This window comes from Pseudoalteromonas sp. NGC95 (genome assembly GCF_015864705.1).
GTDB lineage: Bacteria > Pseudomonadota > Gammaproteobacteria > Enterobacterales > Alteromonadaceae > Pseudoalteromonas > Pseudoalteromonas arctica.
In genome coordinates, this window is the sequence record NZ_JADYWR010000027.1 from 1 (window position 1) to 51822 (window position 51822).

39 protein-coding genes and 8 tRNA genes are annotated in these 51822 nt (G+C 38.9%); 28 read left to right on the forward strand and 19 right to left on the reverse strand.

Features of this window, described 5'->3' with window-relative positions; all coding sequences use genetic code 11:
- Positions 1-29 precede the first annotated feature (29 nt).
- The 6 genes from I6E70_RS18055 (at position 30) to I6E70_RS18080 (ending at position 2002) form a co-directional block, all read left to right on the forward strand.
- Positions 30-105: transfer RNA gene (locus tag I6E70_RS18055), tRNA-Glu, on the forward strand.
- 182 nt (positions 106-287) lie between these two features.
- Positions 288-363 (forward strand) — tRNA-Glu (locus tag I6E70_RS18060).
- A 93-nt stretch (positions 364-456) separates the two neighbouring features.
- Positions 457-532 (forward strand) — tRNA-Glu (locus I6E70_RS18065).
- A 182-nt stretch (positions 533-714) separates the two neighbouring features.
- Positions 715-790: transfer RNA gene (locus I6E70_RS18070), tRNA-Glu, on the forward strand.
- Positions 779-1699: a hypothetical protein gene (locus I6E70_RS18075; protein ID WP_197189330.1), complete on the forward strand. Its 921-nt coding sequence runs from the start codon at positions 779-781 to the stop codon at positions 1697-1699. The genes I6E70_RS18070 and I6E70_RS18075 overlap by 12 nt, the downstream gene beginning before the upstream one ends.
- Before the next feature lie 36 nt (positions 1700-1735).
- A complete protein-coding gene (locus I6E70_RS18080; protein WP_166379485.1) occupies positions 1736-2002 on the forward strand; it encodes a DksA/TraR family C4-type zinc finger protein in 267 nt (88 codons plus the stop codon).
- Positions 2003-2286: 284 nt separating this feature from the next.
- Here the strand turns inward: I6E70_RS18080 and gloA are convergent, their stop codons facing one another.
- On the reverse strand, positions 2287-2688 hold the full coding sequence (gene gloA, locus I6E70_RS18085) for a lactoylglutathione lyase (RefSeq protein ID WP_197189331.1): 402 nt from the start codon (positions 2686-2688) through the stop codon (positions 2287-2289).
- A gap of 647 nt (positions 2689-3335) precedes the next feature.
- Between gloA and I6E70_RS18090 the strand changes: the two genes are divergently transcribed.
- From I6E70_RS18090 to I6E70_RS18145, 12 genes are all read left to right on the forward strand, one after another.
- A complete protein-coding gene (locus I6E70_RS18090) occupies positions 3336-4214 on the forward strand; it encodes an NAD(P)-dependent oxidoreductase (protein ID WP_007585320.1) in 879 nt (292 codons plus the stop codon).
- 148 nt (positions 4215-4362) lie between these two features.
- Positions 4363-6621, forward strand: coding sequence for a polysaccharide lyase 6 family protein (locus I6E70_RS18095; RefSeq protein WP_197189332.1), 2259 nt, complete (start codon positions 4363-4365; stop codon positions 6619-6621).
- A 5-nt stretch (positions 6622-6626) separates the two neighbouring features.
- On the forward strand, positions 6627-8837 hold the full coding sequence (locus I6E70_RS18100; protein WP_197189333.1) for a heparinase II/III domain-containing protein: 2211 nt from the start codon (positions 6627-6629) through the stop codon (positions 8835-8837).
- Positions 8838-8842: 5 nt separating this feature from the next.
- Positions 8843-9187 (forward strand): cupin domain-containing protein, encoded by a 345-nt coding sequence (locus tag I6E70_RS18105; protein WP_002962963.1) that lies wholly within the window; start codon positions 8843-8845, stop codon positions 9185-9187.
- Positions 9188-9189: 2 nt separating this feature from the next.
- Positions 9190-10497 (forward strand): MFS transporter, encoded by a 1308-nt coding sequence (locus tag I6E70_RS18110; protein ID WP_007585328.1) that lies wholly within the window; start codon positions 9190-9192, stop codon positions 10495-10497.
- 74 nt (positions 10498-10571) lie between these two features.
- Positions 10572-11504 (forward strand): sugar kinase, encoded by a 933-nt coding sequence (locus I6E70_RS18115; protein ID WP_170072885.1) that lies wholly within the window; start codon positions 10572-10574, stop codon positions 11502-11504.
- A gap of 429 nt (positions 11505-11933) precedes the next feature.
- Positions 11934-12551 carry a bifunctional 4-hydroxy-2-oxoglutarate aldolase/2-dehydro-3-deoxy-phosphogluconate aldolase gene (gene eda, locus I6E70_RS18120; RefSeq protein WP_076924850.1) on the forward strand — a complete coding sequence of 206 codons (618 nt, stop codon included), beginning with the start codon at positions 11934-11936 and terminating at the stop codon, positions 12549-12551.
- Positions 12552-12565: 14 nt separating this feature from the next.
- Complete coding sequence (fbaA, locus tag I6E70_RS18125) at positions 12566-13648, forward strand: class II fructose-bisphosphate aldolase (RefSeq protein ID WP_024591529.1); 1083 nt, start codon at positions 12566-12568, stop codon at positions 13646-13648.
- Positions 13645-14607, forward strand: coding sequence for a class 1 fructose-bisphosphatase (locus I6E70_RS18130; protein WP_010555334.1), 963 nt, complete (start codon positions 13645-13647; stop codon positions 14605-14607). Before fbaA ends, I6E70_RS18130 begins: the two co-directional genes overlap by 4 nt.
- 462 nt (positions 14608-15069) lie before the next feature.
- Complete coding sequence (locus tag I6E70_RS18135) at positions 15070-17802, forward strand: poly(beta-D-mannuronate) lyase (RefSeq protein WP_197189334.1); 2733 nt, start codon at positions 15070-15072, stop codon at positions 17800-17802.
- Between the two features lie 325 nt (positions 17803-18127).
- A complete protein-coding gene (locus I6E70_RS18140) occupies positions 18128-21160 on the forward strand; it encodes a TonB-dependent receptor (protein WP_007585340.1) in 3033 nt (1010 codons plus the stop codon).
- Between the two features lie 526 nt (positions 21161-21686).
- Positions 21687-24650, forward strand: a complete 2964-nt coding sequence (locus I6E70_RS18145) for a TonB-dependent receptor (RefSeq protein WP_024591526.1) — start codon at positions 21687-21689, stop codon at positions 24648-24650.
- 372 nt (positions 24651-25022) lie between these two features.
- Here the strand turns inward: I6E70_RS18145 and I6E70_RS18150 are convergent, their stop codons facing one another.
- From I6E70_RS18150 to I6E70_RS18225, 16 genes are all read right to left on the reverse strand, one after another.
- On the reverse strand, positions 25023-26933 hold the full coding sequence (locus I6E70_RS18150) for an aminotransferase class I/II-fold pyridoxal phosphate-dependent enzyme (RefSeq protein ID WP_033027026.1): 1911 nt from the start codon (positions 26931-26933) through the stop codon (positions 25023-25025).
- A 294-nt stretch (positions 26934-27227) separates the two neighbouring features.
- The gene (locus I6E70_RS18155) at positions 27228-27917 is read right to left on the reverse strand and encodes a GGDEF domain-containing protein (RefSeq protein WP_269435130.1); all 690 of its coding nucleotides are present in this window, start codon (positions 27915-27917) and stop codon (positions 27228-27230) included.
- Positions 27889-28452: a hypothetical protein gene (locus I6E70_RS18160; protein WP_154903405.1), complete on the reverse strand. Its 564-nt coding sequence runs from the start codon at positions 28450-28452 to the stop codon at positions 27889-27891. Before I6E70_RS18160 ends, I6E70_RS18155 begins: the two co-directional genes overlap by 29 nt.
- Entirely contained in the window at positions 28427-29059 is a 633-nt protein-coding gene (nth, locus tag I6E70_RS18165) for an endonuclease III (protein ID WP_024591503.1), read from the reverse strand. The genes I6E70_RS18160 and nth overlap by 26 nt, the downstream gene beginning before the upstream one ends.
- A gap of 49 nt (positions 29060-29108) precedes the next feature.
- Positions 29109-29807, reverse strand: a complete 699-nt coding sequence (locus tag I6E70_RS18170) for an electron transport complex subunit E (RefSeq protein ID WP_010553676.1) — start codon at positions 29805-29807, stop codon at positions 29109-29111.
- Positions 29804-30445 (reverse strand): electron transport complex subunit RsxG, encoded by a 642-nt coding sequence (rsxG, locus tag I6E70_RS18175; protein WP_002962266.1) that lies wholly within the window; start codon positions 30443-30445, stop codon positions 29804-29806. Before rsxG ends, I6E70_RS18170 begins: the two co-directional genes overlap by 4 nt.
- On the reverse strand, positions 30442-31500 hold the full coding sequence (gene rsxD / locus I6E70_RS18180) for an electron transport complex subunit RsxD (protein ID WP_002962268.1): 1059 nt from the start codon (positions 31498-31500) through the stop codon (positions 30442-30444). The genes rsxG and rsxD overlap by 4 nt, the downstream gene beginning before the upstream one ends.
- The gene (gene rsxC / locus I6E70_RS18185; protein WP_197189336.1) at positions 31497-34079 is read right to left on the reverse strand and encodes an electron transport complex subunit RsxC; all 2583 of its coding nucleotides are present in this window, start codon (positions 34077-34079) and stop codon (positions 31497-31499) included. Before rsxC ends, rsxD begins: the two co-directional genes overlap by 4 nt.
- Before the next feature lie 8 nt (positions 34080-34087).
- Positions 34088-34642, reverse strand: coding sequence for an electron transport complex subunit RsxB (rsxB, locus tag I6E70_RS18190; protein ID WP_007585357.1), 555 nt, complete (start codon positions 34640-34642; stop codon positions 34088-34090).
- A 1-nt stretch (position 34643) separates the two neighbouring features.
- Positions 34644-35225 carry an electron transport complex subunit RsxA gene (gene rsxA / locus I6E70_RS18195; RefSeq protein ID WP_008172491.1) on the reverse strand — a complete coding sequence of 194 codons (582 nt, stop codon included), beginning with the start codon at positions 35223-35225 and terminating at the stop codon, positions 34644-34646.
- Positions 35226-35306: 81 nt separating this feature from the next.
- Positions 35307-36125, reverse strand: a complete 819-nt coding sequence (locus I6E70_RS18200; protein WP_197189337.1) for a substrate-binding periplasmic protein — start codon at positions 36123-36125, stop codon at positions 35307-35309.
- A gap of 15 nt (positions 36126-36140) precedes the next feature.
- On the reverse strand, positions 36141-38084 hold the full coding sequence (locus I6E70_RS18205) for an EAL domain-containing protein (protein ID WP_165721427.1): 1944 nt from the start codon (positions 38082-38084) through the stop codon (positions 36141-36143).
- A 148-nt stretch (positions 38085-38232) separates the two neighbouring features.
- A tRNA-Asn gene (locus I6E70_RS18210) sits at positions 38233-38309 on the reverse strand.
- A gap of 29 nt (positions 38310-38338) precedes the next feature.
- Positions 38339-38415 (reverse strand) — tRNA-Asn (locus I6E70_RS18215).
- 21 nt (positions 38416-38436) lie between these two features.
- Positions 38437-38513, reverse strand: a tRNA-Asn gene (locus I6E70_RS18220).
- A gap of 21 nt (positions 38514-38534) precedes the next feature.
- Positions 38535-38611, reverse strand: a tRNA-Asn gene (locus tag I6E70_RS18225).
- Between the two features lie 1052 nt (positions 38612-39663).
- Between I6E70_RS18225 and I6E70_RS18230 the strand changes: the two genes are divergently transcribed.
- The 5 genes from I6E70_RS18230 (at position 39664) to I6E70_RS18250 (ending at position 45780) form a co-directional block, all read left to right on the forward strand.
- Entirely contained in the window at positions 39664-41043 is a 1380-nt protein-coding gene (locus I6E70_RS18230; RefSeq protein WP_197189338.1) for an MATE family efflux transporter, read from the forward strand.
- Positions 41040-43034, forward strand: a complete 1995-nt coding sequence (gene uvrB / locus I6E70_RS18235) for an excinuclease ABC subunit UvrB (protein ID WP_007583893.1) — start codon at positions 41040-41042, stop codon at positions 43032-43034. Before I6E70_RS18230 ends, uvrB begins: the two co-directional genes overlap by 4 nt.
- A gap of 2 nt (positions 43035-43036) precedes the next feature.
- Positions 43037-43975, forward strand: a complete 939-nt coding sequence (locus I6E70_RS18240; protein ID WP_197189339.1) for a class I SAM-dependent methyltransferase — start codon at positions 43037-43039, stop codon at positions 43973-43975.
- Positions 43976-44656 carry a tRNA (adenine(22)-N(1))-methyltransferase TrmK gene (locus I6E70_RS18245; protein WP_197189340.1) on the forward strand — a complete coding sequence of 227 codons (681 nt, stop codon included), beginning with the start codon at positions 43976-43978 and terminating at the stop codon, positions 44654-44656.
- Positions 44657-44757: 101 nt separating this feature from the next.
- Positions 44758-45780, forward strand: a complete 1023-nt coding sequence (locus tag I6E70_RS18250) for a hypothetical protein (RefSeq protein WP_197189341.1) — start codon at positions 44758-44760, stop codon at positions 45778-45780.
- Positions 45781-45784: 4 nt separating this feature from the next.
- On the opposite strand, the gene I6E70_RS18255 is transcribed toward I6E70_RS18250, so the two are convergent.
- Positions 45785-46027 carry a hypothetical protein gene (locus I6E70_RS18255; RefSeq protein ID WP_007583900.1) on the reverse strand — a complete coding sequence of 81 codons (243 nt, stop codon included), beginning with the start codon at positions 46025-46027 and terminating at the stop codon, positions 45785-45787.
- Between the two features lie 208 nt (positions 46028-46235).
- Here I6E70_RS18255 and I6E70_RS18260 point away from each other — a divergent pair, with 208 nt between their 5' ends.
- Positions 46236-46685, forward strand: coding sequence for a methyltransferase family protein (locus tag I6E70_RS18260; protein ID WP_007583901.1), 450 nt, complete (start codon positions 46236-46238; stop codon positions 46683-46685).
- Positions 46686-46774: 89 nt separating this feature from the next.
- Here the strand turns inward: I6E70_RS18260 and queC are convergent, their stop codons facing one another.
- Entirely contained in the window at positions 46775-47431 is a 657-nt protein-coding gene (gene queC, locus I6E70_RS18265; protein ID WP_007583902.1) for a 7-cyano-7-deazaguanine synthase QueC, read from the reverse strand.
- Positions 47432-47576: 145 nt separating this feature from the next.
- On the opposite strand from queC, the gene queE reads away from it, so the two are divergent.
- The 4 genes from queE (at position 47577) to I6E70_RS18285 (ending at position 51604) form a co-directional block, all read left to right on the forward strand.
- A complete protein-coding gene (gene queE, locus I6E70_RS18270; protein WP_002960417.1) occupies positions 47577-48242 on the forward strand; it encodes a 7-carboxy-7-deazaguanine synthase QueE in 666 nt (221 codons plus the stop codon).
- 298 nt (positions 48243-48540) lie between these two features.
- Complete coding sequence (locus tag I6E70_RS18275; RefSeq protein ID WP_197189342.1) at positions 48541-49284, forward strand: class I SAM-dependent DNA methyltransferase; 744 nt, start codon at positions 48541-48543, stop codon at positions 49282-49284.
- Between the two features lie 327 nt (positions 49285-49611).
- Positions 49612-50829, forward strand: coding sequence for a hypothetical protein (locus I6E70_RS18280; protein WP_197189343.1), 1218 nt, complete (start codon positions 49612-49614; stop codon positions 50827-50829).
- Positions 50830-50914: 85 nt separating this feature from the next.
- Positions 50915-51604 carry a hypothetical protein gene (locus tag I6E70_RS18285; protein ID WP_197189344.1) on the forward strand — a complete coding sequence of 230 codons (690 nt, stop codon included), beginning with the start codon at positions 50915-50917 and terminating at the stop codon, positions 51602-51604.
- The last annotated feature ends 218 nt before the right edge of the window (positions 51605-51822 follow it).

Sequence of the window (51822 nt, forward strand, 5' to 3'; positions counted from 1 at the left end):
ATTCAGTTGTCCTAGTGACACATTTATGTGTCCCCATCGTCTAGAGGCCTAGGACACCGCCCTTTCACGGCGGTAACAGGGGTTCGAATCCCCTTGGGGACGCCACTTACTATTTTAAGTATTGTGTAAAGCAGTGTGACACCGCACTCTCTACGCACGACGTTATCAAGAGTACTAATCTCTTGGGGACGCCACTTACTTATTTTTAATAGGGAAGTGAAGTGTTATTAAGAAAGCTCGCCTGAAACGAGTCTAAAAATTCAGTTGTCCTAGTGACACATTTATGTGTCCCCATCGTCTAGAGGCCTAGGACACCGCCCTTTCACGGCGGTAACAGGGGTTCGAATCCCCTTGGGGACGCCACTTACTTATTTTTAATAGGAAAGTGAAGTGTTATTAAGAAAGCTCGCCTGAAACGAGTCTAAAAATTCAGTTGTCCTAGTGACACATTTATGTGTCCCCATCGTCTAGAGGCCTAGGACACCGCCCTTTCACGGCGGTAACAGGGGTTCGAATCCCCTTGGGGACGCCACTTACTATTTTAAGTACTGTGTAAAGCAGTGTGACACCGCACTCTCTATGCACGACGTTATCAAGAGTACTAATCTCTTGGGGACGCCACTTACTTATTTTTAATAGGAAAGTGAAGTGTTATTAAGAAAGCTCGCCTGAAACGAGTCTAAAAATTCAGTTGTCCTAGTGACACATTTATGTGTCCCCATCGTCTAGAGGCCTAGGACACCGCCCTTTCACGGCGGTAACAGGGGTTCGAATCCCCTTGGGGACGCCACTTACTTGTTTTTTAATAGGGAAGTGTAGTGTTATTAAGATAAAATCCAAAAATCCAAAAATCCAAAAATCCAAAAATCCAAAAATCCAAAAATCCAAAAATCCAAAAATCCAAAAATCCAAAAATCCAAAAATCCAAAAATCCAAAAATCCAAAAATCCAAAAATCCAAAAATCCAAAAATCCAAAAATCCAAAAATCCAAAAATCCAAAAATCCAAAAATCCAAAAATCCAAAAATCCAAAAATCCAAAAATCCAAAAATCCAAAAATCCAAAAATCCAAAAATCCAAAAATCCAAAAATCCAAAAATCCAAAAATCCAAAAATCCAAAAATCCAAAAATCCAAAAATCCAAAAATCCAAAAATCCAAAAATCCAAAAATCCAAAAATCCAAAAATCCAAAAATCCAAAAATCCAAAAATCCAAAAATCCAAAAATCCAAAAATCCAAAAATCCAAAAATCCAAAAATCCAAAAATCCAAAAATCCAAAAATCCAAAAATCCAAAAATCCAAAAATCCAAAAATCCAAAAATCCAAAAATCCAAAAATCCAAAAATCCAAAAATCCAAAAATCCAAAAATCCAAAAATCCAAAAATCCAAAAATCCAAAAATCCAAAAATCCAAAAATCCAAAAATCCAAAAATCCAAAAATCCAAAAATCCAAAAATCCAAAAATCCAAAAATCCAAAAATCCAAAAATCCAAAAATCCAAAAATCCAAAAATCCAAAAATCCAAAAATCCAAAAATCCAAAAATCCAAAAATCCAAAAATCCAAAAATCCAAAAATCCAAAAATCCAAAAATCCAAAAATCCAAAAATCCAAAAATCCAAAAATCCAAAAATCCAAAAATCCAAAAATCCAAAAATCCAAAAATATTCAGTACTTATAAAGATTCGATTTGGTAGCATAAATTTAAACATCCAACTTTATTAGGAGGATTTATGGCAAGTGGATGGGCACGAGACGGTGCAATTCAAGATCAAATTGATGCGAGTGTTAATGACGCCGTACAGTATGCAAGAAGCAATTTAATATCTGGCGCAAGTGCAGAGTTATGTGATGAGTGCGATGAGAAAATCCCACAAGCACGAAGGATCGCGTTACCAGGAGTGCGCTACTGTGTTGCATGCCAAGCTGCGATAGAAGGTAATGATGCTAGCGCTAAATCGTTTAATAGACGTGGCAGTAAAGATAGTCAGTTGCGTTAAAAAGGTGCTGAAAAGCACCTTTTTATTTAATACCAACCTGCATAAATATTTGAACAATATATAAAATTAAACCCCTCCATAGTTATACCAACCAGCATAAATCTTTGATCAATTTAACGAATTAAATTGCACTATAACGTCGTTAAAAATTTTTTATTTAGAACAACTAGATACAAAAATTTTTGCCTAGTTCTAGCGTAATTTTCTTAACGTTAAATAGACCCCATATATAAGCAGATTGGCATTAAGCAAATTGTTATTACTTGAATTAGTTGGTAGGTAATTTAAAATTTACTCATGTCATCTTTTTTCTGAATAAGTTCTATTGAATAACCATCAGGGTCTTTTACAAAAGCAATTTCAGTAGTGCCGCCTTTTACTGGTCCAGGTTCACGACTAACATTACCACCGGCTGCTTTAATATCAGCACAGGCCTTGTAAATATCATCAAATTCAATGGCTATATGGCCATAAGCATTACCCAGGTCGTAGCTATCTTCGTCCCAGTTATAAGTTAACTCTAATACTGTATTATCTGCTTCCTCGCCATATCCAATAAAGGCAAGAGTGTATCTGTATTCACTGTTATCAGCTCTGCGTAATTCTTTCATACCTAATACTTCAGTATAAAAAGCAATTGATTTGTCTAAATCCGCAACACGCAGCATAGTATGTAATAAACGCATTATTCAGTTCCTTTAGTGATTTTTCAAAGTTCAGTATATTTTTAACTAAGCGCTATTATTAAGCGCATTTTGTGGTTTTTATATGTATTAGCCATATATGTAGGCGTTACGTACAAATCACAACCTCAATACCATTTAGAGTTGGAAGCTGTTGACGTATGATCCTTATAATTTTACCAATAACATCAATTGTAAATTACCAATTAATGAACCATTTTATTGAATTTTGCATATTTAAATAAAGAACACTCAATTATTGGTCAACCTATTAGTATAAAAAAAGTTACTGATTTTTCAACAAAAGTTAACCTATGTCTGATTGGGTTTGTGATATCTAACTGTTTGTTTTTAATTGATATTAAATTTATTTGTATGTAATTTGTAAAAATATGGGATTTACTTGGTTAACTTATTGGTTGACAAAAAAGGCGTATGGTAATACAGTTTTTGCATACCAATTGGTAAGTTGCTTGGTTTGAGTGAATACAATGTATTGGTAATTAATCAGAGTTACGTTTTGCACAGGTTAATTTATAAATAACTCAAGCTTAAAGTTACTCTACAAATTGAAACAAAGACACAGCGTATTTTAAAGTAGATTTTACTTGTTCTTATAAAAGTATGCGCCACATATTTAGGAGTTATTCATGTCAAAACCAGTCATCGGTTTCATCGGCTTAGGCTTAATGGGCGGCAACATGGCCGAAAATTTACAAAACAAAGGCTATGAGCTAATTGTTATGGACCTTAGCAAAGATGCGGTTGCAGCATGTGTCGCTAGAGGCGCAAAAACAGCAAGCACTGCTAAAGAGCTAGCTGAAGGTTCAGATATTGTTATGTTTTGTCTTACAACTTCTGCCGTTGTAGAAAAAATCATTTATGCAGAAGACGGTATCCTAGCGGGTATTAAAGAAGGTGCAGTACTAGTTGATTTTGGTACTTCTATTCCATCATCTACTAAAAAAATTGGTGCTGATTTAGCAGCTAAAGGCGCAGGCATGATTGATGCTCCTCTTGGTCGTACACCAGCACATGCTAAAGACGGCCTTTTAAACATCATGGCTGCAGGCGATATTGATACATTTAATAAAGTTAAACCAGTACTAGAAGATCAAGGTGAAAACGTTTTCCATCTTGGCGAGCTAGGTGCAGGTCATACAACTAAGCTTATCAACAACTTCATGGGCATGACTACAGTATGTGCTATGTCACAAGCATTTGCAGTTGCAGAGCTTGCTGGTGTTGACCGTCAACAACTTTTTGACATCATGTCGACTGGTCCATCTAACTCACCGTTTATGCAATTTTGTAAAAACTATGCAGTTGATAATGTTAGCGACCTTGGTTTCTCGATTGCTAATGCAAACAAAGATTTAGGCTACTTCCTACAAATGGTAGAAGACCTAGGTACTGAATCAAAAATTGCTGAAGGTTCATCAGCTAACCTACAAGCAGCGTTTGACGCTGGTATGGGTCAAGGTAACGTTCCTGAAATTTTTGATTACTTCAAAAAGCTAGAAAAGTAATACTTCTCGACCTTATTGAGCGCTTTAAGCTTTTGGCTTAAGGCGCTTTAACACACATGACACCAATTGACTAAAGTCTTTGTGCAATGTCAGCTTTTTTAAATTCTGATGAAGCACTACTTTCAGTCACAACGAAAAAGAGTTAACTATGCGTTTGATTAACACAATAAAGCTTAGTCTAGTTCTCATCGGTTGCATATCCACACAAATAGCGGCCAAAGATTATTTTGTAGAAAGTAAACAAGCTTTTAATGATATCGCAGCTAATCTAGTTGCTGGCGACAAAGTAGTACTTAAAAATGGTACTTGGTCTGACTTCGAAATCCTACTTGAAGGCCAAGGTACAAAAAACTCTCCTATTTTATTGACCGCTGAAACTAACGGTAAAGTAATTTTATCGGGTCAATCGAACCTAAGACTTGCAGGTAAATACCTTGAAGCCTCAGGTTTAGTATTTAAAGACGGCTACACACCGAGCTCAGCTGTAATAGAGTTTCGTAAAAATAAAAATGAATTAGCCTACAATTCACGAGTTACTCAAACAGTAATCGATAATTACAGTAATCCAGACAAACGAGAGTCTGATTATTGGGTTGCATTATATGGACAACATAACCGCTTTGATCATAGTCATTTAGTTGGCAAACGAAATAAAGGTGTGACAGTTGCTGTTCGTTTAAACACTCAAGCAAGTCAGGAAAACTATCACCGCATAGACAACAACTATTTTGGCTACCGTCCAACTTTTGGTTCAAACGGTGGTGAAACCCTACGTATTGGCACCAGCCATTACTCATTAACTGATTCACATACATTGGTAGAAAATAACTATTTTGAACGCACCAATGGTGAAGTCGAAATTGTTTCGGTTAAGTCAGGCAAAAACATTCTTCGTAATAACGTATTTTATGAAGCGCGCGGTACATTAACGCTGCGCCACGGTAACGGTAACCTTATAGAAGAAAATATTTTTATTGGTAATGGTGTTGATCACACAGGTGGTATTCGCGTTATCAATAAAGACCAAATTGTTAGAAATAACTACCTACAAGGTCTAACAGGCTATCGTTTTGGCAGTGGTTTTACTGTTATGAACGGCGTACCAAATTCATCTATAAATCGTTATCACCAAGTTGAAAATGCGACAATTGAAAACAACACATTTATAAATGTGCGTCATATTCAACTTGCCGCAGGTAGCGATGCTGAGCGTAGCGCTGCACCTAAAGATAGCGTAATGAAAAACAACTTAATCATAAATCAAGATGGTGAACAGCCATTTACAACATTTGATGATGTAAGCGGGCTGGTACTAAGTAACAACATTGCTGATACAAAAGTACTTTCTGAGCTAACGTACGGTGTAAAAAAAGAAAAAATCACGCTTAAAAAAGCAAGTAATGGTCTACTTTACCCAACATCTAAAAGTTTAAATGTAGGTGCAAAGCGCGATTTAAAAGTACTTAAAAAAGAAGATACCGGTGTTAGCTGGTATGCAAAAGTACCAGCACTTGTTGAGTTTGATTCTGGTAAGACACATTCTGTTAAAGCTGATGTAAGTGCATTACTAGACGCTATTGATAATGCAGAGTCGGGCGATGTTCTAGAACTAGCGCCTGGCCAGTATGATGTTTCTAAACTGGTTAAAATTGATAAAACGTTGACAATTAAAGCAAAGCAGAACACAAAGTCTAAACTTACTTTTCAACGCTCTACCTTGTTTGAAATACATGATGGCGGCAGCTTAAAACTAGATGGTTTATCTATTTCAGGTGAAAACGCGCCAGATGCAATAGGTAACAGCATTGTTCGTACGCAAAAATGGGGTATGGTTGATAATTACCGCTTTGTAATGACCAACTCAGAGTTAAATGCTTTAGATATTAATCATTCATTCCATTTCTTTATCACTGGTAAAGGTGCAATGGCTGACGAAATTATTATTACAGGTAATACCTTTAATACAGTAACAGGTGACATTTTACGTCTAAATACTGAAATTGAAGACTTAGGTGTTTATAACGCGGAATACGTTATTGTAAATAATAATACATTTAATGATGTGCTAGGTGGTGTACTTAAGCTTTACCGTGGTGGTACTGATGAAAGTACATTTGGCCCTCATTTTGAAATGACAAATAACACGCTTAATAACGTTGGCCTTGGTAAGCGTAACAAAGAGCAAGCGAGCATTTATGTTCACGGTGTTCAGGTTACTAATATCAAAGATAATAAATTTGTTAAATCTGCTCCTATTGTTGTAGAGCACACAGTAGGCGAGCCTAAAACTGAAATCTCAGACAATACATTTGATGCAACTAAAGCACCAAGTGTTAAAGAGTTAAGAGTTAAAGGCCCACATACAGCAGTATTAAAAAATAACAACATTTTAAATAAGGCAGGGTAAATACTATGTACTTATTAAAATGCCAAACAGGTTTTAAAATAGCGGCTGTAGCAGCACTTACATTACTTACATCATTGGGTGCGCATGCAGCGCACCCAAACTTAGTAATTACTACTGATGACGTAAGTCATATGCGTCAAGGAATAGGCAGCGAAGGTAAATTTTCTACTGCGTTTGAGCTATTAAAAGCGCAAGTAGACGAACAAATAGCTCAACCAATTGCGGTACCTGTACCAAAAGATGGTGGTGGTGGTTATACACATGAACGCCACAAAAAAAATTATCAGCTTATGTATAACGCAGGCATCATTTATCAACTAAGCCAAGATGATAAATATGCAAATTACGTGCGTGATATGTTGCTTGAGTATGCAAAATTATACCCAACGCTTGGTCTGCATCCAAAACGTAAAATGGACTCGCAAAATCCAGGTAAGTTTTTTTGGCAAAGCCTAAATGAAGCAATGTGGCTTGTGTACACAATACAAGCTTATGATCTAATTCATGACTCGTTAAATGCCGATAACATTAAAAAAATTGAAAATGACTTACTACGTCCTGTTTCGTTGTTCACATCAGTAGGCCAACCCTCTACATTTAATAAAGTACATAACCATGGAACATGGGCAACAGCGGGTGTTGGCATGGCAGGGTATGTATTAGGTGAACCTGAGTGGGTAGAAAAATCATTATACGATTTAGAAAAGTCGGGTAAAGGTGGCTTTATTAAGCAGCTAGAAATGCTGTTTTCACCACAAGGTTACTATAACGAAGGTCCTTACTATCAACGCTTTGCACTATTACCCTTTGTAACGTTTGCTAAAGCGATTGAAAACAACGAACCACAACGAAAAATCTTTGAATATCGTGATGGCATATTATTAAAAGCGATTGATACGACGATTCAACTTAGCTACAACGGTTTGTTTTTTCCAATTAACGATGCAATAAAAAGTAAAGGTATCGATACTATTGAGTTAGTTAATGGTGTAACTGCAGCGTATGGATTAACTAACGACGCAGGCTACCTTGATATTGCTAAGCAACAAGACCAAATAATTCTCTCTGGTGATGGACTAAAAGTAGCTCAAGCACTTGATAACAACATGGCAAAACCTTATTCGTTTAAATCTGTTGCCTTCGGCGATGGTAATGACGGTAAACAAGGTGCTCTAGTTGTAATGAGAACGCAGGTAGGTGGCGATCAAGCTCTACTATTTAAACCTGCTGCACAAGGCTTAGGTCACGGTCATTTTGATAAACTAACATGGCAGTTTTACGACCACGGTAATGAAATTGTATCTGATTATGGCGCAGCACGTTTTTTAAATGTAGAAGCTAAATACGGCGGTCGTTATTTACCTGAAAACGAAACTTACGCTAAACACACTGTTGCGCACAATACGGTAGTGGTTGACGAAACAACGCATTTTAATGCAAATGTTGAAGTAGGAAATAGTAATTACCCTACACTTAACTTTTTCGAAACGAATGAATACGGCACGGTTTCAAGCGGCGAAATAAGCACAGCTTATAAAGGCGTTGATCTTGAGCGTACGCTTGCACTTATTAACTTACCTGAACTACAAAGTACAGTTGCACTTGATATATTTGATGTTGCAGCAAATAAAGCGCATCAGCTTGATTTGCCTTTGCATTATAAAGGTCAGCTTATAGATACCAGCTTTGAGCTAAAAGCGAATGCAACACAACTGTCTGCATTAGGTACTAAAAATGGCTACCAGCATCTATGGCTTAAAGCTCAAGCGCAACCTCAAAGTGGTTTAGCTAAAGTAACGTGGTTAAACGAAAATGGTCGCTTTTATACGCAAACGAGTTTGGTTAAAGGTGATGAGTCTTTCTTGTTTACTCAAATAGGCGCAAACGACCCTGATTTTAACTTACGCAACGAAAACGGTTTTATTCGTCGTGTTGAGGGTCAAAAGCAACATAAATTTATATCTGTATTAGAGCCTCACGGTGAATACAATCCAAGTAAAGAATATACGTTAGAAGCTGTTAGTAGAGTTACAAAGCTTGAATATAGTCAGCAGGGCGATTTAACACTTGTTGAACTTGATATTAAAGGCAAGTCATATTTAGTGGCTATTAATAAAGCACCAACCTCAGCTAAAAATACATTCAATTATCAAAATAAAGAGTTCACTTTAAATGGCCGATTAGGCGTTTATATGATGAACAATAATCAGGAGTAAATAGGATGCAAAAGCAAAGCGCAAACTTTTCATTTGGCAACGAGACCGAAATTGAAGATTTAGGAAATGGTCTAAAACGTCAAATGCTAGGTTATAACGAAGAGCTAATGGCTGTTAAAATTTGGTTTGAGAAAGGGGCTATTGGTTATAACCATGCTCACAGACATTCTCAAGTAACGTATGTTGTTGAAGGTGAGTTTCACTTTAACATTGATGGCGTCACTAAAATCTTAAAACCGGGTGATAGCTGCTTAATCCCACCATTTGCTGATCATGGAGCTACCTGCCCAACAGGCGGAATCCTGATTGATACTTTTAGCCCAGCGCGTGAAGACTTTCTTGAGGATTAATTATGCAACTTAAAGGCTTACGTTGGTGGGTTATAGCGCTAATTGCGCTAGCTACCATTATTAACTATATCGACCGTCAAGCACTTAGTGTGCTTTGGCCGGACATTGTTGAAGATTTATTTCCTGATGAATCAGCGCTAGAACGCAAACAAATATACGCTAATATTTCAATTGTGTTTGTATTTGCTTATGCATTTGGTCAAGCCATATTTGGTAAAATATTTGACTGGGTAGGCACACGCTTCGGTTTTGTTTTATCGATAGGTGTTTGGTCTATTGCAACCGTTGCACATGCATTTGCACAAGGTGTACTTAGCCTTAGTATTTTTCGCGCAATCTTAGGTGTAGCAGAAGCCGGTAACTGGCCGGGCGCAGCTAAAGGTAATGCTGAATGGTTTCCTACTAAAGAGCGCGCCTTAGCACAGGGTATTTTTAACTCTGGCGCTGCTATTGGCGGTATTATTGCTATTCCTTTAATTGCTTATTTAACTATCTACTTTAGCTGGCAAATGGTGTTTGTTTTTGTTGGTGTATTAGGTTTTCTTTGGTTAGTGCCTTGGTTAATTTTAGTTAAAGCGCCGCCTAGCTCTCATCCTTGGCTTACTGCCGAAGAGCGTGAATATATCTTAACAGGTCAAAGACGTGTTGATGATAATGGCGATGTAACAGGTGAAGACGAAGAAGAATATAACCCTTCAACTGCTGAGTTACTTTCTCGTAAGCAAAGCTGGGGTGTAATTATTGCCTCTGCTGCGATTGACCCTATTTGGTGGTTATTTGTTTTTTGGATACCTATTTACCTAAACGAAGTATACGGCATGGATGTTAAGTCTATTGGTATATATGGTTGGGTACCTTATGTTGGCGCTATGTTTGGTGCATGGTTTGGTGGCTTATTAGCTCAAAACCGACTCAAAGCCGGTTGGAATACAGATAAAACACGTAAGCTAACTATAACGCTGGGCTGTTTAATTATGTTACCTGCGTTACTTGCAATGGCAAATCCAGGCGGACCAACGACAGCGGTACTAATTATGGCTGTTATATTATTTGGTTTTCAAACTGCAATTGGTAACGTGCAAACACTACCAAGTGATTTGTTAGGCAAAAAAGCTGTAGGTACATTATCAGGTTTCTCTGGTATGGCGGCAAAACTTGGTGCTGTAGGCCTTACATCGCTTGTGCCTATTCTTACTGCTGATGGTAATTATACGCCAGCATTTGTTATTGGTGCTTCTTTAGCCATTATAGCAATGGCAGCTGTTTGGATTTTAATTCCAAAAATAGAACCTCTTAAAAAGCCTCAATAATCTAGATAATAACTGCTATGCCAACATGTTTTGTATAAGCGCATAGCAGTTAACTACATAGGGTAACTTCCAAGATGAAAAATATTTACTTTATCGGTGAATGCATGGTCGAGCTTAGAGCTATGAGCGCAGCCACACTACACCAATCATTTGCAGGCGATGTTTATAATTCTGCAGTGTATTTAAAACGTTGCTTCCCGCAGGTTACTACTTCGGTTGTTACGGCTTTAGGTCAAGATAATTTAAGTAAAAAAATGCTAGAACGCTTTGAAAGTGAACAAATAAATACACAACTCGTATTTGCTCACGATACCAAAGTACCTGGCATGTATTACATAGAAACCGATGAGCATGGTGAGCGTAGCTTTATTTATTGGCGTAATGATTCTGCAGCTAAAAAGGTTGTTGATTTTTTAGATGCTGATGCACTCGAGCAGCTTAGCCAAGGTGATATGTTTTTCTTTTCAGGAATTTCATTAGCAATAATTGAAGAAAGTGCACGTGAGCAGTTTTGGAAAGTTGTAAAGCAGCTCAAAGATGCTGGAGTTAAAATAGTTTTTGATCCTAACTACAGAGCGCGTTTGTGGAATAGTGTAGAGGAAACTAAAGAGCAATATCATTTAGCCTTTACGCTTGCAGATATTACCCTACCTGGCGTTGAAGATTTAACAACACTTTATGACGTACATAGCGTAGAAGCGGTTGTTGAATATTTAAAACCTTACCAAATAGAAGAAATTGTTGTTAAAAATGGCCCTGAATCGGTAGTGACAAAAGAGGGCGAGACCCTTCAAAGCCACACTATAATACCGGTAACAAATGTTGTAGATACGACATCCGCAGGCGATGCTTTTAACGGTGTTTACTTAGGTGCTCGTTTATCTGATAAATCAATTTCAAGTGCTGTACAACTTGCTGCAAAAGCAGCAGGTGCTGTTATACAACAGCCAGGCGCTATTGCTCCAAAAGATATATTTCAGCTAGCAATGGTTAAAGCTGGGATCTGATACCAATTTTATTAAAAACATGATCACCTTAGCGTATTAAATAACTCACTAACTACGTTAAAAATTATTTATATAGAACAACTATGTATCATAATTTTAGCCTTGTTATTGAGCTGTTTTCTTGTCGCTATAATAGCTCATTAATTTAATGCAATTGGTATAACAAAATAATTAACCTGAACTCTGGTTAAGAGATTTACTAACATATTGAATCATGGTGATATTTAAAATTATTTTCTCTAGCTAGAGATTTTCAGTGAAAACAAGGCGAATTTACGCGTCAATAGCGGGCCTATTGCAAGTAAATTCAACGCAGTTAGCGCTGAAAATAGCTGCTTGAGATAGATTTATTATCTAGAGTTCAGGTTAATCAAACATTAAAGGCCGCCATACCTCGGCCGCATTACTTTTTTATAAAGGAACAACGTTATGACTCGCTTTTCTGAACTTATGTCAGGACAAACACTGCTACCTATAATTCAAGCTGATACGCCAGAGCAAGGTGTTCAAATAGCGAAAGCTATGGCTAACGCCGGCCTTACTTTAGTTGAAGTAGTACTAAGAACAGAAGCTTCTTTAGAAGCATTAAAAGCTATTAAGGCACAAGTGCCTGAGCTAAAAGTAGGTGCGGGTACGGTAATAAATACTGAAATTTTAGAGCAAGCACTAGAAGCGGGTTCTGACTTTATTGTAACGCCAGCTGTGTCTCCTGTATTACTTGCCGCACTTGCTAAATGTAATGTACCGGTACTTCCTGGTGTATCAAACACAGGTGATATTTTAATGGCGCTTGAATATGGCTTTGAAGAGCAAAAATTATTCCCGGCATCGCTAGCCGGTGGAGCACCTTTTGTATCAGCTGTATCGTCAGTATTTAGAGCAGTCAGCTTTTGCCCTACAGGCGGTGTTAGCGAAAGTAACAAAATGGACTATCTTTCTTTAAATAATGTATTCGCCGTTGGCGGTACTTGGATAGCGAAGAAAGAATGGGTTGAGCAAGAAAACTGGCAAGCAATTACCGATTCTTGTATCCAGGCTTTAAAATAGAAAGGATTGCATAAATGAATTATTTAGCCCCAACAATACTGCCAGGCGTAATCGTTGGCGATGAAGTAAGTGCTGTGTATGAGCATGCGCGTACTAATCAATATGCTTTGCCAGCGGTAAATGTTGTTAGTACAACATCTATAAATGCGACGCTAGAAGCTGCTAAAAAGAAAAACTCGCCCGTTATTATTCAGCTTTCTAATGGTGGAGCTCAATTTTTTTGTGGTAAAAGCTTATCTTTACCGGAGCAACAATCAGCAGTGCTTGGGGCGGTAAGTGCTGCAAGATATGTACATTCAGTGGCAGCACATTATGAAGTAGCAGTGATGCTTCATACTGATCACGCAGCTAAAAAGCTACTACCTTGGATTGATGGTTTGCTTGATGAAGGTGAAAGACACTTTGAACTGACTGGCAAACCACTGTTTAGCTCGCATATGATTGATTTGTCAGAAGAGCCTTTAGAAGAAAATATCGAAATTTGTGAACGTTACTTAACGCGTATGGCAAAAATAGGTATGACGCTTGAAATTGAGCTTGGCTGCACGGGCGGCGAAGAAGACGGTGTTGATAACTCACACCTAGACAGCTCTTCTTTATACACTCAGCCTGAAGATGTTGCATTTGCTTACGAACGTTTAAGTCGTATTAGCCCTAACTTTATAATTGCAGCGTCTTTTGGCAATGTTCACGGTGTATATAAGCCGGGTAACGTTGTTCTTACACCAACTATTTTAAAAGATTCACAAGCTTACGTATCAGAAAAATTTAATCTACCAAGCAACTCAATTAACTTTGTGTTTCATGGTGGTAGTGGTTCTGAGTACGATAAAATTGCAGAGTCTTTAACCTATGGTGTAGTTAAAATGAATATTGATACCGATACGCAGTGGGCGTGTTGGACAGGTATTTTAGACTACTACAAAGGTAACCAAGCATACCTACAAGAGCAAATTGGTAACCCTGATGGGGATGATAAGCCAAACAAAAAATATTATGATCCTCGCGTATGGTTGCGTCATTCAGAGCAAAGTATGGTTGCAAGACTAGAGCAATGCTTTGACGATCTAAATTGTGTAAATAGGTATAGCGCATGAAAAGACTAAATACAGTATTAAAAGAAGACGGTGTAGATACCGATCTTATTTTACTTATTCGCACAATTTTAGCGACCAGTAAAGAAATTGCTTTTCGAGTAAGCCAAGGTGAATTAGCCGGTGTTTTAGGTTCAACATTGAATGAAAACATCCAAGGTGAAGTTCAAAAAAAGCTAGATGTAATCGCAAACCAACTACTTAAAGACATCCTACTTGACGACAGCAGCGTACGATCAGTTGCATCAGAGGAAGAAGATCATGCGGTAGGTGGCCACCCTGAAGGTAAGTTTATTGTTGCTTTTGACCCACTAGATGGCTCTTCTAATATTGATGTTAATGGGCAAATAGGCACTATATTTACTATTTACTTAGCCCGTGATGATGTTGCCTTCGACAGCGACGAGCAATTTAGTCAGCCTGGTGTAAATCAAGTATGTGCAGGCTATGTGTTATACGGCCCTTCATCATTACTTGTAATGAGTACTGGCGGTCCAACGCGTTGTTATACATTAGACTCAACGCATGGCGGTTATCTACTGACAAATAAGCAGTTAAGTGTGCCAGAGCAGAGTCGTGAATTTGCCGTTAATATGGCTAACTACCGTTATTGGGACGAACCGACACAAGTGTATTTTGATAAATTGCTTTACACCTGTGAAAGCTTTGAAAAAAGCTCAATGCGTTGGAATGCAGCGATGGTAGGCGACGTTCATCGTATATTATGCCGAGGCGGGTTATTTTTGTATCCGCAAGATAAACGCAGTGGTAACGATAACGGAAAAATAAGACTGCTTTATGAAGCAAACCCGTTGGCACTTTTAGTTGAAAACGCAGGTGGTAAAGCAACCTCTAGAGGAACGCGTATTTTAGATATTGCGCCAACTAGCTTGCATCAACGTGTGCCTGTTGCTTTGGGCTCAAATGAGCCTGTAGAGTTTTATAATAACGCTATTTTATAAACCAGTACTTAATAAAAAAGGGGCAAAAAATAGCCCCTTTCTTTACCCTTATTTTTCATTCTCTCTGTAAATAATCCTTTTTATACAAACTCACTTCATTTCTTAATTTTTTTATAGTCTTCAAATAAGAATACTTCATATATATTAAATAAATCTGATTTACTTAACCCCATGTAAAACCAATTTTTTACTCTAAGGTTATGTATTTTCGCAGTAATTGTGCACGATTGAATTCAATTTTTGACCTGGGATAACAGTGCAGGGTTAACTTTATGTTTATTTATTGTTATTTAATTAGGTTGGTATAGTGGAAAAAGTTATTTTATTATGGTTATATTACCAAGTTGGTTAACAATTTATTTGCAATTTAAATGAATTTGGTAATAAACGCATGATTTATTTGGTAACACACACAATAGATAACCAAATATTAAAACCATAAATTTGGAGAATAGAGCCACCATGAAATTAAAACATTTTGCGCTATGCGCTATTGCAGCTGCAATAGTTGGTTGTGACACAAACTCAAACAACAATGACAACAACTTGGGCTCTATTGCTCTTAGTGGAACTGTTACAAGCGGACAAACATTAACAGCTGAAGTTAGTGACCCTGATGGTATCTCAGGTGACGTGACTTACTATTGGTATGCAGATGGTGAGGCAATTACAGGTGCAAATAGCGCTTCGTTTACACTGACTGACGATCAGATAGGGTTACCAATTACAGTTCAAGGGCTTTATACCGATGATGGCGGTATCAATGAATCGCATATTACAGATCCAACCGCAGATGTTGCCGCAATCGCATTCCCTGCAAGTTTAACTATTACGGGCGACGCTCTAGTTGGTTCGCAACTAACAGCCAATGTAGCTGACGAAAATGGCTTTGATGGCGATACAGTAACTTATAAATGGTTTGCTGATGACATAGAGATTGCAGATGAAGCACTTTTAACGCTCACGTTAACAGACGCACAGTTTGGTACAGTTATAACAGTTAGTGCATCTTTTGAAGATAGCCGTGGGTTTAACGAGTCTGTGACTTCAACGGGTACAGAGGTTGTAGCACGAACAAACTCAGAAGGCGAAGTTACAATTAGTGGCACGCCAACCGTTGGTAATATATTAACAGCAGAAATTAATGATACCGACGGGGCAACAGGAGATATTACTTACCAATGGCTTGCTGACGCACAAGAGATAGATGGCGCAACACAAAGCACCTTTACAGTTGATGCATCACTTTTAGGTCAAAAGATAAGTGTTCAAGTTGCTTACACAGATGATAATGGATTTATCGAGGATAATACATCAGAGGAAACAATTGCTGTTTCTGCTGTTGCGGTTGACGAAGCCGGTAGCGTCGCCATTATGGGCGTAGCGCCTTATTTGACAAGTGGCGAGTTAACCGCTGAGATAACTGATAACAACGGTGTTGAAGAGGCAAACGTTACTTATACTTGGTCTGCTGATGGCGTTGAAGTAGCCGACAGTAATAGTAAAACATTTACACCTTCTGCTTACGCTGGCTCAATAATGTCGGTAAAAGCTACGTATACAGATAACGATGGTTTTGCGAGTGAGGTTACAAACTCACTTGATACATTAGTTTACACACAATTAGTTAGTAACCCTGAAGTACTCCTTGGTGCTTTAAGCGGCGGTTTAGCTGATGGTGATGTTATTGGCTTAAACACCGGTGTTTATGCTGATATGGACGCAGTTTTATTAACCAGTGCAGTAACGCTTCGCGCTGTAGAAGGTCAAACTCCTGTACTTAGCGGTGAAGTATGTGTGCATGTAGCTGCTGGAGTAGATGGCGCTGGATTAACAGGGCTTACCTTTAAGAATATAGATACTAAAGCGGGTGCATTTTGTGAAACCGAAGAAGGTGCTGTTATTTACTCAGAAGGGGATAACTTTACTTTTTCGCAAAACACGATGGATGGAGAAGAAGCTACACTCAATAACTCTGAATACCATTGGCTGATGATAAAAGGTCAAAGCGCGTTGGTTGAGCGAAATACATTCTCTAATCGAAATGTAGCAGAAAAAGGGTCTGTGATAAAAATATCATCATCAAGCTCTGATCACGTTATTCAATATAATTTATTTAGTGACAGTGATAATCCAAACTTTGATCAATCAAGTTTATACTTAATCAATGCAGGTAGTACAACGGGTAGCGGTGCAGCTGATAACGCAAACTTTACTATTCAGTATAACCGCGTAGAAAACTTTGTAACGGGTCGTCGTTTAATGCGTGTACAAACTTCTGGTGCAACCATCAAAGGCAATACAATCGTAAATCCTAATGGTGGTATTTCACTAGAAGATGGTGGCTTCAACAGTGTTACAGATAACGTTATTATTCGAACTACCGATATTGCAAGCTCTGATGATCGCCCAGCGGGTATATTAATTACACCACTTGGTCACACCGTAAGTAACAACTACATTGCAGGTATTCGTTCTGGTAATAAAGAAGCAGGCGGTATTGTATTCACAGCTAACCCATTTTCGCAAGCTGACGGCGGTGTGCCAAATTCTGGTAACCAAGCTGTGCTTGATAGCGCTGGCGACTTTACACTAAATGTAACAAACAATACGGTTTTGAACTCACAGCAACCTATTGTATTTAGTACGGAAATTGGTTCTCGCGCTCCTGTTGGTGACTGTGATGAGTTAACCGCAGCGAATGCGCCGGTACTATACGGTCTAACCAAAAATGCGTTTGTTATCAACTTTAATGGAAATTTAATTGCAAACGGTTTAGGCGATCAAACAGACGAAGATACAATAAACAGCAGTGCTACAACTCAAGGCCTATTTTATCCAAATACACTTGATAGTGACCATGCTTTTGAATATGACTGTGACTTAATTAATCATGATAGCTCGCTGCTAAGTAACAACTTTGGTTATATGGATAGTCGAGTATCAGGCGATGCAAGCGGTGACTGGGTTGAAATTAGAAAACTAAATGGTAATGGCGCATTCGATACTGATGGTGCAATTGACCAAGACCCAGCAACTAATGGCAAAGAAGTACTTGAGTACGTTACAGCAACAAGTACGTTATTAGAAACCGACCCTGCAGGCCTTCAGGCAGAGGCAGGTGCTAAAGGTCTTCATTATATTCAGTCATCTGAAGTCGGTGTTGGATCTACATGGAAAATACAAAACGATTAAATAACCAATTAATCAGTTAACTTTTAAAAGCCCCAAATTTGGGGCTTTTTTATTATTCATTAATAATCACCACACTTTTTTCAACCTACATTACCCATTTATAAACTAGTTTAGAGCGGTTTATATTCTAGTGAAAAACCTGCCTGACCTACTGGTAATGCCGCTAAGTTAAAATTGGTATACCTTATGGTAATATTAAAACGTCAAATTGGTTGATCATCGTGCTGCGTTTAAGTATATTAACGTCAAAGGTCACATAAAATATACATAAGCATAACAAGCTAACACACTAAAATCACACAACAACAACCAGCGGAGAATTCAAATGTCGTTGAAGTCACGAGATAACAATAATTCTACAACAGGGCAGTTTGCAATGCGCCCAGTTGCAAAATGGGTAAGAACAGCGGTCATCGCAGGTATGGCAAGTTCTTGCGTATTTACAGCAAGCGCACAGGAAGATCAGGGAAAAGCGACAGAAGTTGAAGAAGACGTTGAAATAATTAGTGTTACAGGTACACGTAGAACGATTCAAGACCAAATAGCAATTAAACGTGAAGCAACAACGGTAGTTGATGGCCTGTCATCTGAAGATATTGGTGATTTACCAGCACTGTCTATCGGTGAAGCACTGGAATCAATTACAGGTGCTGCATCTCACCGTGAAAACGGTGGTGCAACAGAAATCACTATTCGTGGTCTTGGTCCATTTTTAAGTGCAACGCATATCAATGGTCGTGAAGCGACTAATGGTAGTGGTGACCGCTCAGTTAACTTTTCGCAGTTTCCGTCTGAACTTGTAAAAAAAGTAGCAATTTATAAAACTCAAGATGCGTCAATGATTGAAGGTGGTGTTGCAGGTGTTATTGCACTTGAAACTATAACTCCACTTGATTTTGGCAAGCAACGTGTATCAGCTGAAGTTAAATTAAACTACAACCCTGATGAAGGTAATGTAGATAACTCACTTCAAAGTGACGCGGGTTACCGTGGCACGTTTAGTTATGTAGACCAGTTTGAATTTGATAACGGCCAAGCCGTTGGTGTGTCTTTTGGTGTACAGCGCCAAGATATCAGCCAACCAGAAGCTGAATACAGAAGCTCTAGCCCATCAGGTTCTTCATTATGGGCGTGTTTAAACGATCCTAATAATACCAATGAAGGTTTTTATCGTAGCAGCGCAGGCGACTGTGAAGACCAAGTTAGTGGCAGTAGCAACCAAGGTTACGATACAGAAATTGATCCTGAAACAGGTAAAGCAGTAAGTGATGGTACTCCTTACGCTTGGACTGGCAGTAGCCGTAGTTACCGCCAAAACGAGACATCAGATGAACGTGATGCAATGTTTTTTGCACTGCAATACCAACCTTCAGCTGATTGGGATGTTAACTTTGATGCACAAATTTCAGATAGAACACAACAAGAAGCACGTCACGATTTAATCTTTTTACAAAAACGTGCTACACCAGGTGTAACCGGTCCAACACTTGTAACTAACGATGTAGGCGGTATTTTACATTGGGAAGGTGAAGAGCGCATTGAATCAGCGGGTGAGCAATTTTCTCGTGAAGAAAACTATCAAGGTTATGGCATAAATATAGAACATACAGTTACCGATAGATTAACTGTTGACTTAGATTTAGCGTATTCAAAAACTGAACGTGAAGAACTTCAAATATCTAACCGTGGTAGAACATCAGGTCGTAATTTCTTTTCTTGGGATATGGGCGATGAGATCCCTCATTTCACACTGACAGATTTTGACGTAACAGATATTTCAAACTTTACAGATAGCCTAAGAACACGACTTGACCGTGAAAATGTTCGTGAAAACGAAGTTATCTCAGCGCGACTAGATTTTGACTATACCTTAGATGGCAATGTTTTCACCAGTATTCAAGGTGGTATTAGAACATCTGAAATGACCTTCCTACAGTATGGTGGTAGCCAAGGTAACGGTTCAAGAAATGAATTTACACTAGACTCTGGTACTGAAGCGCTTGACGTATTACAAGGTTGTCAAATCGATTTCCCTGAATCAGGCTTTTTATCAAGTGTATCTGATGGCGATATCGTAACAAATGTTGATAGTGACGGTAACGTTGTAGATAGCGGTACAGGTTCATCATGGGCTACATACGACAACGTATGTTTCTCACAAGCTGTAGCTGGTTCTAACGCTGATGGTGTGTTTGCTTACCCAGAAGTTGAATATGAAAATGCAGGTACAATTGATGTAACAGAAAAAACAACATCAGTGTACTTAATGGCGAATTACGATACTGAAATGTTTGGTAAATTCATTCGCGGTAACTTTGGTCTTCGTATTGTAGACACAGAAGTAACTTCGATTGGCTTTAGAAATAGCTTTGACGTAGTAACAAGCGACACTGGTGTACTTTCTCTGGTTGAATCTGATAATGGTTCATTGGATAAAATAAAAAGCGGTGGTGACTACACGAAGTATTTACCAAGTTTTAACCTAGTTATTGACTACAGTGAAGATATTTTATTCCGTGCAGGTATATACCGTGGTATGTCACGCGCAGATCCATCTGATTTAGGTTACAGCCGTACATTCCAAGAAGATACAGAAGGTACAGCAACATCAATTAGCGATTTATTAGTGGGTGTAAATGGTTCTGGTAACCCGGACACTCAACCGCTTATGTCGTGGAACTACGATGCTGCGTTTGAATGGTACCCTAACGAAGATTCAATCTTAGCGTTAAGCTTATACTACAAACAGTTCAACGGTGGTTTTCAACAACAAACAGTAATTGAAGATTTTACTGTTGCCGGTGAAACTGTTTCATTACCAATTACTAACTCTGTTACGTCAGACGAGGACAGTGAAATACTAGGCCTAGAAGCTTCATTTTCTTACCGCTGGGATAATGGCATCGGTATGAAATTTGGTTACAACTATGCAGACACTGATTTTGAGTTCCAAGATAGCTTATACGGCGATACGTTTGAGACTGACGTAGATGGTAATACTACACAGTTAACTGACGGTATTATTGAGTCGGCTTCAGTACCTGGTTTCTCAAAGCATGTATTTAGTAGCCAGCTGTACTACCAAATTGGTGGATTTGATACTGCTGTTATTTACAAATATCGTAGTGAGTATTTCCAACCATATACTACAAATGGTACTCGACTTCGTTATGTTGATGGCGTAGGCGTATGGGAAATGCGCGCATCATACAAAATTGATGAGCACTTTAGAGTTAAAGCAGAAGCAATTAACTTGTTCAGCGCACCTAAATCACAAGATTTCTTTGTTGAAGGAAACTTAGGTGAAGTGAATGACTACGGCCCACGCTTATTCTTAGGCTTAAGCTACAAGCTGTAATAATAGTTAAACATTAAATCTCATTAAAAAGGCGGTTTTACCGCCTTTTTTGATCCCTAAATTCTTCAATTTTATATTTTCGATAACACTAACAGACAGTACTAAAAAAAAACTTACTCCAGAATTACGCTACTTGACTAAAAACAATTAAATTGGTTAACCAATAATGCTGTTTATTAAGCACGCCCAACATCATCGGTTTCTCCTGCCTAAATTATTTCATTTTTAAAACGATAACTATTCTAACCTTTGTTATTGACAGCCCTATTTCTAATAGAATTTAAAAACCATAAATAACATCAACTTAAAATGTAAGTTTTGCTTTTAACTTGAAATTTAGTTAGGTTTTTCTATTTTGGTAATAACATATTGCATAATATTTGATCTAAATTCATTACCAAAAGGTTGACCTTTGTAGGTGTGGGTGTAAATATAAAGTTAAGACTTTGTAATAAGAAAGGGCTTTTAATAAAAACAATAAAGTAGCTGGTTAAACATAGCATTTCACACACACAGGAAAAAAACTATGAGTCACAAGTTATCTAAAATTACACTGGCAGTTATATCGGCAACCGCACTTGGTATGTCTTTGTCTACACAGGCGCAAGAAGCTCCAAAAAAAGCTGCAGACGATCTTGAGGTTATCGAGGTTTCAGGTATTCGACAATCGCTTACAAATGCGCTTGCACAAAAGCGTTCAGCAGATAGTCTTGTTGAAATTATCGAGGCTGTAGATATTGGTAAGCTACCAGATCAAAACCTCGCAGAAGTACTCGAAAACGTAACAGGGATTCAAATTACTCGTGAAGCAGGGGTAGGTACGGGTGTTCAAATTCGTGGTACCAATGCCAATCGTACAGAAGTGAACGGCGTATCAACAGTTGGCTCAGGGTCTGGACGAAGTGGCATTAGTTTTGAAGATGTATCAGCTGCAATTATCTCTGGTGTAGAAGTAATTAAGTCACCAGAAGCAAAAACAATCGAAGGCTCTGTGGGCGCAACAATAAACCTTAAAACAATTCGCCCGTTACAGTTAAATGAAACTCTAGGCTCAATTAGAGTCCAAGGTGAAGATAGTAGCTTATCAACAGATGGCGTGACTCCTAGGGTATCGGGTGCTTGGGGTGATAACTGGGAGCTTGATTCGGGCGGTAAGTTTGGTGTTGTATTTAGTGGTAGTTACAGTGAGCAAGACGTAACCGCATTTCGTCCTCGCGCAGATAGAGATAATTCGGTAGCCGCTGATAGTGGTGCTGCAAGTGCACAATCGTTTGATTTTCTACCAGTACAATTTTTAATTCAAGATTACGATAATTACGAATACGAGACAAAAAACTTCGCAGGTACATTTGAATATGCACCAAACGATAATATGAAATTCTTTTTTGATGCAGTTGTTAACGATCAAGAGCGCCGCCAAGAAAGCTCAAGAGTACAAGCATCTGGCCTAAGTGATCTTAGAAATGTATCAATACCGAGTGAATTTGAAACAGTTAATTTTGGTTCACTGGACGGACAAAACCTAGGCAGCATACAAGCGGCCGTAAGAGGCGTAATTCCGGTTGAAGATGGTGGTGGCGATCCTAACTTGCGTTTTTCTAGCGATACTAATTCACGCATCACAAAGAGCAAAATATTTAGAATAGGGGGCGAATGGCAAGGCGATAGATTATTTGCAAGTGTTGAAGCCTCAACCTCTCGTTCTGATTCAACTACACCAAGTTTTAATACAACGCTCAATTTTATAAATCCAAATGTCGCTACTAATTCGTCAAATGAAAACGGTACTCCTTTTGAGTATGATCTTACAGGTGATGCACTTACATTTGGCATTGCAACGGGGGAGGCAAACGCGCCAACAATGGCTCAATTACTCGACCCTGCAAATGTTGTTCTACGTGACGTAAACCAAGGGCAAGATGAGTCAGAAAATACAGAAGATGCGTTTCGTACAGATTTTACATATTACTTAGATGATGTAATAACGTCAGTCGATTTTGGTTACCGCTACAGTAAAACGAGTAGTGTGTCGGATCAAGTTCGCTCTAACGTTGGTTTAAGAAATATGGCTGATAGCCCAACGGGTGATTTATTTGCACAATTATTAACAGCGGGCCCAGATAACTTTAACGATGGTGATGGGCGAGCACTCTATATTCGTGATTTCTTACTTATAAACCCAGAGCTTGCATCCTCTGATCCACAAGCCGTATTAGCAGCGCTTAACCAAGCGATTGAAGCTAATAATGCAATAACGGGTTCTGATCGCGGTCCAATAAGTTCACCAACGTCTCAAGTAAATGCATTTTTTGATATTGAAGAAGAAACACATGCCTTATATGCACAAGCAAATTTTGAGTACGGCATGTTTCGCGGTAACTTTGGCCTACGTTATTTAGAGACTGAAGTTACATCGCTAGGTAACTCTGTTACTCAAGATGGAAGTGGCAACGAACTGGTTACTCAGCTAACGTCAAAAGGTGATTACGATTTCTTTTTACCACGATTTAATTTAGCCGCGAATGTAAGTGAAGATGTGATTGTTCGTTTAGGTTGGTCAAAAGATATTAGACGCCCAGATTTTGATGACCTATCTACATCTGTTACGTTTGGCACCAGCCCTAATAGTGCCGTTTCAATTGGTAATTCAGGCTTAGCGCCAGAAGAAGTAACCTCTTTCGATATATCTACAGATTGGTATTTTGCACCCGCTGCTTTGTTAAGTGTGGGGTACTTTCATAAAACACGTAGCGATTTGCACGTTACACAACAAGTTGACCCATTTGAAGACCCAAGCACAGGCTTTCGCGATACAAATGGTCCAGAGTGTGAAGGCGGCGGCATATTTAATCCAATTGCAGACATAAACGTGTTTGGCCCAGATGCTGGCGTAGGGTTATGTGTTCCTACGCAAACTACTATTAATGATTCAGGTGAAACAACACAGCAAGGTATTGAGCTTGCAGCTCAATACGACTTATCAAGTTTTGAAAAAGAGCTAGGTTGGGCATCAGGTTTTGGTGTGGTTGCTAACTATACCTATCAAGAATTTTCTGGTGGTGAATCATTTGACACTGCAACGAGTCGTGCAAATGCAGTTTTTGCATTAACAACCGGTAACCCGGATGCAGACATAAGTGCTAAGCAATCACTCATTGATCTGTCAGAAAACGCATATAATATTACATTTTACTATGAGAAATACGGTCTATCTGCTCGAGCGCGTTACACGTGGCGCGAAGGGTACCGTTCAACTGACTTTGGTAGCACCTCGAGCTTTCCATGGGGTTTCCCTGTTGTACAAGAAGACAGAGGGCAGCTTAATGCCAGCATAAGTTATGATGTGAACGATCAGCTAAATATCGGTATTGAAGCCGTTAACTTAACTGAATCAGAAGTTAGCCAGTCTTGTGTTAACGAAGGTGCTTTACTTTGTTTCCAAGGTATTACAGACCGCCGTATTACATTTGGCGCTAGCTATAGATTTTAAAAGTTATAGTTAAATCGAGTCTATAAGTGTGTGTATTTAAAGACGCTAAAAGCAAGCCATCTGGCTTGCTTTTTTTTAACTAAAACTAGTTAACATTTATAAAAATGATTTATCCCACTTTGTATTTTACTTCTCAATACTGTTACTGCGGCAATGTCTTGCGGCACTACCACCAGTAATTATACCAACCTGCATAAATCTTTGATCAATTTAACGAATTAAATTGCACTATAACGTCGTTAAAAATTTTTTATTTAGAACAACTAGATACAAAAATTTTTGCCTAGTTCTAGCGTAATTTTCTTAACGTTAAATAGACCCCGTATATAAGCAGATTGGTATTATTATCGAGATAGTATTAAACCAATACCTTTATTTTTTAACCTTACCCTTAAGAACATAAATTTCACCATCGAAACTGCCTTGTATCGTCAGTCCTTGGCTTGCCAACTCTTGTAAATATTCGATATGGTCATTAGTGATATGCTGGCCTGGGACTAAAAGTGGGATACCTGGTGGATATGGAGTAACTAAACCTGCACAAATGCGGTTGTTACTTTTGCTAATAGGCACAGATTCGCGGTCGCCATAAAAAGCATCGCTTGGAATACACGCCAAGTCGATGGCAGGTAAATTTTCAGGTAAGCGAGCTCTGCGCGTCGATTTCGATAGTTTTACCTTACCGCTGTCTAGCTTTTTCAACGCATTGTACAAACGAATTATTTTTGAGCGCGTGCCGCCAAGCGTCAGTAAAACCAAAATGGTGCTGTGTGTGTATTTTTCTATCTCTAGCCCAATTTCATCCAGTAGATATTTATGAATATCTTTTAATGAGTAAGGTAGCTCACTAATATCAATAAGGATTTTTAATGGATCGTGACCCATATTATCACCACTAAAATGCGGGAATATTTCCATGAAGTCTTGCTTAGCTAATACTTTAATTTGCTTAAGCGAGGCCATCTGTTGTTTAAACTCTTCAACATGATTTAGCAGCGCATTGAGTAGCTTATAGCCTTCCATCTCTAATTGCTTTTGGCACACGTCAAGCGATGCAATAAGCTGGTATTTTGGCGATGTACTAGCGTAGATACTATAAATCTCTCGAAAGAAATCGGCATCAAAATCTGGGTCGTTAATATGAATATAAGATGCTTGAGAAAACGCCGATACTACTTTATGCGCCGAATGCGTAATGTAGTCAGCCCCAGCATGTATTGCAGAATAATGACGAAAGCTAGGATGAAACAAAGAGTATGCAAACCAAGCTTCATCTATAAACACTTTAATACCATATTGATGAGCATAATCTACGACTTGTTTTAGGTCGCTAAGTAGGCCATCGTAAGTACAACCGGTAAGCACTAGTAATTTAGCATCAGTATTGTTTTCAATTGCTAATTTGATGTCGGCTAACGACGGTGGCGCGAAAATGCCATATTTTGGATTTAAGATACTCGCCAAATAAATGGGGTAACTAGCTGATTGCAAGATGCCATAGTGTACGGACTTATGGCAATTACGGTCGACAATTACTTTATCTCCCTTGCGCAGCAGTGTCTGCAAGATGATTTTATTTGAGGTAGATGAACCATTTGTAACAAAGTAGGTGTGCTTAACCTCAAACGTAGCCGCGGCTGATTCTTGAGCGCGACCAATGGTATTGGTGCTGTCTGATAATGAACCTAGCGAGTCTACCGAAACCGACAGGTCGCCAACAAATACATTACGGCCGTAAAACTGATAAAAATCTTTGATGTAAGGGGAGTTTCTAAAGCTAGAACCCCCACTATGACCCGGTGTGTGCCAAGAGTCGTTTGCTTCACCGACGTAACGACGATACGCCGTCCAAAATGGCGTTTCAGAGCGGTCGTCAAAATCGTTGATCATATAACCTAAAATCGCTTCTGGGTCAGAAATCACTTCATCTTTAAAAAAGAAAGATTCGATTTCTTCTGATTCGTTTACGATCTCCAGCCCTTTAGTGTCGTCGCCAATAACATAAACCGGTAACTCAAGACGAATTGCCTTTAAATCCTCGATAAAGCGGCTATACATCCGCTCACCCACTTTGTTGTGCATATCCCAGCTTAGAACTACGGCTTGAATATCACCATCTTCCTCTACATGTTCCAACGCGCGTTTAAGCTCAAGGCATTCAATAATATCGATATGAATATCGTCTCGCTCAAAGTTAGGAATGGTCTTTGACAGATTAGTTGAAAGCCCTTGTAAGGTGGCTGGGTCTTGTTCAATTATCAAGATACGAAGTAGAGGTAGCATAGAGGGTTTCGCAATATAATTTTATAATGCTCACTAGCATAACCAAAGGAGTGAGCGTTGTGAAATTAATACTTTGATAATGTTCTATTAATAGTCACATTCTGCGGGTTATCTAAATTAAATTACAAAAATATTGCTAGGCCTTGGGTTAAAAACACGATTCAATTTATTGTTAGTGAGCGTTTAGTTAATGTGACGCAATTTATTAATAATATAGAATCGACTGGCAGCTAAACGATTAGCTATCTTATCACTAGAGTTCGAATAGAAGTGTGCTAGCCAAGGTTTAACCTGTTAGTTATCAAATACGATAACTTGATTTTTACCAGCACTTTTAGCTTGATATAACAGTTTATCTGCGTTTTCATATAACTTTTCAAACTTACAGTGTTTTGTATCGCCTTTATCTACACCAGCACTAATTGTAACTCTTTGCAATTCAGGTGATATATCAGTTAAATTAAGACTCGCAATTGCCTCTACAAGCCGTTGTGAAATTATTTTTACAATTTCAACATCATGGCTAGGAAAGAAAACTACAAACTCTTCTCCGCCATATCGCCCTACAATATCTTTCTCTCTAGTTTGAAATTTTAGAGCATGGGCTACTCTTTGAAGGACTTTGTCACCAGCATTATGTCCAAATTGATCATTGATGAGTTTAAAGTTATCTATATCTGCAATTAGTAAAAAGCCGCTTTGTTTATCTAAGCGTGAAACTTGTTCATGGAAGCCTCTCCTATTTAATACTTTTGTCAAAGGGTCGATTAACGATTCATTAGTGATGGTTATATTTAGTCGTTTTAACCTTTTAATATGTCGAAATGAGAAAAGTAAAATTAGAATGAAAAGGCTAAGATTAATGAACAGAATTATATTTAACCTAATATGATCAGCCGCTTTGTTTTGCCAATCTATTTCGCTTGGAAATGCAAAGCTACTGAATAAAGAAAGGCTAATTAGTGCTAAATTTAAAATATACATTTTTTGATAAAGTAGAAACACAAATTAGGCAACTTATAAATGAATGTAATAATAGACCTTGAATACCAATACTTAAATAGGGCCCAATCATCTTTGCATCAGATACATCTAGCAAAACACCCCATGAAACAACCAGGTATAAAAATCCAATTAAGAGTAGAGATAAAGATATCGTTTCAGGCTTCAACTTAGTTACATACGTTGAAAATAAAATTATAAGAAGTAATGAGCTTATAGAAGATAAAACAGTCATCGGCTCAAACCAAAAACTTGGGGCCTCAATAAAAGAATGATTTTCATTAGCTTCCCAAAACTCAGGAAAGGTCAAAACCTGTAAAAGATCGACATTTGAAAATATGATCAACAGCTCTTCAAATGTTACTCCCGCAACAGACTCGTTAAAAGCAATAAAGGTGATAAAGCCATTTGAAAGCCAGATACAGAAGGCTGAAGTAATTGCTAAAAGCAAATTGTATAATTGAGTTTTACCACTATAGCTTTTCAACTCGTTATTCCGTTTTTTCTTTAAACTCACACAAGTCTTCAATAATACAGCTGCCACATTTAGGTTTACGTGCTACGCAGGTGTAACGTCCGTGAAGAATCAACCAGTGATGCACGTCTACTTTAAATTCTTTTGGTACAACCTTTTCAAGCTTTTGTTCTACAGCAACTACGTCTTTACCCATGGCAAGCTTGGTACGGTTAGATACACGAAATATATGTGTATCCACGGCTATTACAGGCCAGCCAAAGGCTGTGTTGAGTACAACATTAGCGGTTTTACGGCCAACGCCTGGTAGGGCTTCTAGGGCTTCACGATTTTCTGGCACGATGCTGTTATGTTCATCCACCAAAATTTGGCACATTTTGTACACGTTGGCAGCTTTAGAGTTAAATAAGCCGATGGTTTTTATATAATCACGCAGTGTATCGTGACCTATATCTAAAATGGCTTGTGGCGTATTAGCAACAGGGAACAACTTTCGAGTGGCTTTGTTAACGCCTACATCGGTTGCTTGTGCTGAAAGAGTTACTGCTACTAGTAACTCAAATGGGCTTGAATATTCAAGCTCTGTAACTGGGTGCGGGTTATCGTCGCGCAGGCGCGACAGTATTTGGTGACGTTTTTCTTTATTCATGCAACTTAAAACGTATTAGTGCTAATTGTTGCTCTAATACGTTTTCCCCTTAAGTTAAGCTAGTAACACGTGCTCGAGGGCCTTTTTCAGCCTCTGGCGGTGCAATTTGCTTTGATTTTATTTGTGCGTCAATTACGTTTTTAGCAGCAATAAGTAGTCCAAGACCTAAAAAGGCACCCGGTGGTAAAATTGCGAGTAAAAATTGGTTATCAAAATTAAATACTTCTATGCGCAAGCTCTGTGCCCATGGGCCAAGTAATAAGTCAGCACCGTCAAACAGCGTACCTTGGCCGATTAGTTCGCGCATAGTACCTAATACTAATAGTACAGCCATAAAGCCTAAGCCCATCATTAGGCCGTCAAATGCTGATAAATGAACAGGGTTCTTAGAGGCATATGCTTCGGCGCGGCCAATAATGGCGCAGTTAGTTACAATCAACGGAATAAAAATCCCTAATGATTGATATAAACCAAAGGTATAAGCGTTCATGAGTAATTGAACTATTGTTACAAAGCCCGCGATGATCATTACAAATACAGGTATACGAATATCTTTTGGCACCCAGTTACGCACAATTGATACGGTAACATTTGAGCCTATTAGTACGAGTAAAGTTGCTAAGCCTAAACCTAAGGCATTTGTTACAGTTGAGGTAACGGCAAGCAGTGGACATAAACCTAAAAGCTGCACAAGGGCAGGATTATTTACCCATACACCTTCTTTGTATAATGTTTTTAACTCACTCATTTAGCTACCTCCATACATTCGGCATTAGGTGCTGCAAAAATATCATCAAAATTAGTTTGTGCGAACAATACGGCATTTTTAACAGAGCCCACAACAGCACGTGGCGTTATGGTCGCGCCTGTAAATTGATCAAACTGGCCGCCATCTTTTTTTACAGCCCAGCGAGCGTCTTCTTCGCCTTCAACCGTTAAGCTTTTAAATGTTGTGATCCAAAGTGATTTTTTAACTTCTACTTTGTCGCCTAAACCAGGAGTTTCTTCGTGTTTAGTCGTACGCACGCCAGCAATAGTACCATCGCTCAATACAGCTGTTAATAAGTTAATATCGCCACTGTAGCCGTTTGGCGTAACATGCCTAATAACAACAGCGACTGGTTTATTGTTTTTACGAGCACGGTAAATTACTTGGTTTGCGTGTGGGCCTAGTTTTTCGTCAGTAATAATTACGCAATCTTGTGATAATTGATTGTCGTACGATTTTGGGTCGAGCACTTCTTGTAGCTGCGCAGTAAGTTGCAGTTGTTCTTGCTCTGCAATTTTATCAGCAGTAAGTGCATTGATAGAGGCAACTAAGCCCGTTGTTGCTAACGCAAACGCAGTTAAAATAGCACCATTTTTAGCCATTGACGAAATGATCATTTTACTGCTCCATGGCCATAAGTACGTGGCTGTGTGTAGTAGTCTATTAGCGGCACTGCAATATTAATCAATAATACGCTAAATGCGATGGCATCAGGAAAACCACCAAAGGTACGAATTAAATAAATTAGTAAGCCAATTAGCGCGCCATAAATTAAGCGCCCTTTGTTAGTTGTTGCTGCAGATACCGGATCGGTTGCTATAAAAAAGGCCCCCATCATAGTGGCACCACTTAATAAGTGAAATAGGGTGCCCGGCTCTGTACCTGGTGATGCGATATAACCAATAGCACTACATACAGCTAAACTTGCGATAAAACTGACAGGAATATGCCAGTTAATTATTTTTGCTTTTAATAAGTATAAACCACCCACTAAAAAGCCTAAGTTAACCCACACCCAACCAAGGCCAGCCCATTCGTTAAATAATGGCTTTTGCATGCTTTCGGTAACGGTTAAACCGTGTGCTATGTCTGTTTTAACAGTATCCAGCGGTGTTGCCATTGTTAGGCCATCAACCCCTGCACGGACTTGATCTAGGCTAAACCCAGAGGCCGTAAAATCGGTGAATATTAGCCTTAGCTGATCAGCAAAGCCTATTGGCGTATTTATTAAATCGGTAACAGGCAACCATGCGGTCATTTGTACCGGAAACGAAACTAAAAGCAGTACATAAGCCGCCATTGCTGGATTGAATAAGTTAAACCCAAGGCCGCCATAAAGCTGTTTAACTATAACAATAGAAAATAAACAGCCAATAACGATTATCCACCAAGGGGCAAGTGGTGGAATACTCAGTGCCAATAACACGGCAGTAAGCCACGCACTGCCATCACTTAATGCAGGCCAAACAGGGCGCTTTCGTATTAGCATTATTGCAGCTTCAAATACGCTTACAGCAACAAGCGCTAGTACCAGTTGAATAAGTACACCTGTTCCAAAAAAGAAAACTTGAGCAATTAGCCCAGGAATACACGCAGCAATAACGCTAAGCATTAATCGCGTTAACGATTTATGGCTGTGATTATGCGGCGAACTGGCCATGGTTAGTTTCATGACTGATTATTTCCTTCTTTTTGTAACTTTTTAGCTTTTGCTCTCGCAATTGCAGCAGCCACGGCGGCTTTTTTCTTATCGTCGGCTGATTTAGGTTTATCTGCGTTAATAAGAACTGATGAGTCATCGGTGTTACTTTCTGCACTCTTAGGTGCTGCGCTATCAACTTGTAGCTCTTGGGGCTGAGTTTGCTCAGCTTCTTCAAGTGCTTTAGCCGCTTTTTTAGCTTTGGCGCGTGCTATGGCCGCAGCTACCGCTGCTTTTTTATCATCAATGGGTGCATCAGTTTGTGGCTCTTCACTTGTGGTTTGCTCGGCTTCTTCTAGTGCTTTAGCCGCTTTTTTAGCTTTAGCACGAGCTATGGCCGCAGCTACCGCTGCCTTTTTATCATCAACGGGTGCCGCGCTTTGTGGCTCTTCACTCACGGTTTGCTCGGCTTCTTCTAATGCTTTAGCTGCTTTTTTAGCTTTTGCACGAGCAATGGCGGCCGCTACGGCTGCTTTTTTATCATCAGCAGGCGTATCGCTTTGTGGCTCTTCACTCACGGTTTGCTCAGCGCCATCTAATGCTTTAGCCGCTTTTTTAGCTTTAGCACGAGCAATGGCGGCCGCTACCGCTGCTTTTTTGTCATCAACAGGGGAATCAGTTTGTGGCTCTTCACTCACGGTTTGCTCAGCGCCATCTAATGCTTTAGCCGCTTTTTTAGCTTTTGCACGAGCAATGGCCGCCGCTACCGCTGCTTTTTTGTCATCAACAGGGGCATCGCTTTGTGGCTCTTCACTTACTGTTTGTTCAGCGTTATCTAATGCTTGTGCTGCTTTTTTAGCTTTAGCGCGAGCAATGGCTGCAGCGACTGCTGATTTTTTATCATCAACGGGTGCAGTCTCGGCCGATTCATCTGTTTGAGATTTTTGCTCTTTATATTTACGCGCTTGTTCTTTACGTAGTGCGCGCTCTTTTGCTACTTCGCTGTTGTCAGGTTCTAATTCAGCAGATTGATCGCCTAGCTTTTTAGCTTTAGCGCGTGCAATAGCGGCTGCAACCGCTGATTTTTCATCGCCGTTATCTGATTTATTTTTAACGCGGGCTAGTGCCTCTGCTACTTTTTGTTTTTCGTCAGCAGATTTAGCGGCAGGTTTGCGTTTATGGCGGTTTTGACGTTCTTCTTGCTCGCGATCTAAACGCTCTTTTCGTGCATCAAAACGCTCTTTTGCTCTGTCGGCTTTAATTTTGTCAGCTTGTTGTTCTTTAATTTCAACTTTGGCTATACGGTAGTACTGCACAAGAGGGATTTCACTTGGGCACACATATGCACAAGCACCACACTCAATACAGTCAAATAAATTGTGCTCTTGTAGTTTGTCGTACTCTTTTGATTTAGCAAACCACTGCAATTGCTGTGGTAATAAAGAAGCAGGGCAGGCATCAGCACAGGCGCTACAACGTATACAGGCTTTTTCAGGGCCGGGCTCCGCAAGCTCTTTATGATCAGGCGCTAAAATACAGTTAGTTGTTTTAACTATGCCAATACGTACTGTGGGTAGCGTAAAGCCCATCATTGGGCCGCCCATTACAACACTTTGCTGCGGTACAGGCGAGAAACCTTGGCAATCAAGTAAATGCTTTATTTCAGTGCCAAGTAGTGCCCATACATTCCCAGGCTTATGAATAGTGTTACCTGTTACCGTAACTATACGTTCAATGAGTGGTTTACCTTCATAAACGGCTTGTTGTACGGCAAACAAAGTCCCGGTGTTATGCACTAAAATACCAATATCGGCAGGAATACCAATGCTAGGAACTTCACGGTTAGTAAGTAATTTAATTAATTGCTTTTCACCACCAGATGGGTAAATAGTTGGCACCGTTTGAATAATGATTTTTGAGTTATGCTCAGCTGCTTGCTTCATTGCTGCAATAGCTTCAGGCTTATTATCTTCTATACCCACAATGCACAGTGTTGGGTTTAAAAGTTGCTGCATTATTTCAATGCCTTGGATAACTTCTTTAGCGTGTTCGCGCATTAAAACGTCATCGGCAGTAATATAAGGTTCGCACTCAACAGCATTTACAATCAAAAATTCGATAGGTTGCTTGGTATCCGCTTTTACATAAGTAGGAAAACCAGCACCACCCATACCGCTAATACCGGCTTGGTGAATAATATTTATCAGCTCATCATGACTAAGCTCAGCAGGATTTTTATTTTTATTTAGAGCTACCCATTCGTCTTTGCCGTCTGGTTCAATAATAACACTTAGTTCAGGTAGGGCCGATGGGTGTGCTGATGGCATAGGTGCAATATCAGTAACCACACCAGAGCTTGGCGCATGCACAGGTACCGACCAGTTAGCAGCAGGCGCTGTAAGTGGTTGGCCTTTTAAGACGTGTTGGCCTTTTTCTACAAGTAACTTACCATTTGCGCCTATGTGCTGCTTAAGCGCAACAATGAGTTTGTCGGGCAAAGGTAGGCGAGTGATACTCGCACTATTAGAGAGTGATTTTTGTTGTGGTGGGTGTATGCCGCCAGGAAATGCCCACACGGTGCCTTTTTTTATTTGTTCAAGTAACTTGTCCACTCAAACCTCTAATCTATTTGTGTAACAGGAATAGCATCTAGCTGCCATTTCCAGTTTTGTTTAGTTTCGGCTACAGGTAGCATATCAATGCAATCTACAGGGCAAGGCTCAACACATAAATCACAGCCAGTACATTCATCAATTAATACAGTGTGCATTTGACGAGTAGCGCCCAAAATAGCGTCAACCGGGCAGGCTTGAATACATTTGGTACAGCCGATACATTCATCTTCGCGAATATAAGCCACTGTTTTTATAGGTTCTGCTTGCTCGCCACCGGCAAGTGGTTTTTCATCAACACCCATTAAGCCGGCAAGCTTTTTCATGGTTGATTCGCCGCCCGGTGGGCATTTATTTATTTCATCGCCATTGGCTATGGCTTCGGCGTAAGGGCGACAACCCGGGTAGCCACATTGTCCGCATTGAGTTTGCGGCAAAATAGTATCAATTTGCTCAACAATAGGGTTACCTTCAACGCGAAAGCGAATTGCTGCAAACCCTAAAATAAGTCCAAAAATGAGTGCTAGCGAACCAATCGCTATCAAGGCATAAAACAAGGTCATATTAAAACTTCACTAATCCAGTAAAACCCATAAACGCCATCGACATTAAGCCTGCAGTGATCATTGCAATAGAGGCGCCTTTAAAAGGCGTAGGAACGTCAGCAGCGGCTAAACGCTCTCGTAGTGCTGCAAACAATACAAGCACTAAAGAAAAACCAACCGCAGCACCAAAACCATACACTGCAGATTGTAAAAACGAATGATCTTCTTTGATATTTAATAAAGCCACACCTAATACCGCACAGTTAGTGGTGATCAGCGGTAAAAATATGCCTAATAAACGATATAGAGTAGGGCTTGTTTTACGCACAACCATTTCGGTAAATTGCACTACAACGGCAATCACTAAAATAAAGCTCATGGTGCGTAAAAAGGCGATATCCAGAGGGATTAAAATATATTGATTAACTAAATAGCTAGTTACAGAGGCAAGGGTAAGCACAAACGTGGTTGCCAAAGACATACCAATCGCCGTATCAAGCTTACCTGATACGCCCATAAACGGACATAAGCCTAAAAATTGTACTAATACAAAGTTATTAACCAGAACGGTTCCAATCAATAACAAGACATATTCTGTCATGTGTGCCTCACGCTATAATAAACGTGGGTATTATCCTTTTTTCTTTATCGATTAACAACACATGAGAAGCAAATAAACGACTCAATCAGTAATGATATTAAAGCGACTTAAGATTTCAGGTGTAATTAGAATAGGATCGATATTATATGGCTTTAAAATATCTTTAAATTGATCGTGTTCTTGGTATAAATCTAATAGTACTTTATTAAATAGGGCAATTTGTTCAGGAGATAATTGAATTTTATTAAAACCAATAAAATAGGGGGATTCGCTTTGTAAAAAGGCCAAATTAACATGATGTAAGTTAAATTGTTTTAGTCTAGCGCGTGCTTGTAAAGTATTGGCAAAGTACCCATCTATACGATTGTTTTCTATCATTTTCACACCCGTACCATTGGCATCGGTGAGTAAAACAATATCAAATTCCCTCAATCCGTCTTTAATCATTTGTTGCTGTATTTTGATTAGTTGAAAAGATGCATTTGAAGGGCCAAAAACAGCAATTTGCATTTTTTGTAGATCATTGAGGCTTTTGATGGTTTTTTTTGCACCCTCAGGTTGAAAAAATCCATATTGCATTTTCATAAGCGGGATCGAAAAATAAAGCCATTCGTTGCGGTCAAGATTCCAGCCCATAGGAAAGTTTCCTTGAGCTTGCAGGTTTTTTAGCATGAGCTTAGAGCGACGATTTGGTACGCTGACAAACTCACATTTATAATTGAGGCGTTTACACGCTAAGGTAAGTATATCAACAAAGGGGCCAGCGGCATTATCGTGTTCATCAACAAATGAAAATGGAGGATAGTTGTGAGTGCTAAAAACTAATTCTTTTTGCGGGGCGTTTGCGTACAAACTCAAAGGCATAATAAAAAGTATAATAAAGGTAATTACTCTTTTCATGATGCCTCCAATAGACTATATGTCTTTAGGTTTTTCTATGTAATAACCTTGAACGCCATCTAAACACAACGTTTCTATAATGTGCTTTTCTTCTTGGCTCTCAACGCCCTCAGCAAATACACTAACACCAATGCGGTGAGCTAAATCGACCATTAAGCGCATAAAGTACTGATTGTTTTTATCGTCTTCGAGGCCGCGAGTATAACTTGCGTCCATTTTAATAAAGTCAGGTTTTAAATCGCGGAAAAACTTAAATGAAGTTAAGCCAACACCAAAACGTTCAACTGTAACGCGTGCGCCAACACGGTGAACCATGTCGATAAAGCGCTTACTAGCCTTGATGTTTTGCTGTAAACCAAACTCACTTACTTCAAATACTAGTTTAGATGCAATATGCGTATCTTTCAATAATCGGCGCTCTAGCCAAATTACAAACTGATCGTTGTGTGCACTAGAGGCTGTTACGTTTAAACCAAAAAACTTTTCAGATAAATTACGGCTTTTAACCTTTTCAAGAGAAGAGTCTATTATCAGGCGATCAATTTCTATTGCCATATCAAGCTTTTCGGCCATCGCTAAAAAAGAAGCGGTAGGCAGTACTTGATTGTCTTCTGTTTTAAATCGAACTTGTACTTCAGCGTAGGCTTTTATGCTTTTACCAAGCGGCATAATGTTTTGCATTACCAAATGCACGCGCTTAGATTCAATAACTTCTTTAATAACCTTACGCCAGTTTTGATTACCAAAACCCGCACTTACGTTATTAACTAAATCGGTTTCGCGTTGTACGTGCCATGCGTTTACTTGTTTTGATTGCGCCATACTCATCGCGTTATCAACAACAGAAAGCAATTCGCCTAACGGCTTACCTTTTTCGTAACCTACAATACCTGTATTTGCTACCGAGCTTAACTCTTGGTTTTGTTGGTACTGCGTGAAGCGCGATTGGAGGTTTTCACCAAAGCGCTCAGCTTCTTTTAAAGGAATGTGGGGTAGTACGACAGCAAAGTCAGAGCTGTTTAATCTAAATACTTGGCTGCCAGTGTAAGTGCCGCTTATGTGCTTAATAATATCGGCAACGCCTTTAACGTACTCATCACCTTTTTGATAACCACGGCTTTGGTTTATAGCTTGTAGTTCGCTACAACGAACCATAGCTAAAGAACCAAATGTACTTTGCTCAGTGTTTTCAATGTTTTTTTCGTAATACTCAACAAACATATTACGATTACCAAGCGAGGTAATTACATCTTTGTACGCTTCATGCTTAATAGTCATAGCAGCGCTTTGTATGTCTTCGTTTTTGTTTTTTAAGAAATGTGATAATCGATTAAAGCTAGGTACTAAATCTTTTCCCATTTTTTTCAATCGAGTGCCATCTAGCGCTGTTTCTAAATCATTATCAACTTGGTTTTGATTGATATAAATATCGATAATGTCAGCAACTGTTGTACTTATGTTTTTATTTAAATGGTAAAAAATAGATTTCATTAGAATTATTGGAATAATAACTAAAATGGCAGAAATCAAAATAACAATAAAAAGGGACGTTTGTAGCTGCGACGCTAAATGCTCAATGTTAAGTACAAATTCAACTTTTATATCTGAGGCGTCATTTACAGCAAATTGAGGGCGCACTGAGTTAAAGTTAGAGAGTACAAAATCAGCAAACATTGGTAATTGAGTAGGGGGGTTAATACTAAATATTTCAGCCCCTTGGTAATCTCTTAGAGTGAAGCTTGAAAACGTTTTACCATCTGCAATTGATTGTTTTAGATTTTTAGCAGAAATATCGTCTAAAGAAAGGTCATTAATATACTTAGTAACAGTAGTTTGCGCACTTTTTTGTGCATCACTTACCGCAGTATCAAAGCTTATAGATATGAAGTAGCTTCCTGCTGCAACACACAATAACCAAGAGATAATTTGTATAAAAATAAGTTTTTTAAATCCAGCCATGTTTTCAGTCTTTTAATAATTCAAAAGGGAAGGAATCAAGTCCTTGATTAATAAACTAAGTACAGCGCATCAAGGAATAAACTAATGCTTTAGTTATATAAGGAAGAGTAGTGGAATTAGCTTGAGATGTCTATGAAATTCTTAGAATTGGCTCCCCCTCCCCGACTCGAACGGGGGACCTGCGGATTAACAGTCCGTCGCTCTAACCAACTGAGCTAAGGGGGAACTAAAGTAGTGATATTATTATGATGATTTGGCTCCCCCTCCCCGACTCGAACGGGGGACCTGCGGATTAACAGTCCGTCGCTCTAACCAACTGAGCTAAGGGGGAACTACATCATAAACATAAACTTGGCTCCCCCTCCCCGACTCGAACGGGGGACCTGCGGATTAACAGTCCGTCGCTCTAACCAACTGAGCTAAGGGGGAATCGTTTATGGTTGAAAAACTTGGCTCCCCCTCCCCGACTCGAACGGGGGACCTGCGGATTAACAGTCCGTCGCTCTAACCAACTGAGCTAAGGGGGAAGCGTCTTGCCTTTCAACGGGGCGAAATATTAATGACCGCGCCGCAAAGTGTCAACATATAAAAGTCATAAATTGAAAAAAGAGGTTTATTCGTTGTTTTTGTGTTCGATCTGCGTGTTTTATAGCTCTATTAAAGTTACTTTTTTAAAAATTTAAGAATAACAATGTGACTTTTATTATTGCTGAGCCTTCAAATTGGTTAAATTAAACACGGTATTAAAGTGGCTTGTTATTAAAAAACAACTCAAAAACATAAAAACTCATTTTTTACTTAGCGATATTTTTCGTATTTAATTCGTTTTTTGTTTTAATTTTCTAAAAATATACCTATGCATATATTCACAGAAATATTTTTTGATCTAAATTGTGATCTAATCACTATGTATAAAATGAGTATTTGTTTTATCCGTTCAAAAATAGAGCAATCAATAACTTAACTTTGTATTAAACGTTTTTTTATACCTAACGTACAACTATGTTAAGAAGAAAAATTGGTGAGCTACAGTTTTTAGCGTGAGTTTATAAAAATGCCACAATTAACAAATGGTCAATTGGTTGGATATCACCGAAAATGGAGGCTCTCTCAAAGCCTTTATAAATGCGGGTTTGAATGAGTTATCCACGGTTTCTGTGGATAACTCTGTTTATGAAACTTTAAGAACATCATCGGCACCAATGGTTTAGGGTGCTACAACGATTTCAAGCTTTTAAATCACTATTTTTAATTCAATATAAAACAATGGGTTATGATTTGATGCTGAATGTATGCAACTCGATGAGGGAATTTTTTCGTAACGATAAACCAAGCAGTACCTTTGTGTAAAAAAGCATCATATATCACTGGGTGTTTGTAATAAAAGTTATAAAAATGTGTTTTAATTGGTTTTTGGTGTGTTTAGGCTCTATTTTAACAAAAAGATGCAAAAACTAAGTTTTACTATTTTTTCGAATCTTTACTTCTTTAATTACTTCAATTGTAGTGATAAATCCGTGGCTTGAACTGCCTTGATGCTTTAAAATGATTCGTTCAGTAAAAGAGGCCTATTTATTTCATGCGCGCAATTTCAAAATCCCAGACTCGCCCAGATTTACTAAACGATCCCATCTTGCCCACATTAAAGACGATGACCATCCCGATGATATTCGGCATGATCACGCTAATGATGTTCAATATTGTCGATACATTTTTTATAAGCTTACTAGGCACTGAGCCGCTTGCAGCGGTGAGCTTTACATTTCCGGTTACCTTTACCGTTATTAGCTTAGCAATAGGGCTGGGGATCGGTACATCGGCAGTAATAGCAAAAGCGCTCGGTAGTAATAAAATAGATGAAGCGCGTTTTGACGCCAGTATTTCTTTAATGGTTGGTGTGGTTCTGGTTATTGTGTTGTCATCTGTTGGGTATTTACTGATTGACCCCATATTTACTTTGCTAGGAGCGGGCGCACAAGTATTGCCGTTAATACACGAATACATGAATATATGGTTTATCGGTAGTGTATTTTTAATAACTCCAATGATTGGTAACTCGGTACTGCGCGCCAGTGGCGATACAAAAACGCCAAGTATAGTAATGGGCGGAGCAGGGCTTATAAACGCGATACTTGACCCTATATTGATATTTGGTTTTGGGCCAGTACCAGCGTTAGGTATTCAAGGCGCGGCCATAGCAAGCGTTATTGCATGGTCGGTTGCTGTGGTTATTATTTTATACATATTAGCGGTTAAAAAGCGCTTGTTGAGCCTAAAAGCAGGCAAGCAAACAGTGACGGGCGCTATTCGTAAAATATTAAAAATTGGTTTGCCTGCTGCCGGCGCAAACATGCTTACACCGGTTGCAATGGCCGTAATGACCGCTATGGTTGCGCACCACGGGCCAGAAGCCGTAGCCGCATTTGGAGTGGGAAGCCGAATAGAATCTATTGCAAGTATATTAGTGCTTGCGCTATCGATGACATTACCGCCATTTGTTAGCCAAAACTTTGGCGCTGGCAAATTATGCCGCGTTAAAGAAGCGTATACCGGCACACTAAAATTTGTGATGGTATGGCAATTTGCCATTTACGTATTACTCATTGCATTTTCAGGTGTTATAAGCCAATTATTTGGTAAAGAACAAGCCGTAATAGATGTAATTAAACTCTTTATTTATACCATCCCGCTAAGCTATGGCTTACAAGGGGTGATCATATTATCAAATTCATCGTTTAATGCTTTACACAAACCAATGTACGCATTGGTATTAAGTGTCATTCGGTTATTCATATTTTATGTACCATTTGCTTATGTAGGCAACGAAATAGCCGGATTATTAGGGCTATTTATTGGCGCTGCTTTAGGTAACTTATTTACAGCAATAGTGGCATACAAATGGTTTATGAAAAAACTAGAAGCGCTGAGCGGCGAATCGTTACAGGAGTGCAATAATTGAGCGACCATTTTCAGTTAAAATCACATTTTAAACCAGCAGGCGATCAGCCCACAGCGATTAAGCAGCTATGCGAAGGATTAGAAGCAGGCCTTGCACACCAAACTTTATTAGGTGCCACCGGTACAGGTAAAACCTTTACCATGGCTAATATTATTAACGATTTAAACCGTCCAACAATAATAATGGCGCACAATAAAACGCTTGCCGCGCAGCTATACGGGGAAATGAAAGAGTTTTTCCCTAAAAATGCGGTTGAGTATTTTGTATCGTATTACGATTACTACCAGCCAGAAGCCTATGTTGTATCTAGCGACACATTTATTGAAAAAGATGCCTCGATAAACGAGCATATAGAACAAATGCGTTTAAGTGCGACCAAAGCACTGCTTGAGCGTCGCGACACTATTATTGTGGCGTCGGTATCGGCTATTTATGGTTTGGGCGACCCTAAATCATACATGAAAATGATGCTACTTTTAAAAGTGGGCGAAAAAGTAGACCAACGCGACATGCTGCGTCGCCTAGCTGAAATACAATACACCCGCAACGATATAGATTTTAGCCGTGGTACATATCGTGTTCGTGGTGAAGTGGTTGATATATTTCCAGCAGAATCTAGCACCTTCGCAATTCGCGTAGAAATGTTTGATGACGAAATAGAGCGCTTAAGTATTTTTGACCCGCTTACTGGCGCCGTCGAAAAACATATAATACGTACCACTATCTATCCAAAAACACACTATGTTACCCCGCGTGAAAAAATACTCGGTGCTATCGATAAAATACAAGAAGAACTAAAAGATCGAAGAGCCCAGTTACTCAGTGCAAATAAATTAGTAGAAGAGCAACGCGTAACACAGCGTACGCAATACGATATAGAAATGATGCGGGAGCTAGGTTATTGCTCTGGTATAGAAAACTACAGCCGCTATTTATCGGGCCGTACGCCGGGCGATCCGCCACCCACATTACTTGATTACCTCCCAGACGACGCATTGATGATTATTGATGAATCGCACGTAACCGTATCGCAAATTGGCGCAATGTATAAAGGCGACAGAAGCCGTAAAGAAAACCTGGTTGAGTATGGCTTCAGAATGCCCTCAGCAATGGATAATAGGCCGCTGCGCTTTGAAGAATTTGAAGCTATTTCACCACAAACAATTTATGTATCGGCAACGCCAGGCGACTTTGAGTTAGACCGTTGTGTGGGCGCAATAGCAGAGCAAGTAATTCGTCCAACAGGGCTGCTTGATCCACTTATTGAAGTGCGCCCGGTGGGCGATCAGGTTGATGACTTACTTTCAGAAATTTATAAAAGTGTAGAGAAGGGCGAACGCGTACTTGTAACCACTTTGACCAAACGTATGTCTGAGGATTTAACCGATTACTTAAGTGAGCACGACGTAAAAGTGCGTTACTTACATTCAGACATAGACACGGTTGAACGGGTTGAAATTATTCGTGATTTACGTGCGGGTGTGTTTGATGTGTTAGTGGGCATTAACTTACTTCGAGAAGGCCTGGATATGCCAGAAGTGGCGTTAGTAGCCATACTTGATGCCGATAAAGAAGGCTTTTTACGCTCAGCGCGTTCAATTATTCAAACCATTGGTCGTGCTGCACGTCACTTAGATGGCCGCGCTATTTTATACGGCGATAAAATTACAAAATCGATGGCTAAGGCCATGGACGAAACAGCGCGCAGACGCGAAATTCAGCATGCTTATAATATTGAACACGGTATTGAACCGCATTCACTAGCCAAAAAGATTCTTGATGCGATGGATGTAGGCGAAGAAGCCGGCCCTAAAGATAACCTTAGACTTGTTCGTAAAGACTCTAAAAAGGTACTTAGTGCGAAAGAAATTACAGTGCAAATTAAGCAGCTTGAAACCAAAATGCATGCATACGCAAGCGATCTAGAATTTGAAAAAGCGGGCTCTGTTCGCGATGAAATACATGAACTACAACAACAGTTGATTAATTAAAAATGACAGCAAACTTTACCCCTCTTATTACCGCGCTTGAAGATGCGCCAATTTTAAAAAATGAACTGTGCCGTGTTTTTCATGGCCGTGGCCATAGTGTTGAGGCGTTAAGTCATATTAATTTAGACTTTTATCCGCCCAGTTTGTTTTTGGTTTCGTACGACGAAATTGACGAGCAAACACTAACCGAGCTTACCGACGTTGTGTGGCAGTGGGCACAAAAAAACCAGCCAGAGCTTATTAGCTCACTTGTGTATCAGCAACGCGCTGGTGTACAAAGCCAAAACACTGTGGTTTATGGGCAATTACCTAACCCGCATGTTGTAACTGAAAACGGCATTCGTTTTTTGGTTGATTTACAGAGCCGTCAAAATACCGGAATATTTCCCGATATGCGCAGCGGCCGTGAGTTTGTAATGGCTAATAGTAAGCATGGCAAAGTGCTTAATTTATTTTCGTACACGTGTGGGTTTTCGCTTGCAGCAATGCAAGGCGGAGCAGATCATGTAATGAACATGGATATGAGCAAAGGTGTACTTAAAGTCGGCAAGCAAAACCATCAATTAAATGGTTTTGAGCGTGGCGTAAGTTTTTTACCTCACGATATTTTAAAGTCGTTTGGAAAACTAAAAAAAGCAGCCCCGTTTGACTTAATTATAGTTGATCCGCCAAGCTTTCAAAAAGGCAGCTTTATATTAACTAAAGACTATCAAAAAGTGCTGCGCAGGATGCCAGAGCTACTTTGTGATACCACACAATTGTTATTGTGCGCTAATAGCCCAGAGCTTAGCGAAGAGGCGTTTAAAGCGTTAATAAACGAGCACACCCAAGGCGCAATTGAATTTGTTGAGCGCCTAGCCCCTACCGAGCGTTTTATTGAAGTAGACAGCGACAGAAGCTTAAAAGCACTTATCTACAAAACGTCACAATCTGCTGATTAAATGAAGCTCAGCAAACGCCTAACTGCCATTGATACATTAATTTCGCAGCATCACGATATTATTTGGGATTGCTGCTGCGACCATGGTTATTTAGGCATGGCGCTATTAAAACGCGCAGCTGCAAACCAGGTTATTTTTGTAGATATAGTCGCCACTTTAATGAACGACCTAGAAACGCAATTATCATCTATTAATAAATTACAAAAAACCTGTAATAAAAATCCGCAGTGGCAGGTCTTATGTCAGGATGTAGGCAAAATTGAAATTGCTCAAAGTAAAAGCCAAGTAGTTGTAATCGCAGGTGTTGGCGGTGAGCTGTTGTTAAGTTTAATACAACAAATTATTGCTAATAACGTAAGTGAGCATTTAAATAATGTTCTGTTTATTTTATGCCCAGTGCATCACACTTATAAGTTGCGAGTCGGTTTAAAGCAATTAGGTTTAGGGCTTGTAAGTGAACAAATAGTTTACGACAACAAACGTTTTTATGAAGTGATTGAAGTGAGCTTTAGTAGCAATAATGAGATTAGTCACACCGGTAATAAAATGTGGGATTTTAGTAGTGCAGAGCACGCTATGTACCAGCGGCAACTCATAAATCATTATAATAAAATGCTCAATAAAGATAAGCCATACTATCAAAAAGTTATAACAGACTATCAAGAACTCACCGATAGTTAAAAAAGCCCGAAAGTAGGGCGTACATGTGATCTAATTACGACATTGACGACGTAATGTGTTCATAGTTTATATCGCACAACGCGAGTTTATTTGGTTTATTTATGTCAGATAACAAGAGTCACATTAATCATTTGCTTAGCAATGAGCAAAAATGGCAACACAGCTACGAGCAACCTATTTCTTATGCACCCCTTGTGCAATTGGCTAATAGCAGCTGGGTGGTGCCACAACATTTTTTACGTTACAAGCACACGCTTGAAAGCGTAAACGAAGTGCTTGAGAGTATTGAGTTTTCGGCTCACTTTAGAGTGCTTGCTGCACAAAAAGGTGAAGAAATTTACCTGCAAGTAGCAGTGCTGAGCCCAGATAACTATCAAAAAAGTGCTTCTGCAAATGAAGGCAAAGCCAAAAAACTATTATTTGGCAGACGCTGGATAGTAGAGGAAAACTTACCTACTTCAGAACTTATTCAAACTGCATTTTTAGCGTTAAAAGTAGCGCGTGAACATGAAGTAAGAGAGCTTTTTCAGTTAATGCAAAGCGGCGCAACAAGTACGCCATTTAATAACCATCACGACTTACCGGTAATGGCGCAAAACCCTGAGCTTGTTAAAAGTGAAAGTGCTGAAAGCCGTGTTGATGAAGTGCTTAAACGTATTGTATTTGCAGGAAAAAGTATTGAGCTTAAGAGCCAGCAGCAAATAGCCGAGCAACATTTATATACTGTTGAGCTGTTGTGTGAAGATTGCCAACTTAGCGAGTTTAATAAAAAAAAAATCGCGTTTTTAACAGCAGATCCATCCGCTAATAGCTTTTTACACGCCTTAATTACAGCATTAGTAGCCACAAGCAATGATTACGTAAACGAGCAATTTAAGTACAAAGGTTTTGCCCGCTTTAGTAAACACGTTGTGGTTGAGCAAATAGGTAACTTAAGTATCGCTATGCGCTCGCCAAGTACCGTAGGGCTTTGCTCTATGGGTAAGCAACATGCTAATCAGTTAAATTTTGAGATAGACAGTGGGCGAGCACCACAGGGCTGCGGGCAAGCTATTGGTGGGTTTTTAGCTGCTCATGGCATTGAGCAGCCAGAAAATGCACATTTATATCCAAATTACTTATAACAATTTAAAGCTTATTAATTTCATCTTTAACGCTAAAGCTTGAATCGGTAACAATAGCCTCAAGTGTTTGTACACGCTCTTTTAATGCAAGCACTTGTGCATTTGTTTCAGCTAATTGTTTATGGGCATCGCTGTTGTTGTTTTGCATTTTATGCTTAAACTCAAGATGCTTTTTATACATATCGTAAACTACTCCTGAGCCAACCGAAATTAGCACAATAAGTACAATCATCGTAGTTCCAGACATAACCTCATTCCTTATCATTTTATTATTCGTTTATGGTTAAAGTATAACCTTTAAGCGCTTTTGATAAAGCTGACAATTGTAACTTAATTTGTATAGTTCACTTAAGCCAAGCTTTGAGCGTGTTCATCATTTATACACTTTAGATATTGTTTAATGGCTGCATAGCCACCATATAATAAACATACTTTAGCCAATACAGTGAGTTGCCATGTTAAATAATAAAATACCTCCCGTTATTGTTGTGCTGTTTTTTGCAGGCATAATGGCGCTTATTGCGCATTATAGTGTTATTGATTTCACCGCATTTATTACCTACTTAGCAGCAAGTTTGGTCATTATAGGGTGTGTTTTTTGTATTGCAGGGGTGGTGAGTTTTAAAATAGCAAACACCACTGTAAACCCTAATAAACCTGAGCAAGCGTCAAAACTTATTACTAGCGGTATTTATCGGATTTCGCGTAACCCAATGTACGTAGGTTTTGCATTTATTTTAGCAGGGTGGGGTATTTGGTTAAGTTCCTTGTGGGCACTTTTATGTATTATAGGGTTTATTGCGTATTTAACGTTTTTTCAAATAATACCCGAGGAGCGTGCGCTCACTAAATTATTTGGCGAAGAGTTTACCGCTTACAAAGCGCGCGTAAAACGCTGGTTGTAATTTATATCCATTCGTTAAAATTAAACAAAAAAGGCTATCGATGATAGCCTTTTTTGTTTACAGCAATTGTATTACTAATTAATTGGTGCTTATTCGTATTCTAACGGGTCAGTAATGTTATTTAGTGCAAATGCTTCAAGGCGTTCTTGGCACGCGCCACATTTACCACAGGCCTTTTCACGGCCGTTATAACAAGTCCACGTTTGGCTGTAATCTAAACCCATTTCAATACCGTCGGTTAAAATACCAATTTTAGTATTGTTTAAGTATGGGCTAAAAATTTCTACAGCGTCGTAGTTAGCAATACGACATACATCATCCATTTTTTGCACAAATTCAGGACGGCAGTCAGGGTAAATAGCATGATCCCCAGAGTGAGCGCCGTAATAAACTTGGCCAGCTTTAAGTGATACCGCATAACCAACAGCAAGCGAGAGCAAAATCATATTACGATTAGGTACAATCGTACTTTTCATGCTTTCTTCTTCGTAATGGCCTTCAGGCACATCAATATCATCAGTAAGTGATGAGCCACCAATAAGTTGGTTAATCGCCGAAATATCAACAATTTTGTGTGGAACGTTTAATTTTTCACACACACTTGCCGCCACTTTAAGCTCTTTTACATGACGCTGACCATAGTCAAATGATAGGGCATATACATCATGGCCTTGTTGCAGGGCTTTATTTAATACGGTAAATGAGTCCATACCGCCGGAATAAATAACAACTACTTTTTGCGTCATATCTGTTTTGCTCTTAGTTTTAATAGAGGTTTATATCAGGGCGCGATATACTACACGGCCGCAGCTTAAATAACAATTTTTGCACAGCGCTTTTTGGTTTTTTAATAGTAGCAATTTGGCTGCTAGGTAGTAAGTGAGATCTCTTTTGTACAAAATTAATGAAGTGTTTGAAACCATTCAAGGTGAAGCTAGCTTTACTGGCACACCCTCAATATTTTTACGCCTGCAAGGCTGCCCTGTAGGCTGCTCTTGGTGCGACACCAAGCAAACGTGGGATGTTGATAATGTATATAAAGTATCGCTGGACGAAACCGTAGAAAAAAAAGCCGACTCAGATCATTGGGCTAACGCCAGTGCAGAGCAAATTTTAGCGTTGTTTCAATCACGTGGCTATACCGCAAAGCACGTAGTAATTACCGGCGGCGAGCCATGCATGTTTGACTTAAATCCAGTATGTAACTTATTACACGAACACGGCTTTAGTACACAAATAGAAACCAGCGGCACGTTTGAAATACTCGCCCCAGAGCAAACATGGGTAACGGTATCGCCAAAAATTAATATGCGCGGCGGTTATGAAGTACTTACCAGCACCATGAAGCGTGCAAACGAAATTAAACACCCCGTTGCCATGCAAAAGCACGTAGAAGAGCTTGAAGAATTATTTGCTAAAACAGGCGTTAATCCAAAGCTTGTTTATTTGCAGCCAATTAGCCAAAAAGTATCGGCAACCAAATTAGCAATCGACACCTGCATAGCCAAAAACTGGCGCCTATCAATACAAGTACATAAGTATTTAGGAATTAGTTAAAGCCAGCTTAAAGTTATAGTACGTAGGTTGGGTAGAGCGTAGCGAAACCCAACGAATCTCCAATTTCACACAATTTTTAACAATGCTCTATAATATTTAAATTGCGTAGGTCGTGTACTTAGCTCGGATAACCGAAGCGCCATCCGACAACCCCGTACTTTATAGCTTGTACTTTATAACCTAAAATTTATAACCTAAGATTACATCTACCTTAAAACTCATATCTTCTTCGTTAATTGTGCTAATTAGTTTACTATGCGCGACTTAAAAATATTCTACTACTTACCACTAGGCTTATATGTCCGCAAACGCGCTTTACACCGACCTTTCTGATTACTACGACTTAATGTGCGCAGATATAGATTATCAAGCCCAAAGCAATTCTATTCACAGGCTGCACCAAATTTTTGGTAATGGCGCAAACACCCATCTCGATTTAGCGTGTGGCACCGGCCCGCATGTACGCCACTTTATTGATTACGGCTATAAAAGTAGTGGGCTTGATTTAAACCAGCCAATGCTCGATAAAGCAAAAGTTCGTTGTCCAGAAGCGCAATTTTCATTGCAAAACATGAGTGAGTTTAAAGTAACCGAGCCCTTGGATTTAATTACCTGCTTTTTGTATTCAATCCATTACTGCGACGGCATTAATAAGCTAAAAGAATGCCTTGCTAGCGTACACAGCGCGTTAAACGTAGGTGGAATATTTTGCTTTAACACCGTTGATAAAAACAAAATTGACAGCGATTCATTTGTAGAGCACACCGCAACAAGCGAAAACAGCTTCTTCACATTTCGCTCTGGCTGGCACTACAGTGGTACAGGCAATAAACAGCTATTAAAACTCAACATAGAAAAAACCACCGTAGACAAAACACTCGTATGGCACGACGAGCACCCAATGGTCGCTTTTAGTTATACCGAGCTTAAAGAAGCCTTAAAACCGTACTTCGAAATCCACATATTTGAACATGACTACGACAAAATAACCCCATGGGCACAGCGCTCAGGCAACGCCATTTTCGTCTGCGTAAAAATTTAAGACAAACTCGTAGGTTGGGTAGAGCGTAGCGAAACCCAACGAACCTCCATATCCACGGCCAATACCCACGGCCAATAACCCCGCATTATATATTTGAAAACGTAGGTCGGATAAGCGAAGCGCCATCCAACACAGTAACTTATTTGAGTTTCGGCGAATATAAACAGCTAATTAATTATGATGTATGAAGTCAAGATTTGACCCCTATGGCTCTTCAGGATGATGAGAAAGAAGTGATTGAGGTATTGAGTGACTTTTTAGTTTAATCTATAAGAAGTTATGTAGAATAGATGTAAATTTACAATAAAAATAATCAGGAATGGACTCATGCTAGTGAAAGAAATCTTTGAAATAGTAAATTCAATTAATAATGACTTTACCGAAATTAAAAAATATATAAATAAAACAAACTCATATTCTAAAATTAGCAGTGTAGTTAAGCAACTGACTATTATTGATAATGATCTTCAGAATATTACCGGTGAACTTTCCGAGTTAGCAAATGTTGCGGACGATAATTTCTTAAGTAAATTTGAAGTGGGTTCATATCGCATGCAGGGCTATATAAGTAAGCCCGAGTTACTATTAGCTACTATTTCAAATCACCTACACAGTTTAGATGTTAACTTTGATAATTTTTTACAGACAGCTCAGGAGCTCTCAGAAGTTAATGATCACGTATCATTATTGATACAAACTGTATCTAAAAAAGTAAATCAACTCATACAAGCTTTTAATGCAACTAAAGTTGGAACACTTGAGTTAGAGGACGCTAGGTCGTTTGACTACTCTAAAGTTCAAAAGAAAATTATCGCTGAGTCCTTGAAAGTTATAGGTAAAGAATTAGATTCTCAATTTAGTGATCATAAACAGCAAACAGACAAAATGGTTCAAAAATTCCAAAGTAAAACAAATGAGGTTGAAATTGCAATAGACAATAATCTTGAGGTATTACGGACTAAGGCTAATGTAATTGAAGAACTATTCGAAACCACTTTAGCTGAGTTGGAAGAGAAAAAAGAGCAAATGGATGAAGTTCTAGGGCAGACTGCTAATAGGGTAATGGCACAAGATTATGACCATAGTGCAGCAGACGAGAAAAAAGCGGCTAATTGGTTAAGAGTTGGGTCAATATCTTGTATGGCGATTATTATATATATCGTCTGCTATTCATTTTATGATTCAACTCATTCTGGTTTTAGCTGGGAAAGTTCTATTTTTCGAACTGTGTTAGTTTTTATTCTATCAATCCCAGCTGCTTATTTGTCTAGAGAATCAACAAAGCACCGCGAGCAACAATATAACTACCATCACACAGCATTAGATTTAAAAGCAATTACACCTTACATTGCATCACTCCCAGAAGCAGACCAAAATAGAATTAAAATTTCAATTGCTGAACGGATTTTTGCTTCTAGGCAAACAAATGTAGCTCAACAAGACAGTTTCCCTTTAAATACACAAGAACTGATGATGGAGCTTATTAAAAAAGTAAATATTAGTAGTAAGAAGGAAGAACAATCAAAATCAAAGGATGCGAACTAAAATGTTCAGGAAAATAGATAAATATTTAGATGATGTAGTCTCTCCATACTGGGAGGTTCTTATGTATTTTTTGCTAGGACTTTTCATGTTGACGGGGCTAATTGTTACTTTTTTTTGTGATGAATCGTTAGCTGGTAAGTTTTCTAGTTTCGGAAGTTTTGCTAGCTTTTTAATAGCAACTGCTGCTTTCATGTATGCAAGGAAAGAGTACTTAAGGCAGAGAGGCTTGAATGAACGAATTGGAATGCAAGTAGTGACGTTACCGAAGTTAAGGAATTACTTAGCAAGTAACGTTGTTATGATTGCTTCAAACTACCACTCAGTAACAACAGGGTTTAAGAACAAAGATGGAGAGCTGACGGGAGGTTTTAATGAATTGGATGATGAAGATAAGGATGATATAAGGTTTGAAAATAATAGATTAGAAAAAGAATTGCATGAAATCTGGCAGGAGTTTATGGCTCAAAGAGAAAAAGCCTTTTTCCATGAAGCTAAATTCAGATATATTTTCACAGATAAATATAAAGAACTAGAAAAATTGATATTAAGCCTCCAAGACGTCCTATTTCTAATTTCCATTAAACTCAAAAAATTACAGTTTCGTAGCAATCATTCTAAACTGCTAGCAGAACGCATAACTGAAAATACGTATTATAAGCTGTTTATTGAAGGTAAGTTCGACACTTGGGATCAGCTAGATAAAGTAGATTATTATGAATTACAGAGAAAGCTACGCCTGATTGTTGATGAGGTTATACGGTCTCTTAAGTTTTAGTTACCCTTTGGGCTGCTAAACTTGTGAAAAGCCTTAACAGCTCTTTTTAAACAGCTTTTAAACAGGGTTGTATTAGTAATGTCGACTCCTGTTTTAATGAGGGTGTAACTAATTTTGTGTAACTGCCTATCATAATTTACTCTATCAAGAGTTTAAGGATTAGGCGATGAACATGAATAAAGAAGAACTCGAAGCGTTTGCTAAAGAAGCTGCTAAAA

Coding starts and splice junctions, on each gene's coding strand:
- I6E70_RS18080 (WP_166379485.1), top strand. CDS start 1,736: ATGGCAAGTGGATGGGCACGAGACGGTGCAATTCAAGATCAAATTGAT.
- I6E70_RS18095 (WP_197189332.1), top strand. CDS start 4,363: ATGCGTTTGATTAACACAATAAAGCTTAGTCTAGTTCTCATCGGTTGC.
- I6E70_RS18230 (WP_197189338.1), top strand. CDS start 39,664: ATGCGCGCAATTTCAAAATCCCAGACTCGCCCAGATTTACTAAACGAT.
- I6E70_RS18275 (WP_197189342.1), top strand. CDS start 48,541: ATGTCCGCAAACGCGCTTTACACCGACCTTTCTGATTACTACGACTTA.
- fbaA (WP_024591529.1), top strand. CDS start 12,566: ATGAATTATTTAGCCCCAACAATACTGCCAGGCGTAATCGTTGGCGAT.
- I6E70_RS18200 (WP_197189337.1), bottom strand. CDS start 36,125: ATGAAAAGAGTAATTACCTTTATTATACTTTTTATTATGCCTTTGAGT.
- I6E70_RS18100 (WP_197189333.1), top strand. CDS start 6,627: ATGTACTTATTAAAATGCCAAACAGGTTTTAAAATAGCGGCTGTAGCA.
- I6E70_RS18105 (WP_002962963.1), top strand. CDS start 8,843: ATGCAAAAGCAAAGCGCAAACTTTTCATTTGGCAACGAGACCGAAATT.
- I6E70_RS18250 (WP_197189341.1), top strand. CDS start 44,758: ATGTCAGATAACAAGAGTCACATTAATCATTTGCTTAGCAATGAGCAA.
- rsxD (WP_002962268.1), bottom strand. CDS start 31,500: ATGAAACTAACCATGGCCAGTTCGCCGCATAATCACAGCCATAAATCG.
- I6E70_RS18155 (WP_269435130.1), bottom strand. CDS start 27,917: ATGTATATTTTAAATTTAGCACTAATTAGCCTTTCTTTATTCAGTAGC.
- queC (WP_007583902.1), bottom strand. CDS start 47,431: ATGACGCAAAAAGTAGTTGTTATTTATTCCGGCGGTATGGACTCATTT.
- rsxB (WP_007585357.1), bottom strand. CDS start 34,642: ATGACCTTGTTTTATGCCTTGATAGCGATTGGTTCGCTAGCACTCATT.
- I6E70_RS18260 (WP_007583901.1), top strand. CDS start 46,236: ATGTTAAATAATAAAATACCTCCCGTTATTGTTGTGCTGTTTTTTGCA.
- I6E70_RS18240 (WP_197189339.1), top strand. CDS start 43,037: ATGACAGCAAACTTTACCCCTCTTATTACCGCGCTTGAAGATGCGCCA.
- I6E70_RS18090 (WP_007585320.1), top strand. CDS start 3,336: ATGTCAAAACCAGTCATCGGTTTCATCGGCTTAGGCTTAATGGGCGGC.
- I6E70_RS18150 (WP_033027026.1), bottom strand. CDS start 26,933: ATGCTACCTCTACTTCGTATCTTGATAATTGAACAAGACCCAGCCACC.
- I6E70_RS18130 (WP_010555334.1), top strand. CDS start 13,645: ATGAAAAGACTAAATACAGTATTAAAAGAAGACGGTGTAGATACCGAT.
- I6E70_RS18170 (WP_010553676.1), bottom strand. CDS start 29,807: ATGAGTGAGTTAAAAACATTATACAAAGAAGGTGTATGGGTAAATAAT.
- nth (WP_024591503.1), bottom strand. CDS start 29,059: ATGAATAAAGAAAAACGTCACCAAATACTGTCGCGCCTGCGCGACGAT.
- eda (WP_076924850.1), top strand. CDS start 11,934: ATGACTCGCTTTTCTGAACTTATGTCAGGACAAACACTGCTACCTATA.
- I6E70_RS18135 (WP_197189334.1), top strand. CDS start 15,070: ATGAAATTAAAACATTTTGCGCTATGCGCTATTGCAGCTGCAATAGTT.
- I6E70_RS18140 (WP_007585340.1), top strand. CDS start 18,128: ATGTCGTTGAAGTCACGAGATAACAATAATTCTACAACAGGGCAGTTT.
- I6E70_RS18280 (WP_197189343.1), top strand. CDS start 49,612: ATGCTAGTGAAAGAAATCTTTGAAATAGTAAATTCAATTAATAATGAC.
- I6E70_RS18255 (WP_007583900.1), bottom strand. CDS start 46,027: ATGTCTGGAACTACGATGATTGTACTTATTGTGCTAATTTCGGTTGGC.
- rsxG (WP_002962266.1), bottom strand. CDS start 30,445: ATGATCATTTCGTCAATGGCTAAAAATGGTGCTATTTTAACTGCGTTT.
- I6E70_RS18285 (WP_197189344.1), top strand. CDS start 50,915: ATGTTGACGGGGCTAATTGTTACTTTTTTTTGTGATGAATCGTTAGCT.
- I6E70_RS18205 (WP_165721427.1), bottom strand. CDS start 38,084: ATGGCTGGATTTAAAAAACTTATTTTTATACAAATTATCTCTTGGTTA.
- I6E70_RS18115 (WP_170072885.1), top strand. CDS start 10,572: ATGAAAAATATTTACTTTATCGGTGAATGCATGGTCGAGCTTAGAGCT.
- rsxA (WP_008172491.1), bottom strand. CDS start 35,225: ATGACAGAATATGTCTTGTTATTGATTGGAACCGTTCTGGTTAATAAC.
- I6E70_RS18245 (WP_197189340.1), top strand. CDS start 43,976: ATGAAGCTCAGCAAACGCCTAACTGCCATTGATACATTAATTTCGCAG.
- I6E70_RS18145 (WP_024591526.1), top strand. CDS start 21,687: ATGAGTCACAAGTTATCTAAAATTACACTGGCAGTTATATCGGCAACC.
- gloA (WP_197189331.1), bottom strand. CDS start 2,688: ATGCGTTTATTACATACTATGCTGCGTGTTGCGGATTTAGACAAATCA.
- I6E70_RS18110 (WP_007585328.1), top strand. CDS start 9,190: ATGCAACTTAAAGGCTTACGTTGGTGGGTTATAGCGCTAATTGCGCTA.